General features: G+C 65.2%; 35 protein-coding genes and 1 rRNA gene (1 of these 36 cut by a window edge). 13 read left to right on the forward strand and 23 right to left on the reverse strand.

Annotated elements, in window-relative coordinates; genetic code table 11:
• Positions 1-276 (reverse strand): 16S ribosomal RNA (locus tag ACZZZM_RS17320) (it extends 1,211 nt beyond the left edge of the window).
• A gap of 636 nt (positions 277-912) precedes the next feature.
• On the opposite strand from ACZZZM_RS17320, the gene ACZZZM_RS17325 reads away from it, so the two are divergent.
• Complete coding sequence (locus ACZZZM_RS17325) at positions 913-2,388, forward strand: lipopolysaccharide biosynthesis protein (protein WP_463596314.1); 1,476 nt, start codon at positions 913-915, stop codon at positions 2,386-2,388.
• A 106-nt stretch (positions 2,389-2,494) separates the two neighbouring features.
• Here ACZZZM_RS17325 and ACZZZM_RS17330 read toward each other — a convergent pair whose 3' ends face one another.
• The gene (locus ACZZZM_RS17330) at positions 2,495-2,923 is read right to left on the reverse strand and encodes a CBS domain-containing protein (RefSeq protein WP_463596315.1); all 429 of its coding nucleotides are present in this window, start codon (positions 2,921-2,923) and stop codon (positions 2,495-2,497) included.
• Positions 2,924-2,989: 66 nt separating this feature from the next.
• Here ACZZZM_RS17330 and ACZZZM_RS17335 point away from each other — a divergent pair, with 66 nt between their 5' ends.
• Positions 2,990-3,289 (forward strand): hypothetical protein, encoded by a 300-nt coding sequence (locus tag ACZZZM_RS17335; RefSeq protein ID WP_463596316.1) that lies wholly within the window; start codon positions 2,990-2,992, stop codon positions 3,287-3,289.
• Between the two features lie 127 nt (positions 3,290-3,416).
• Here ACZZZM_RS17335 and ACZZZM_RS17340 read toward each other — a convergent pair whose 3' ends face one another.
• The 9 genes from ACZZZM_RS17340 to ACZZZM_RS17380 all read right to left on the reverse strand — a co-directional run bounded on the left by ACZZZM_RS17340 (position 3,417) and on the right by ACZZZM_RS17380 (position 13,039).
• On the reverse strand, positions 3,417-4,949 hold the full coding sequence (locus tag ACZZZM_RS17340; protein ID WP_463596317.1) for a DUF4139 domain-containing protein: 1,533 nt from the start codon (positions 4,947-4,949) through the stop codon (positions 3,417-3,419).
• Between the two features lie 7 nt (positions 4,950-4,956).
• Complete coding sequence (locus tag ACZZZM_RS17345; protein WP_463596318.1) at positions 4,957-6,354, reverse strand: DUF4139 domain-containing protein; 1,398 nt, start codon at positions 6,352-6,354, stop codon at positions 4,957-4,959.
• 73 nt (positions 6,355-6,427) lie between these two features.
• Complete coding sequence (locus ACZZZM_RS17350) at positions 6,428-7,336, reverse strand: DUF4167 domain-containing protein (protein WP_463596319.1); 909 nt, start codon at positions 7,334-7,336, stop codon at positions 6,428-6,430.
• 270 nt (positions 7,337-7,606) lie between these two features.
• Entirely contained in the window at positions 7,607-8,419 is an 813-nt protein-coding gene (gene prmC, locus ACZZZM_RS17355; RefSeq protein ID WP_463596320.1) for a peptide chain release factor N(5)-glutamine methyltransferase, read from the reverse strand.
• A complete protein-coding gene (prfA, locus tag ACZZZM_RS17360; protein ID WP_463596321.1) occupies positions 8,416-9,486 on the reverse strand; it encodes a peptide chain release factor 1 in 1,071 nt (356 codons plus the stop codon). Before prfA ends, prmC begins: the two co-directional genes overlap by 4 nt.
• Positions 9,483-10,817: a histidine--tRNA ligase gene (gene hisS, locus ACZZZM_RS17365; protein WP_463596322.1), complete on the reverse strand. Its 1,335-nt coding sequence runs from the start codon at positions 10,815-10,817 to the stop codon at positions 9,483-9,485. The genes prfA and hisS overlap by 4 nt, the downstream gene beginning before the upstream one ends.
• A gap of 48 nt (positions 10,818-10,865) precedes the next feature.
• Positions 10,866-11,705: an HpcH/HpaI aldolase/citrate lyase family protein gene (locus ACZZZM_RS17370; protein ID WP_463596323.1), complete on the reverse strand. Its 840-nt coding sequence runs from the start codon at positions 11,703-11,705 to the stop codon at positions 10,866-10,868.
• A complete protein-coding gene (locus ACZZZM_RS17375) occupies positions 11,702-12,295 on the reverse strand; it encodes an NADPH-dependent FMN reductase (RefSeq protein WP_463596324.1) in 594 nt (197 codons plus the stop codon). Before ACZZZM_RS17375 ends, ACZZZM_RS17370 begins: the two co-directional genes overlap by 4 nt.
• A gap of 39 nt (positions 12,296-12,334) precedes the next feature.
• On the reverse strand, positions 12,335-13,039 hold the full coding sequence (locus ACZZZM_RS17380) for a LysR family substrate-binding domain-containing protein (RefSeq protein ID WP_463596325.1): 705 nt from the start codon (positions 13,037-13,039) through the stop codon (positions 12,335-12,337).
• Between the two features lie 116 nt (positions 13,040-13,155).
• On the opposite strand from ACZZZM_RS17380, the gene ACZZZM_RS17385 reads away from it, so the two are divergent.
• From ACZZZM_RS17385 to ACZZZM_RS17400, 4 genes are all read left to right on the forward strand, one after another.
• Entirely contained in the window at positions 13,156-17,646 is a 4,491-nt protein-coding gene (locus ACZZZM_RS17385) for a GAF domain-containing protein (RefSeq protein WP_463596326.1), read from the forward strand.
• Positions 17,643-18,464, forward strand: coding sequence for a response regulator (locus ACZZZM_RS17390; protein ID WP_463596327.1), 822 nt, complete (start codon positions 17,643-17,645; stop codon positions 18,462-18,464). The genes ACZZZM_RS17385 and ACZZZM_RS17390 overlap by 4 nt, the downstream gene beginning before the upstream one ends.
• A 372-nt stretch (positions 18,465-18,836) precedes the next feature.
• Entirely contained in the window at positions 18,837-19,433 is a 597-nt protein-coding gene (locus ACZZZM_RS17395) for an outer membrane protein (RefSeq protein WP_463596328.1), read from the forward strand.
• Between the two features lie 216 nt (positions 19,434-19,649).
• Positions 19,650-20,342 carry an HAD family hydrolase gene (locus ACZZZM_RS17400; RefSeq protein WP_463596329.1) on the forward strand — a complete coding sequence of 231 codons (693 nt, stop codon included), beginning with the start codon at positions 19,650-19,652 and terminating at the stop codon, positions 20,340-20,342.
• Here ACZZZM_RS17400 and guaD read toward each other — a convergent pair.
• The 9 genes from guaD to puuE are packed head-to-tail and all read right to left on the reverse strand — an operon-like array spanning position 20,339 to position 29,938.
• On the reverse strand, positions 20,339-21,583 hold the full coding sequence (guaD, locus tag ACZZZM_RS17405) for a guanine deaminase (RefSeq protein ID WP_463596330.1): 1,245 nt from the start codon (positions 21,581-21,583) through the stop codon (positions 20,339-20,341). The genes ACZZZM_RS17400 and guaD overlap by 4 nt on opposite strands.
• Positions 21,580-22,512, reverse strand: coding sequence for a xanthine dehydrogenase accessory protein XdhC (gene xdhC / locus ACZZZM_RS17410; protein WP_463596331.1), 933 nt, complete (start codon positions 22,510-22,512; stop codon positions 21,580-21,582). The genes guaD and xdhC overlap by 4 nt, the downstream gene beginning before the upstream one ends.
• Positions 22,509-24,782, reverse strand: coding sequence for a xanthine dehydrogenase molybdopterin binding subunit (gene xdhB, locus ACZZZM_RS17415; RefSeq protein WP_463596332.1), 2,274 nt, complete (start codon positions 24,780-24,782; stop codon positions 22,509-22,511). Before xdhB ends, xdhC begins: the two co-directional genes overlap by 4 nt.
• Positions 24,775-26,100, reverse strand: a complete 1,326-nt coding sequence (locus ACZZZM_RS17420) for a xanthine dehydrogenase small subunit (protein ID WP_463596333.1) — start codon at positions 26,098-26,100, stop codon at positions 24,775-24,777. Before ACZZZM_RS17420 ends, xdhB begins: the two co-directional genes overlap by 8 nt.
• Entirely contained in the window at positions 26,097-27,275 is a 1,179-nt protein-coding gene (locus ACZZZM_RS17425) for a urate hydroxylase PuuD (RefSeq protein WP_463596334.1), read from the reverse strand. Before ACZZZM_RS17425 ends, ACZZZM_RS17420 begins: the two co-directional genes overlap by 4 nt.
• On the reverse strand, positions 27,275-27,610 hold the full coding sequence (gene uraH, locus ACZZZM_RS17430; protein WP_463596335.1) for a hydroxyisourate hydrolase: 336 nt from the start codon (positions 27,608-27,610) through the stop codon (positions 27,275-27,277). The genes ACZZZM_RS17425 and uraH overlap by 1 nt, the downstream gene beginning before the upstream one ends.
• Complete coding sequence (uraD, locus tag ACZZZM_RS17435; RefSeq protein WP_463596336.1) at positions 27,607-28,032, reverse strand: 2-oxo-4-hydroxy-4-carboxy-5-ureidoimidazoline decarboxylase; 426 nt, start codon at positions 28,030-28,032, stop codon at positions 27,607-27,609. Before uraD ends, uraH begins: the two co-directional genes overlap by 4 nt.
• Positions 28,029-29,024, reverse strand: a complete 996-nt coding sequence (alc, locus tag ACZZZM_RS17440) for an allantoicase (RefSeq protein ID WP_463596337.1) — start codon at positions 29,022-29,024, stop codon at positions 28,029-28,031. Before alc ends, uraD begins: the two co-directional genes overlap by 4 nt.
• Positions 29,024-29,938, reverse strand: coding sequence for an allantoinase PuuE (gene puuE, locus ACZZZM_RS17445; protein ID WP_463596338.1), 915 nt, complete (start codon positions 29,936-29,938; stop codon positions 29,024-29,026). The genes alc and puuE overlap by 1 nt, the downstream gene beginning before the upstream one ends.
• A gap of 72 nt (positions 29,939-30,010) precedes the next feature.
• Between puuE and ACZZZM_RS17450 the strand changes: the two genes are divergently transcribed.
• The gene (locus tag ACZZZM_RS17450) at positions 30,011-30,496 is read left to right on the forward strand and encodes an ureidoglycolate lyase (RefSeq protein WP_463596339.1); all 486 of its coding nucleotides are present in this window, start codon (positions 30,011-30,013) and stop codon (positions 30,494-30,496) included.
• 175 nt (positions 30,497-30,671) lie between these two features.
• Here ACZZZM_RS17450 and ACZZZM_RS17455 read toward each other — a convergent pair whose 3' ends face one another.
• The 3 genes from ACZZZM_RS17455 to trxB are packed head-to-tail and all read right to left on the reverse strand — an operon-like array spanning position 30,672 to position 33,832.
• Positions 30,672-31,529 carry a 5'-methylthioadenosine/S-adenosylhomocysteine nucleosidase gene (locus ACZZZM_RS17455; RefSeq protein ID WP_463596340.1) on the reverse strand — a complete coding sequence of 286 codons (858 nt, stop codon included), beginning with the start codon at positions 31,527-31,529 and terminating at the stop codon, positions 30,672-30,674.
• A complete protein-coding gene (locus tag ACZZZM_RS17460; RefSeq protein WP_463596476.1) occupies positions 31,511-32,836 on the reverse strand; it encodes an NCS2 family permease in 1,326 nt (441 codons plus the stop codon). The genes ACZZZM_RS17455 and ACZZZM_RS17460 overlap by 19 nt, the downstream gene beginning before the upstream one ends.
• A gap of 42 nt (positions 32,837-32,878) precedes the next feature.
• Positions 32,879-33,832 (reverse strand): thioredoxin-disulfide reductase, encoded by a 954-nt coding sequence (trxB, locus tag ACZZZM_RS17465; RefSeq protein ID WP_463596341.1) that lies wholly within the window; start codon positions 33,830-33,832, stop codon positions 32,879-32,881.
• A gap of 204 nt (positions 33,833-34,036) precedes the next feature.
• Here trxB and ACZZZM_RS17470 point away from each other — a divergent pair, with 204 nt between their 5' ends.
• The 6 genes from ACZZZM_RS17470 to ACZZZM_RS17495 form a co-directional block, all read left to right on the forward strand.
• The gene (locus ACZZZM_RS17470) at positions 34,037-36,283 is read left to right on the forward strand and encodes a hypothetical protein (RefSeq protein ID WP_463596342.1); all 2,247 of its coding nucleotides are present in this window, start codon (positions 34,037-34,039) and stop codon (positions 36,281-36,283) included.
• 2 nt (positions 36,284-36,285) lie between these two features.
• Positions 36,286-37,014 carry an SDR family oxidoreductase gene (locus ACZZZM_RS17475; RefSeq protein WP_463596343.1) on the forward strand — a complete coding sequence of 243 codons (729 nt, stop codon included), beginning with the start codon at positions 36,286-36,288 and terminating at the stop codon, positions 37,012-37,014.
• A 15-nt stretch (positions 37,015-37,029) separates the two neighbouring features.
• The gene (locus ACZZZM_RS17480) at positions 37,030-38,088 is read left to right on the forward strand and encodes a zinc-dependent alcohol dehydrogenase (protein ID WP_463596344.1); all 1,059 of its coding nucleotides are present in this window, start codon (positions 37,030-37,032) and stop codon (positions 38,086-38,088) included.
• A complete protein-coding gene (locus tag ACZZZM_RS17485) occupies positions 38,088-39,104 on the forward strand; it encodes a lactonase family protein (protein WP_463596345.1) in 1,017 nt (338 codons plus the stop codon). The genes ACZZZM_RS17480 and ACZZZM_RS17485 overlap by 1 nt, the downstream gene beginning before the upstream one ends.
• A 232-nt stretch (positions 39,105-39,336) precedes the next feature.
• The gene (locus ACZZZM_RS17490; protein WP_463596346.1) at positions 39,337-40,242 is read left to right on the forward strand and encodes a manganese catalase family protein; all 906 of its coding nucleotides are present in this window, start codon (positions 39,337-39,339) and stop codon (positions 40,240-40,242) included.
• A 26-nt stretch (positions 40,243-40,268) separates the two neighbouring features.
• Positions 40,269-40,983: ZIP family metal transporter (locus ACZZZM_RS17495; protein ID WP_463596347.1), on the forward strand; the 715-nt coding region annotated here is incomplete at its 3' end.

Raw genomic sequence — 40,983 nt, forward strand, 5'->3', positions numbered from 1 at the left:
GATCATCCTCTCAGACCAGCTAAGGATCGTCGCCTTGGTGAGCTTTTACCTCACCAACTAGCTAATCCTACGCGGGCTCATCCTTGGGCGATAAATCTTTGGACTTACGTCATTATCCGGTATTAGCACACCTTTCGGTGAGTTATTCCGAACCCAAGGGCAGATTCCCACGCGTTACGCACCCGTGCGCCACTAAGCCCGAAGGCTTCGTTCGACTTGCATGTGTTAGGCATGCCGCCAGCGTTCATTCTGAGCCATGATCAAACTCTCAAGTTTATGTACGATACGGCCGAGGTGGAATGCCCTGACCGAACCGCTCATTTCAAGGAGCCGCTCTGCACAAAATCTTATTACGTATGGAAACGTGTTAGGACTATGTAGAGCGACTTAGCTTTACCGAATTACCAACGCCTTGAAGCCGTTGGGTCCGGGGCCGCCGCCCACATGTCCCTTCATCTAAATCACAATGTCAAAGAGCGCAAAACACCGACGCCGTACCTTACCCCCTTTTTGGTGGGGCGGTCTGGCGCCTGGTTTTTGGTGACCAACTCGGCGGCCCCGTTGAAGAGCACCGCGTCGGTGGAGTGGCTTCTATGCGCGGCTTCTGATTCGGTCAACAGCGATTTAAAACTTTCTGTCTTTTTTTCGAAACAGGCCCCGAAACCCGCAGAAAACCGCCGTTTTTTTCGTTTGCGCAGCAATGCAGACGAGCGTCATTAAGGCATTGGGTCCTGTGCATCGGCCGAATCAGGCGTCGAATCAGGGGTTAAATCCCACTCGAACCCTCTGAAAAACGCCCGATCGAGCGATTCAGTCCCATGAATCGCCCTTCCCCCCCGCGATTGCTGATTCGACCGCCGCTCCGCCGCGCAGTTTACGGCGCATAAAGGCACGCGGGCGCATAGCGCGCACATGAGCGAAGCCGCAGCCCTGCAGGGCGACACCGAACCCCAGTTGCGCGATCAAGTGCGGAGCGCCGTGATCTGGCGTTCCGGGACGCAGATCGCGGGGCAGCTGCTCACCTGGGCATCGACCTTCATCGTGATCCGGGTGCTCAGCCCCAGCGACTATGGTCTGTTCGCCATGACCCAGGTCGTCCTGGTCCTACTCAACATGCTCAATGGCTACGGGCTGGCCAGTGCACTGATCCAGCGCGGCGATGCGGGGCGCCATGCCCAGCGCCAGCTGTTCGGCATGCTGATCCTGCTCAACCTGGCATTGGGCCTGGCCCAGTTCCTCGCCGCCCCCGTAGCTGCGGCTTATTATCGCCAGCCGATGGTCGCCGATCTCCTGCGCGTGCAGGCGCTGCTATATATCGCCACGCCCTTCATCGCGCTCCCTTATGCGCTGCTCGCCCGCGAGATGGACTTCAAGAAGCAGGCCAAGGTCAATTTCGTGTCGGGGCTGGCCGGTGCGGTCGCCGCGCTCGCCGGCGCTTATGCCGGGCTCGGCGTCTGGACCTTGGTGCTGGCACCCATAGCCCTTTTCGTCGTGCGCGCGTTCGGGATGACCTGGGCCGCGAATTCGCTGATGCTGCCGAGCTTCGACTTTCGCGGCGCCAGCGACATTGCGCGCTATGGCGGAGTGATGGCGTTCGGGCAGATCTTCTGGTTCGTCCAGAGCCAGGCCGACGTGTTCATCGCTGGCCGCCTGTTCGATCCGCACACGCTGGGCATCTACACCACCAGCCTGTTCCTCACCCAGATCTTCGTCTCGAAGTTCGTGCCTCCGCTCAACGAGGTCGCCTTCACTGCCTATGCGCGGCTGAAGAACGACAAGGCCGCGGTCGGCTCGGCCTTCGTAAAGTCGGCGCGACTGATCATGGTCGTGGCGCTGCCGTTCTATCTTGGGCTCGCCGCCGTCGCCGAGCCGCTGGTCGAAGTCGTGCTCGGACCTAAGTGGCTCGAGGCGGCGCCGATCGTGCACTGGCTTGCGCTCGCAATGCCGATGATGACGCTGCAGACCCTCTATTCCCCGGCGACCGACGCATGCGGCCGCCCCGGCATCGGCGCGCAGAACGGCATCGCCGGCGCGATCCTGCTTCCCGCGGCATTCCTGGTCGGGGTGCATTGGGGTGTGTTCGGGCTGATCGCCGCATGGTTCGTCGCGTATCCGCTCTATCTCGGCATCTCGACATGGCGCACGCTGCCGGTGATCGGCGTCCGCCTGCGCGATCTGGTCGATGCAGTGACTCCGCCCGCTCTCGCCGCAGTCGCGATGGCGCTGGTCGTGATGCTGGTCGGGCAAATGCTCCCGGCGCTGCCCGCGCTCGCCCGCCTGGCCTTGCTCGTCATCACCGGCGCCGCGGCCTATGGTGCCTGGCTTGCCATCTTCGCGCGGCCGACGCTGCACCAGGTCTTCGACATGATCCGCAAGCGGCGCGGTTAGGCTGTATCGACAGTCAGATCTGGCGCGACGCAAAAAGGGGACTGTCCCTATTTTGAGACCACTCGCGATGGCGTCAGCTGAGTGTCATGCAGCCGGAGTCCAGATTCTACACCGACTGAATATAGCTCCGCATCGCCTCGGCCTCGGATTCGATCCGATCGATCCGGTGCTTCACCAGATCGCCGATCGAAACCAGCCCGATGCATCGGCCGCCCTCGACCACCGGCAGATGGCGGATCCGGCGCTGCGTCATCAGTGCGAGTGCGCCGAGGATCGATTCGTCGGGCCGCACCGTAATCGCCGGAGAGGTCATCACTTCGGACACGCGCCGGTCGAGCGCCGCCGCGCCGTCCCGCTCCAGGCTGTGGATCACGTCGCGCTCGGAGAATATGCCGAGCACTGCCTCGCCGTCGAACACGGGCACTGCGCCGATCCGGCGCGCGGCAAGCAATTGCACCGCCTCCGCCACGGTGCTGTTTGCACCGATCGACACCACGTCGTGCCCTTTTCCCCCCAGGATTGCTGCGATGGTCATCGCCGTCTCCTCAAATTTGGGTCCAGGCGGTTGTTTCTCCCATGATTCGAACCCAATTGCAAAAACATGGGTGAGCCCGAAACAGGCTTGGACGATCCGCGCTATGCTGCCTTCGCATGGGGCCGGTTCAAGCGGATATTATGGTGGATGGCGGGCGTCGCAGCACTCGCCAGCCTGGTCGCGGTCGGCATGATGCGGTGGTCGCTCGGCGAACTCACCATCCATGTCGTGATCGCCACCGTGCTCGGCACCTTCTTCACGATCATGATGACCGCGGCGCTGATGGGGCTGATGTTCCTGAGCTCGGGCAGCGGGCATGACGAACAGGTCAAGGATCCGCTCAAGGGCGAAGTCGACCTCGACTGACAAAATCCTCCCCCGCCAGGGGGAGGTGTCGCGCAGCGACGGAGGGGGAGGACGCGGAACGAGCATGATTCCAGACCTCCTCCGACAGCCTGCGGCTGCCACTTCTCCCTAGCGGCGAGGATCTCGACTAATCCACATCCCGCAACCGGTAGCTGAGCCGCGCCGTGCCGTTCGCCGGCACATCCACGATCCAGACGTCGCGGCTTTTGCGGCGGATCAGGCGCACCGAGGTCTTCTGCAACTTGTACGAATCGCTGATGTCCAGCTCTGCCTCGTAACGCACCGGAAAGGGGCTGGCATTGGTGACGATAAGGACATGCTCCCTCCAATCCTTGCCATCCGGACCGGTTTCGATCGCTGCGTGCACCTGGGTAGCGGCGCTCAATTCGACTTCGACTTCCTCGCCGATCGCCTTGTCCGCGATCGAACCTTCGCCAACCAGCAGCCGCCGCTCGCCCAGCGGCTCGAACACCGCGACCATCCCCTGCGGCAGCGGCAGGCCGAGCCCCTTGTCCTTCTTGTTCTGCGCACGCAGCACGATCCAAACGGAGTCGCTGTCGTCGAGGTCGTCGTCGTCGATCCGGCTGCGATAAATGACTTCGACCGGCACCGAGGGGTTATCGAGCAGCGCCACCTGCTTCTGGCTCATCGACGCTACATTGGTCTTGTGCGGGATGCGATAAAGCTTGAGGTCGCCCAGATCCTCCTGCGTCGCGCGCGATCCGGTGACGACGATTTCCTGATCGCTTTCCGCGCGCATCATTGCCGGTGCCGGTAGCGCCTGCGCGAGATTGCCGTCCGGGAACCTGCCGATATCTTCGGCCACGATCGCATCCGCCGGTGCCGGCAGCGCAAGGCAGCGAAAGCTCAGCGGTTCCGCCCGCGGCGCCTGCGGCTCGTCGCCGTCTTCGCGGTTCGGCCGCCCGGCGATCGCCATCGTCTCGGCATTCTCGAAGCTGGTGACATCGCCATTGGCCAGCGTCACCCAGGCGACCAGATCGGCGCTCTTTCCGTCGGGACGCACCGTCGCGACATAATTGGCCTGCCAGTCGAAGCCCCAGGCGAGATAGGAAAGCGTCAGCGTGACCTGCCCCGAACGCGGGCTTTCGGTCTCGATCGACAGCGTCGGCTTGGCCGAAAGCCCCGCAGGCACCTTGTCGTAGACGATTGCGTCGTTCTGCCGGCAATCCGCCGCGACGAAGCCGCCCGCGGTCTCGAAGATCGCCGCCCCGTCTGCGCCCGAGCGGATGATCGCCCGCTCCTCGGTCACCTTGCCGTCGCGGGTGCGGCGGATCGTCACTGGCCGGTTGAGGCTGCGCTCGTACAGGCTGCGCTCGGACAGCAGGTCGGCGTCCATGTTCTTCTCGCGCACGCCGTCGGGCAGACCGGTGACGATTGCGCTTTCCGGCAAAATCCGCCCCGCCACTCCCTCGAAACGGATCACTGCGCGCCCCTGGGGGATCGTCACCGTCCGCGTCTCGGTGATCAGCGCATAGCCTTGCAGCCAGCCCAGCTCGAGCTCGGCACCGGGGCTGCGATAGGGCGCGCGGTAGATCGAGACCGAGACAGTGTCCGGCCCCTCGGATGTGACCGTCTGCGCGCGCGCCGCTCCCCCAGTCCATGCGGCGGCAAGCGCCAGCAACGCCAGAAGCGCGCGCATCGCCCGGTCAGTAACGTGTGAGGAAGACGGCGGTGACGATCGTCTCGCCATTTGCCGGCACTGCAACCTTCCACAGCGCCTCGTCGGCATTTGTCCGGTCGCTCGCTAAGGACTCGCTCTCGATCCGCGTGTCCTTCCACCAGCTGTCGAGCCCGCCTTGCGCCAGCTCCACCGTCACCGCCGCATCGCGCGCATTGGTCACGCGGTAGCGCATCGTAGTGCGCCACCTGGTATCGCTCACCCGCTCGCGCTTTTCGACCGTGGGTTGCACCTTCACGTCGAAGGCCTCGCCGGTCTTGAGCGCCAGCCGCGATCCCATTGGCGTGTGGCCGATATTGCTCTCGCCGATGAATTGCGGCTGCCCCCGCACATCACGCATATAGACGCGCACCGTCCCCGCCGGCAGCGCATCGCCCAGCCCGCCCTCGCGCGACGAGGAAAAGCGCAGCACCGTATCCGCGCTCTGCGCTTCGTCACTGCGGCTGAGCCAAGCATTGCGGTAATAATAGGCTTTGCCAGCGGGCGCACCACCGACATCGAGGAAGCTGACCTGCTTCTGCTGGGCGTTGGCGATCGTCGTGCGCTCGGCGAGCGGATAGACATAGAAGTCGCCCAGCCGCTCGCGGCCCGCGCTCTCGGTCCCCGCCGCATTGCCCGGCGGCACCGGCGGCCGCCAGTTGCGCGGGCGGCTGTTCTGCCCATCGCCCACCGCACCCGCCACCAGCAGCGTGCTCGCCTTGCTGAAGGTCGTGCCGCTATTGTTGGTCAGCGTGATCCAGCCCTGGACGTCGATCTTGCCTGCGGTCTCGTCGAACAGAGCGACATAGTCCGCCTTCCAGCCCAGCCCGCGCGAGAGATAGTTGAGCGTCACCGGCCGTGCGCCTGCGCTCGCACTGTCCAGGGTTACCGACAGGGTCGGCCGCGCGCGCAGATTGGGCGGCAGCGAGGCAAAGACCACGCGCGCATTCATCCGGTCGAGTATCTCGATGCGGTTGCCGATCTGGACGATCGTGCCGCCATTGTTCGCCAGCACCCGCGCCTGCTCGCGAGTCTCGGCCTTGGTCTCAGGATTGCGCGAAACCAGTGTCACGTCGCGGCCGACAGCCTTGCTCATCAGTTTTTCGGGCGTGAGCAGGTCGAAATCGAAATTCTGCTCGACGATGGCGATGCCGCTTCCAGTCAGCGTCACCGTCTCGGGACGGATGTTCGCAGAGACATCGGGAAATTCCTGACGCGTGCGCCCGTTCGGCAGGCTCAGCGTGCGCTTGTCCTGCACCAGCGCCAGATCGTTATTGTAGATCGTGACTGCGACTTCGCCCTGCGCACTCGCATCGGGATCGGCCGGAGCGGTCTGTGCCTGCGCAGTGGCGGGCAAGGCCGCCAGAACGAGTGCCGCCAAACGCATAACATCCTCCCCGACTGTGATCGGAGAGGATGCTAGCAGTTTGATTGCGAAGGGCTAGGCCCTAAGCGGAATGTCAGGCGCTGGTCGCTTCGGCATCGTCGCTGCGGACGACCCGGCGGCGGCGCGGCTTCTTGACCGGCTCTTCCGCCTCATCGGCGCTCGACGAAAGCTCGGCACCAAAAGCAGGCGGCAGCACCGCTACGTCGATGCCATGATCCTCAGCTGGTGCTTCGGCACGAACTTCGTCTCGGCGCGGGCGCGCGGCCCGGCGCGGGCGCTCTTCACGCTCGGCACGTTCCGGACGATCGGCCTGGCGTTCCGGGCGCTCGGCTCGTTCCCCACGATCGGTCTGGCGCTCGGGACGCTCGGCGCGTTCTGCTCGCTCCGCCCGCATCGGGCGCTCCTGGCGTGCTTCGCCATAGCTTTCCTGGGTGCCCGGCTCCCCTTCCTGGCTGTTCCCATTCGCATAGTTGTTGCCGTTGGCGCGGCCATTGCGGCGCGGCTCGCGATCGTCGCGGCTGCGCTCTTCGCGGCCCCGGCCTTCACGGTCACCATCGCGATCACGGTCGTTGCCACGAACTTCACGCGGCTCGCGATAGTCGCGCTGCTGCCGTTCTTCGCGCGGTTGTTCGTCGCTGCGATTGCCTTCGGCTTCGTAGTCGAAATCCTCGTCCTGGTCGTCATTCGCTTCCTGCGGACGGCGGGCCTGGGGGTTCTGTTCCTCGAAGCGCGAGCGGGTCTCGCTCAGCACACGGAAATAATGGTCGGCGAACTGCAGATAATATTCCGCGTTCACACGGTCGCCCTGGCGCTGCGCGTCGGAGGCGAGGTTCTTGTATTTCTCAAGCAGCTGCGCCGCATTGCCGCGCGCGCGATTGTCGATGCGGTTGCCATTGCCCTGCTGGCCGGAATTACCGCCACCGGGACGCTGCTGACCGCCACGGCCGCGACGGCGGCCGTTGTTAGCCTGACGATTGTTCATCAAGGTCTGTATGTCCTGTCTTTACTAAGCCGTCCGTCGGTCCATCACGGGTCCCGGATGCAAGTTACCTGTGCAAATGCCCCTCACCGGATGCATTTGCGTGCCATGGCTGCCGGACTGCAGCAGCGCACTGACTATGGAGTGGAGCTGAGCGTTTTACCGCCCATTCGTTCAGTGGCTTTGTGTGAGAAAGCTACCCTGCCCCGCGCACTGTCTTAGCGGGTGCAACACTAAACTCCAAGCACAAATATGGGTTGTCCACACCGAGATTCAAGTAAGCAGAACCGCTCTGGGACGCCCGCCCAGGTCTTTTCGCCCGCACGACGAAAAGCCTTGATCGAGAGCAAGCGCCGAAACCGCATCCATCTGCGTCCAGCCGATCTCCAGCACCGCCGCGCCGCCGGGCGCGAGCAAGCCGCGGAGCTGGGGAAGGATGATCCGGTAATCGTCGAGCCCATCCTCGCCCGCGAACAAAGCGGACGCCGGCTCGAAGCGCCGGACGTCCTCGCCAATCGCTTCATGCGTGCCGATATAAGGCGGGTTGCAGAGGATCAGATCGTATCGCGCATCGATGCCAGTGGCCCAGTCGCCAAGCTGAAACTCCGCCCGATCCGCCAGACCCAGCCGCTGTGCATTGACCCGCGCATAGCCCAATGCCGCGTCGGACTGGTCCACTCCGAGTCCGCGCGCGTCCGGCCAGTGGTCTAGCGCCGCGAGCAACAGCGTCCCCGGACCCGTCCCGAGATCCAGGATCGTCGCCGGCGCGTGCAAGCCGAAATGCTCGATCGCCGCCTCGATCACCGCTTCGCTGTCCGGCCGCGGGATCAGTGCCCCCGGCCCCACTGCCAACTCGATCGACCAGAACCCTCGCGTGCCGGTGATGTACGCGATCGGCTCGTGGAGCATCCGCCGCTCGATCAATGCCGCGAATCCCTCGGGCACATCCGCATCGAGATAGCCGAGCAACAATGCATCGCGCTCTACCCCCAGCGCATGCGCCATCAATAGTTCAGCATCGAGCCGCGGTGTGTCGCTGACTTCGGCAAGGCGCTGAGTCGCGGCCGCGAGCGCCGCGCGGATCATGAATCCAGCTGCGCCAGCCGGTCGGCCTCGTCCTGCGAGATCAACGCACCCAGCAGTTCGCCCATGTCACCCTGCATGATCTCGGGAAGCCGGTGCAGCGTCAGATTGATCCGATGATCGGTCACGCGCCCTTGCGGGTAATTATAGGTGCGAATCCGCTCCGAACGATCGCCCGAGCCGACCATCGATTTGCGTGCGCCGGCCCGCTCGGCATGCAGCCGCTCGCGTTCCTGCTCGTACAGGCGCGTGCGCAGCACCTTCATCGCCTTGGCCTTGTTCTTGTGCTGCGATTTCTCGTCCTGCTGGATCACGGTCAGCCCGGTCGGGATATGGACGATGCGCACGGCGCTGTCCGTCGTGTTGACCGATTGCCCGCCCGGCCCCGACGAACGGTAGATGTCGATGCGCAGATCCTTGTCGTCGATCTTGATATCGACTTCCTCGGCCTCGGGCAGCACCGCCACCGTGGCTGCCGAGGTGTGGATCCGCCCCTGCGTCTCGGTCGCCGGCACGCGCTGCACGCGGTGGACACCGCTTTCGAACTTCAGCCGGGCGAACACCCCCTTGCCCTCGACCGAGGCGATCGCTTCCTTGAACCCACCCGAATCCGAGGATGAGGACGAAATCAGCTCGACCCGCCAGCCCTGCCCCTCGGCATAACGCTGGTACATTCGGAACAGGTCGCTCGCGAACAAAGCCGCCTCGTCACCCCCGGTGCCGGCGCGGATTTCGAGCATCGCCGCGCGCTCATCGGCGGCGTCGCGGGGCAGCAGCGACAGCGCCAGCGCCCGCTCGGCATGTGGGATCGTCAGCTTGAGCGAATCGATCTCCTCGCGCGCCATCTCGCGCAATTCCTCGTCGCCATCGGCTTCCATGCCGATCAGCACTTCGAGCTCCGCCCGCAGCCGCCGCACTTCTCCGGCCGCTTTCGCGACCGGCTCCAATTCGGCATATTCCTTGGAGACCGCGACGAACTTGTCCCCGGGCAAGTCGCCGGTCGCCATCAGCGCCTGCAACTCATCCCGCCGCGCCTCGATGGCGGCTATGCGATCGGGGGGGATGTTCATGAGTGCAATGTAACCGCTACATCTGCGTACATAAGCTCTTCGTGCGAAAGGCGCGCAAGATCGCCGACTCGAATGAGTAGCTGCCTAGATAACGATTCCGCAGCGATGCCATCCAGCGTTCCACCGCCTTTACCGCGCTTAACGTCAATGTAAATTAAGTCGCTCGCGACCGAGTGTTGAGGTTCAACAACGATGAAAATCAGTGATGGGTTCTTGCCCTGAGCCTTATCGTATCTTTTCTTAGAAGAACCGCCAAGAACTGAGTCTGCGCCGATCCCCTCTCTGCGTAGCGAGGTGGTAAGCGCCGTGACCTTGTCGCTCAATGCGTCGCTATTGGCAGTAACAACCACCGTCGGCCGTTCAACGGGAGTGTAATCCATCAGCATCGCCAGCCGCTCGACCCCAGCAGCCCAGCCCACCCCCGGCGTCTCCGGCCCGCCCAGCGAGCCAATCAGCCCATCATAGCGCCCGCCAGCCAGCACCGTCCCCTGCGCGCCCAGCCGGTCGGTGACGAACTCGAACGCAGTGTGCCGGTAATAATCGAGCCCGCGCACCAGCCGGTCGTTGCGCGTCCACGCCACGCCCGCGGCATCAAGCCCGTCGGTCACCGCCTTGAAGAACGCCGCAGCCTCTTCGGTCAAAAAGCCATCGATCCCCGGCGCGCTGTCGGCGATCGGCCGGTCGCGCGGATCCTTGGAATCCAGGATCCGCAGCGGGTTTTTCTCCAGGCGAGTCACGCTGTCTTCGGACAATTCCCCGCGGTGCTTCTCGAAATGCGCCACCAGCGCCGCCCGCCAGGCATCCCGCGTCTCGGCATCGCCCAAAGTATTGAGCTGCAGCGTCACGCCCTCCGAAATGCCCAGCTCGCGCAGCAGCTGATCCGCAAGCACCAGCAATTCGACATCCGCCGCAGGCTCGGCCGCGCCGATAATCTCGGCGTCGATCTGGTGAAACTGGCGGAAGCGTCCCTTTTGCGGGCGCTCGTAGCGGAACACCGCACCGCTGGTGACCAGCTTCATCGGCGCATGTTGCTGCCAGCCCTCGGTAATGAAGGCGCGCGCGATTCCCGCTGTGAATTCGGGCCGCAACGTGATCGAATCCCCGCCACGATCCTCGAACGTGTACATCTCTTTCGAGACCACATCCGAAGTCTCGCCCATCGAACGCGCGAACACGCCGGTGGCTTCGAATACGGGGGTTTCCACGCGCTGGAAGCAATAAAGACGGCGCACGCGGTCGAATGCGTCGAGGACCGCGGCGAACCGCCGCTGCTCCTCGCCGAAAATGTCCTGGGTCCCCCGGATGCGCTTGGGCGTTTCGATACGTGCCATTGCGGCGGGGTTACTAGCAGGTTCGCCGAAGCCTGCAACGCGGGAGAATTATTCCGCCGCGGCGCGCGCCAGCAAAGCCCTGGCCTGCTTGAGATGCGGCTGATCGATCATCTTGCCGCCCAACTTGAGCGCCCCCGCCCCGGGATTGTCGGCAAAGGCCCGGATCACATCGCGGGCATGCTCGATCTCAGCCTTGCTCGGCGTGAAACCCGCATTGATGACCGCCACCTGCGCCGGATGGATCGCCATCATGCCGGTAAATCCATCACGCCGACCACGCGCCACATAAGCCGCCAGCCCTTCGGCATCCGCGATGTCGGGATAAACCGTCTCGATCGCCGCCACCCCCGCGGCATGCGCCCCGAACAAGGTCAGCGATCGCACCATCTGATAGGGCGCGGTATAGCTGCCATCCTCCTCGCGCGAGCTCGCCGCGCCGATCGCCGCGGGCAGATCCTCCGCGCCCCAGGTCAGACCCATCAGATGCCCCGCAACCTCGGCATAGTCGCCGAGTGCGAATACCGCCGCCGGAGTCTCGGTCGCGATCGGCAGGATCGGCGGGCACGCGCCCCACGCCATGCTCACCAGCGTCCGCACCGAAGCCACGCCCTCGGCCTTGGGCAGCACGATCCCGTCGGGCTTTTGCGTCAGCACCGCGTCCAGGTCTGCCCGCGCCTCGCCGCCGTCGATCGGGTTGATCCGCACCAGGCACGCCGTCCGCCGCTCGCCCCCCAGCCAGGCCGCCACCGCCGCGCGCGCTTCGGGCTTCTTCTCGGGTGCCACCGAATCCTCGAGATCGAGAATCAACGCGTCAGCGCCGCTCGCCTCGGCCTTGGCAAAGCGCTCCAGCCGGTCGCCGGGCACGAATAGCAGCGAGCGCAGTCTCATTTGCCGGCGCTCTCCCGCGCCAGCGCGCGCATATGCGCGAATTCCATCAATTGGTCCGCCATCGCCGAGACCTGCCCCTGCACCGCAGCGTCGGCGAAATGGCCCTGCGTGTCGAACACCGGATTGAGCGAATTGATCGTCACCCCCAGCGGCGTCGGCCACCCCCGCAGCGCATGCGCAATCGCGCGCAGGGTCGCCAGCGTGCTGCCGGTCGCCTGCCACCCCGCCGCGACCGAGGCGAGACCCACTGCACGCCCGTCGAGATAGGGCCGCTCGTCCTTCGCCATGTCCTGGACGTAATCGAGCGCGTTCTTGAGCATGCCCGAGATCGTGCCGTGATAGCCCGGCGAGACGATCACCACCCCGCCCGCCTCGCGCAGCGCGCTCACCAGCTCGCGGGCATTGTCGCAGCGGTCGTCGCTGGTGCCATAGGTCGGGAAATCGAGTTCGGGGCCCGCGAACAGCCGCGTCCGCGCGCCGCGCGCCTCGCATGCCTCTAGTATCTTGCGCGTGATCCGTTCCGAGGAACTGGCGGCGGCAACGGTCCCGCCCAGCCCTACGATAAGCGGTGCCTGCTTTTCGGTCTGCATCCCTGCCTGTTGCCCCGAACCGGGGGCGAACGCCAGAGGTTAGCGATGCGTGAGACTGCCGATCAACGCCGATAGCGGCCATTGCGGCTCGGCATCGGTCCAATAAGCGCGCACCGGAAAGCGCGCGCCGTTCGCGAAAATGGGGAGCACGGTCACATCCGCAGCAAGATGTGCGACATGGCTCTCGCAGATCAACGTTACGCCCGCCCCCGCCGCCACGCGCTCGATCAGCCGCGCCGGGCCGACATCGACGATCGTCGCATCGAGCGCCGCGCCCGCGGGCATGATCATCCGCGCGAGGAAGCGGTGCATGTCCGTGCCATATTGCTGGCGCGACACGAGCAAGGGCTGGTCGCGCAGATCGGCGGGAAGAACTGCTGGCTTGACTGTCAGCGCATGCCCGTGCGGTGCCGCGACCATCACGCGATCGTGCCACACTTCCTGCGAACGCGTCCCCGGTTCATCGTCGCCCGGCAGCACCGCGAGCGACAAGTCCCCGCGCCGAAGCGAGGCAAGCAGCGCACCTCGCCCCATTTCGTGCACGCCGATATCGACCTTGGGACAGACGCGCGAGAATTCGAGCAATTCGTCCGCCAGCCGGTCTCGGCAGATCGAGGCAAAGCAGCCGACCGCTAGATCATGCTGTTCCGGGCTGCCCTTGCCGGCGAAAATCGTGCCGGAACCGGCGGGTACGCTTTCCATCAAATTAGGGATGCGCGATTCCGCGGTGCCGTGTTGCGTCATGCGACGAGTGCGACGAAGCTGCGACGAAAGTGCAAGGCGCCGCGACGGGTACGTCAAACCGCCTATTAGCACCGTAACGACTTCGCGCTACAAATGGCCCCGAGGGGACCCACCAGATGCACGACCGGAGAGGCGAGTCATTTGCCGGACTAGAGTCGCTCGACGCGCTGACCCTGCGCGAGAGCGAGGAGCAGTTCCGTCATCTCGCCGAAAACATCCCGGGCCTGTGCTGGGTCGGCGACGACAAGGGCCGGCTGATCTGGGCCAACCAGCAATGGCACGACATGTTCGACGGCACTTCGGCCGAACGCGGCGATGCCAGCGGGGTCTGCCATCCCGAGGACTTGCCCGTAGCATTGGCCTTATGGGACCGGATGCGCGCCGAGGGCGAGACCGCGGCAGTCAATCTGCGCATGCGCGGGCGCGACGGAGTCTATCGGCCTTATCTCAGCAAGGCCGTGCCGATCCGCGATGAACAGGGCGCGATCTCGCGCTGGTGCGGCGTCCAGATCGATTTGAGCGAGCGCCGCGCGCACGATCGCCGCCAGGCAGTGCTCCGCGCCTTCCACGATCGATCGCGTGATCAGAACCAGCCGGCGGCGATCCTCGGCATCCTCGCCGGGCTGCTCGTCGAGCACATGGCGATCCCGCATTTCCTTTATGGCGAGACCGTGGATGGCGATCCCGCCACGCTCCAGGTGTTCCACGCCCTGGACGGCATCGAGCAGAGCAACCCTTCCGCGCGCTTCAGCCTGATCCAGGCATTCGCCGCGCTCGCCGAGCGCCACAGCTGGACCGAGAGTCGCGTCGTCGAGGACAATATCAGTCTCGGCCGCGGCGCCGACGATCCCGTCCAGCACGCCGCCGATCTGATGGGCGTGCGATCGAGCATCAATGTGCCGATCGTCAAGGAAGGCAAGCCCGTCGCGATGATCGCGGTGCTCGATACGGTCGCGCGCCGCTGGAGCGAGGACGAGATCGAGCTGGCCGAGGAGCTGGCCGAGCGCGTCTGGGCGGCGCTGGCCCGCGCCCGCGCCGAGGCTGCGCTGCAGGAGCGCGAGCGCCACCAGGCCTTTGTCATCGACTGGAGCGACCGCGTCCGCGGCGAAACCAGCCCGCAGGCGATCATGCACGTCACGCTCGAATGGCTTGGCCGCCACCTCGGCATCACCCGCGCAACCTATTCGGAAAGCGATCCAGCAGGCCGCGTCTTTTCGATCCTCGGCGAATGGCGCGATCCGGAAGTGCTCAGCATCGCCAATACCAGCTTCTCGCTTGACGATGTCGGCGAGACCGTCGAGCGGGAATGGCTCGCGGGTTCGATCGTCCGCTACGACGATGTCGCCACCGATCCGCGCATCGATGCGGCCAATGTCCCCGCTTATCTCGGCGCGCAGATCCATGCGTTCGTCAGCGTCCCCCTCATCGAGAATGGCCGCGTCCGCTCCGCGCTCTCGGTCCAGCACCGGGAGCCCCGGCATTGGGGAGACAGCGAGATTCAGTTGCTCCGCGACATTGCCGAGCGCACCTGGGTCAGCCTCGAGCGCGCCCGCGCCCAGGCCGAGCTCGCCGAGCGCGAGCGCCACCAGGCCTTTCTGATCGACTGGAGTGACCGCGTCCGCGGCGAGACCTGCCCCGACGCAATCATGGCCGTCACGCTCGAATGGCTCGGCCAGCATCTCGGCGCCAGTCGCACCACTTATGCCGAATGCGATACCAGCGGCCGGCGCTTCACGGTCACCGGCGAATGGCGCGACCAGGTGTCGTCGATCCGCGGCAACAGCTTCTATCTCGAGAATGTCGGCGCCGCGGTGGACCGCGAATGGACGATCGGCGAAGTCATCCGCTACGACAATGTCGAGGATCCCCGGCTCGAACAGGCAGCGATCGACCGCTATTTGGGCGCGCAGATTGCCGCCTTCGTGTCGGTCCCGCTCGTCCAGGGCGGCGCGATGCGCTCGGCGCTTTCGATCCAGCAGAGCAGCCCTCGCATTTGGCGAGAGAACGAAATTCAACTGATGCGCGACATTGCCGAGCGCACCTGGGTCGCGCTCGAACGCGCGCGCGTCCAGACCGCGCTCCAGGAACGCGAGCGGCACCAGGCCTTCCTTATCGCCTGGAGCGACAAGGTCCGCCGCGAGACCAGCCCCCAGGCGATCATGGCGACCACGCTCGAATGGCTCGGCCAGCATCTCGGCATCACCCGGGCAACCTACTCGGAAAGCGATGCCGCCGGCCGCGTCTTTACGGTGTCCGGCGAATGGCGCGATGGCGTCTCCAGCAATCTCGGCGCGCGCATCACCCTGGGCAGCATCAGCGCCTCGGTCGATAAGGAATGGGTGAGCGGCGATCTGGTCTGCTATGACGATGTCGTCGGCGATCCCCGCGTCGATAAGGCCGCGGCCAAGCGCTATCGCGAAACCAGCATCCGCGCTTTCATCAGCGTGCCTCTGGTGCAGGACGGGCAGATGCGCTCGATCCTCTCGGTGCACGACAAGAATCCGCGCCAGTGGCGCGAAAGCGAACTCCAGCTGATGCGCGACGTGGCCGAGCGCGCCTGGGTGACGCTCGAACGCGCCCAGGCCGAAGCTGCTCTCCAGGCGCGCGAGCGCAACCAGGCCTTTCTCGTCGCGTGGAACGATCGCATCCGCACCCGCACCAACGCCCGCGAAATCCTCGGCGAGACGCTTTCGGCCCTCGGCGATCATCTGGGCGTCATGCGCACCAATTTCGCCGAGACGATCAAGGGCGGCGAGGAACTCTGCGTGCTCCAGGAATGGACCGAAGGAGTGCTGAGCCAGACCAACGAGCGCTATCCGCTCAGCGTCCTCGGCGCCAAGCTCGCTGCGGCGCATTCGAGCGGATTGCCGGTCCGCGTCGACGACACCGCCAATGATCCGCGCTTCGACGAAACCAACAAGCCGCTGTTCGATAGCCTCAACATCCATGCGGTGCTGACGCTGCCGATGATGCGCGGCGAGGAGATCGTGGGGGTGCTTTCGGTGCAGCATGCCGCCCCGCGCCGCTGGACCGACGAGGAAGTCGATCTCGTACGCGATCTCGCCGATCGCACCCTGGCGGTGCTCGAACGCGCCCATTCGGAGGAGCGGCTGGCCGAAAGCGAGGCACAGCTATCCGCCTTCCTCGAAAACGCCCCCGTGGCGATGCATCTCAAGGATGGCGACGGCCGCTATATCCGCGTCAATCCGGAATTCGCCAAGGGCCTCGGCCGTACCCGCGAGGAAGTCCAGGGCGCGCATGCCGACGAGATCTTCCCGCCGCGCATTGCCGCCGAGACGCGACGGCTTGAGCAACTTGCTTTGTCGGGTCAGGTCGCAAGCGCCGAAATCTCGATCGGCGAGATCCTGGGCAACGACACCCAGGTCCTGTCGATGGTCTTTCCGATCACCGGCGCGGGCCAGGCGCGCACCGGCGGTTTCATCCTCGACTTGACCGAGCGCAAGCGCGCCGAGGCGGCGCTCGCCCGCTCGCGCGAGACGCTCTACCAGACCGAGAAATTGTCCGCGCTCGGCTCGCTGCTCGCCGGCGTCAGCCACGAACTCAACAACCCGCTCTCGATCGTCGTCGCCCAGGCCGTGATGATGGAGCGCCAGTCCCAAGGCGGCGAGCTCGCCGAGCGCGCGCAGAAGATCCGCAAGGCGGCCGACCGCTGCGCGCGCATCGTCCAGACCTTCCTCGCAATGGCGCGGCAGAAGCGCCCCGAGCGCGAGCCCGTCGATCTCAATTCCGTGGCGATGGCAGCCTATGATCTCGCCGAATATGGCCTGCGCACAGACGGCATTGCCGGCACTCGCGAGCTCGCGCCCGCCCTCCCGACGATCTCGGCGGATTCGGATCAGCTCCACCAGATCATCATCAATCTGCTGGTCAATGCGCAGCAGGCGATGTCCGATACTGCCCGCCCCGATCGCCGCTTGACGCTACGCACCGCCGAGGGCGAGACCGCGGGCACTGTGATCCTCGAAGTGATCGACAACGGCCCCGGCATTCCCGAGGAAGCGCATCGCCGCATCTTCGAGCCCTTTTTTACCACCAAGCCGCAGGGCGAGGGCACGGGCGTCGGCCTGTCCTTCTCGCAGGGGCTGGCCGAAGCGCATGGCGGCAAGCTCGAATTGCTGCGGAGCGAGCAAGGCGCGCATTTCCGCCTCACCCTTCCCGTCGATCCGGCCCAGGGCGCGCCCGAGCTCCAGACCCCGGCCCCTGTAGTGGTCGAGGCACCGGTGCGCCGCGCGCTGGTAGTCGATGACGAGCAGGAGATCGCCGAATCGCTCGCCGATTTCCTCTCGATCGAAGGCTTTGTCTGCGACGTCGCCGTCGGCGGCGCGGACGCGCAGAAGCGCCTCGCAAAGGACGACTACGACCTGATCGTCAGTGACTTGCGCATGCCCGGCATGGACGGCCCGCAACTCTATGCCTGGCTAAAGGCCGAACGCCCCGATCTCGCCGAGCGCATGGCCTTTGCCACCGGCGACACCCTCGGCACCGCCGCCGCGCGCTTCCTGGAAGCCGTCGAGCGCCCCGTACTCGAAAAGCCCTTCATGCCCGATGCCGTGCATCGGTTTCTTCAGCAGATGGACCTCGCATGACTACCGAACCCGCCAGCGAACTGACCCCCGCCCCCTACATCGTCATGGTCGATGACGAAGAGGATCTGCGCGAGCCGATCGCCGCCTATCTGCGCGAGCAGGGCATCGAAGTCGGCGAGGCCGGCGGCGGTGCCGATCTCGATGCGCTGCTGCTCCGCCGCGTCCCCGCTCTGGTCGTGCTCGACGTGACCATGCCCGACGAAGACGGCTTCAGCATCGCCCGGCGGCTGCGCGCCAAATACGACAATCTCGGCATAGTCATGCTGACCGCGCGCCGCGATGTGATCGATCGCGTTGTCGGCCTCGAACTCGGCGCCGACGATTACATCATGAAGCCGTTCGAGCCGCGCGAGCTGCTCGCGCGCATCCGCTCGGTGCTCCGTCGCCTTGCCGCGGTCTCTGCCGCACCGACTGTCCTCAGCCGCGCCGATCGCGCCGACGACCTGGACGACGACGAGGACGAAGACGAAGCCCCGGCGCTCCGCGGCAATTATCACGAGGAGTTCTGGATCCCGACCACGCGCGGCCAGATCCGCGTCCCGGTCGATACGATCGAGTGGATCGAGGCCGCCAAGGATTACGCCCTGCTCCACACCCCCGAGCGCAGCCACATGATCCGCGTGACCATGGCGGCGCTTGAGGACGGGCTCGACCCCAAGCACATGATTCGCGTCCACCGCTCGGCCTTCGTTCGCCCCGCCGCAGTCCAGCGCGTCAGCGCCATCGGCCGCCACATGGCGCTGGAACTCAAGTCCGGCGCCGTCGTCCGCGTCGGCCCCCGCCACTGGAGCGAAGTGCGGCATCGGTTGAAGCTGTAGGTTCGTCGCACCCTTGTCGCAGTGCGGCGGACATTATCTGCAAGCCCCTGCATAAGACGCTCACGCTGCCCAGCCACCCCCCCGGCCTTGGCGGCGTACGAGCGCCAGTCGCCCCCTAGGACGGCGCCAATAGCGGCCACCCGGACCAACCGTCCGGGTGGCCGCTTCTTTTTCTCCACACCCCAACTCCCCCCGGAAACACGCATTTTGGTCGCTTCGTCGCGCAGCCGAAACGGTCTCGCCGCAGCTTCGTCGCGCCGGTCGCGGGGCGCGTTCCTTCCCCCGATTCGCCGCCTAGTTGAGCCGCAGACGGTCACTGACGGCCGCTCGCCAACGCCCGGCACAGACCGGAGAATTCAGGGAATACAGATTATGCGTACCGCACTTTTCATCCTCGCCTCGGCTTCGGCCTTCGCCTTCACGGCCCAGGCTGCCAATGCCCAGGACTTCACCGGCCCCCGCGTCGAAGTCACTGCCGGCTATGACAGCACCAATGCCGATGACGGCGTGGCCGCGACCCCGAACACGCTCGACGGCGCCCGCATCGGCGCTGCAATCGGCTACGATATCGCGCTCGGCGACACCTTCCGCATTGGCGCCGAAGCCGATGCCGGCTTCCTAGTCTCGGGTGACAATCGCTATGCGGCCGGCACCAGCAGCTATCGCATCACCACCGGCCGCGATCTCGGCCTGTCGGTCCGCGCTGGCGCCAAGGTCGGCGACAAGACCTTCATCTATGCCAAGGGCGGCTACGCCAACAGCCAGTACCGCGCCCGCGCAGTGATCGGCGGCGCCACCGGCCCCACCACCACCGACGTGCGCAGCAATGAAGACGGCTGGCGCATCGGCGCGGGCGTCGAGCACATGGTCACCGACAAGATCTACGCCAAGGCCGAGTATCGCTACACCAACTACGGCAACCAGGTGTCGCGCCATCAGCTGCTGGCCGGCGTCGGCTATCGTTTCTGAGCCCCATGCTCGGGCTTCGTGGGGGCAGCGCTTACCGGCGCTGCCCCTCTCCCCTTAGGAGACTCATCATGCTCAGGAACTTCCTGACCATCGTCCTCGCCGGCTTCCCGCTACTCGTCATGGTCAGCGTTTGGAACGCGACAGCCTGATGCCGCTGGTCGAATTCGCGCTGCCGCTGCTCTGGGCTTTCTGCCTGTGCGCGGTAAAGAAGGCGTCATGCCGATAGACCTGATCTGCCTCGATGCCGATGATACGCTCTGGCACAATATGCGCCATTTCGAGGCTGCCGAGCATGCGCTCCAGCGGATGCTCGCGCCCTTCGCCGAAGCGGAAAACGTCCGCGCGCGGCTCAATGCGATCGAAACCCGCAATTTGCCGGTCTATGGCTATGGCGCCAAAGGCTTCACGCTCTCGATGATCGAGGCTGCGATCGAGATTTGCGGCGATGCATTACCCCGCGACGCCATCCCGGAAATCCTCGCCGCAGGCCGTGCCTTGCTCGCCCATCCAGTCGAACTGCTGCCGGGCATCGAGGACACGCTCGAAGCACTCGCCGACCGCGCGCCCCTGGTGCTCGTCACCAAGGGCGACCTGCTCCACCAGGAAAGCAAGCTCGCCGCCTCGGGCCTCGGCGACCGCTTTTCCGGCATCGAGATCGTCAGCGACAAACTGCCAGAGACCTTTACCCGCGTCTTCGCCGCCCGCGGCGTGCCCGCCGAACGTGCGGTCATGGCCGGCGATTCGATGCGCTCGGACGTGCTGCCCGCGCTCGCCGCAGGCGCCTGGGCCGCGTTCGTGCCCCACGAACCGGTCTGGTCGCATGAAGCCGCCGACGCACCCGAACATCCGCGCTTCCGCCATCTGGACAGCTTGGCGGACCTGCCCGGCTGGATCGACGAAATCGGCTAGCGCCCGTACGCGCGCCGCCCGCGCAGATAGGTCGCGGCAATCGCCCGGTCGTCGCCCAGCACTTGCAGCGCGAACAATCTGTCGTGAATCGACGCACCCTTGGTCCGCCGCGCCAGCAACGGTGTCGCCGCAGGATCGAGCACGACGAAATCTGCCTCTTGTCCGGGCAGCAGCCCGCCCACCTTATCGGCGATCCCCATCACCTCCGCGCTGCCCGCCGTCGCCAGATGCAGCGCGCGAAAGGGATCGAGCGCGCTCCCGCGCAGCTGGCAGACCTTGTATGCCTCCCCCAACGTATGGAGCAGCGAGAAGCTGGTTCCGGCCCCCACATCGGTGCCGATGCCCAGCTTCACCCCATGCCGGTCGCGCTGCGCCAGGTCGAACAGTCCCGAGCCGAGGAACAGGTTGCTCGTCGGGCAGAATGCGATCCCCGCCCCCGCCTCGGCCATCCGCCCCATCGCCCGTTCGCTCATATGCACGCAGTGCGCAAACACCGATCGCGGGCCGGCCAGGCCGAAGCGGTCGTACACGTCGAGATAATCCGCCGCCTCCGGAAAGCGCCCGGAAACCGCGGCGATCTCGCCTTCATTCTCGGAAAGATGCGTGTGCATCAGCACGTCGGGATGCGCCGCCAGCAATTCCGCCGCGCCAGCCAGTTGCGCATCGCTCGAAGTCAGCGTGAAACGTGGCGTCACGGCGTAACCGAGCCGGCCGCGCCCCCGCCATTTCGCAATCAGCGCTTCGGTCTCGCTGCGCCCGCTCTCGGGCGTGTCGCGAAGCGCGGGCGGGCCCAGATCCATCAACACCTTACCGGACACGATCCGCATGTCGCGCGCCAGCGCCGCCTCGAACAACGCATCGACCGAGCAGGCATGCACCGTCGCGAACACGAGCGCGCTAGTCGTGCCGTTGCGCAGCAGCTCGTCGAGGAAGAACGCCGCGATCGCTGCGGCATGCTCAGGCTCGGCAAAGGCCTGCTCGGCCGGGAAGATGTGCCGCTCCAGCCATTGCAGCAATTGCTCGCCATGCGACGCGATCCGCTCGGTCTGCGGATAATGGACATGCGCATCGATGAAGCCCGGGACGATGATCCCCTCGATGGTCTCCACGGGCACACCCGGATCGGCATAGGTCCCGCACGAGGCGATCAGCCCGTCCTCTACGAGCAGCAGCCCGTCCGGATAGTGCCGAACATCGCCCTCTTCGGGCACGCTCAATATCTCGCCGCGAAATGCCTTCATGCCGCTTGCCTCAAGGAAAGGAGTTGCGCGAGCGTCGCGATGGCGATCACCTCGGGCTCCTTGCCAGCAATGCCCGGCAGCCCGATCGGGCAAGTCAGCCGCCCCGCATCCACCCCCGCCGCCTCGAGCCGCGACAGAAACCGCGCCCGCTTGGTCTGCGACCCGATCAGCCCGACGAAATGCGCATGGCTGTTGAGCGCCGCTTCGGCGAGGCGATAGTCCAGCGCATGATCGTGGGTGAGGATGAGGACCGCCGCCTCCGCAGGGGCATCGCCGGCACAGGCTACCATCTCGTCTTCGCTGGCAAGTACAACGCCGGGCATTTCTGCAGCGTCCGGCCGCGCATCGTACCAGGCGAGATGCAGCGGCGTTCCCTGCGCGCGCTCCGCTATCGCCCGGCCGACATGACCGGCGCCAAACAGGAATACCGGGATCGCATCCGTCTCGATCGGCTCGACAAAGGAATCGCCCGAAACAGGCAGCGGCCCTCTAGCCTCGACCCCACCCCGGCGAAGGCCGGGGCCCAGTTGCAAGCAGCTCGTAGCTGGGCCCCGGCCTTCGCCGGGGCGAGAAATGCGTGCGACAGTCTCGCCAAGCGTTACCAGCATCTCCCCCTCGCCTTCCGGCACCTCCGCCAGCCGCTCCACCAGCAACCGCACCCGTCCCCCACAGCATTGTCCCAGCAACGGCCCCAGCGGATAATCCTGCACGCGCCAACTTCCCGCCGGCAGCGCCAGGATCGACCGCGCCTGCGCCGCCGCCTGGTGCTCGAGTGCCCCGCCGCCGATCGTCCCGTGCTGCCCACCGCCCGTCACGGCCATCCGCGCCCCCGCCCCACGCGGCGCCGAGCCCTCGGTCGCGAGCACCGTCACCAGCGCGACTGGACCTTTCGCCAGCGCAGCGCGTGCATATTCCGTCCACCTGCTCACCGTGCCCGCAGCTCTTCGATCGCCATAAGAATGCGCTCGGGCGTCGCGGGCGCATCGAGCTTCGGAAACCCCTTGCCCACCGCCGCCGCTGCAACCGCCTCGGTCAGCGCCGAAAACACCGAGATCGCCAGCATGAACGGCGGCTCGCCCACCGCCTTGGAGCGGTGGATCGTCGCCTCTTCATTGCGCCCCGCCTTCCAGATCGAAATTCGCATCTCGGGCCGATCGTTGGCGGTCGGGATCTTGTAGGTCGAGGGCGCATGCGTCAGCAGCCTGCCGCGATCGTCGAACACCAGCTCCTCGGTGGTCAGCCAGCCCATGCCCTGGATGAAGCCGCCCTCGATCTGCCCCAGATCGATCGCCGGATTGAGCGAGCGGCCGACGTCGTGGAGAATATCGACCGCAACCACGCGGTTTTCGCCGGTCAGTGTGTCTATCTCGACTTCGCTCAGCGCCGCGCCATATGCGAAATAGAGGAACGGCCGGCCGCTATGGCTGGCGCGGTCGTAATGGATCTTGGGCGTGGCGTAAAAACCCGTCGCCGAGAGTGGCACGCGCCCGACATGCGCCATCCGGCAGAAATCGGCAAAGGCAGTTGTCGTGCCGCCGGCGACCACGCCGCCGGCCGTGAACTCCACCTCGCCGCCGAACTTCTCCTTCGCGAACGCCGCCATTCGCTCGCGGATCGTCATCGCCGCATTGAACGCCGCCATCCCGTTCAGGTCCGCGCCCGAGGACGCCGCCGTCGCCGAAGTGTTGGGCACTTTGTCGGTCCGCGTCGAGGTCATCCGTACCTTGCCCACCGGCACTGCGAAAACATCGGCGACGATCTGCGCGATCTTGGTGTGCAGCCCCTGCCCCATCTCGGTGCCGCCATGGCTGAGCTGGATCGAACCATCGGCATAGACCAGCACCAGCGCGCCCGCCTGGTTGAGATGCGTGGTGGTGAAACTGATCCCGAACTTGACCGGGGTCAGCGCCAGCCCGCGTTTGCGAATGCTGTGCCGCGCGTTGAAGTCCGCGACCGCTGCGCGCCGCCCGGCATAGCCCGCCTGGCTTGCGAGATCGGCGATCAGCGCCGGCGCGACATTGTCCTCTACGGTCATGTGATAGGGCGTCACGTCGCGCCCGGGCCCGTAGAGATTGACGCGCCGCACCTCCAGCGGATCGCGCGCCAGATGCGCCGCTACAGCATCCATCGCACGCTCGATCGCCAGCATCCCCTGCGGCCCGCCAAACCCGCGAAACGCCGTGTTCGACACGGTGTGCGTCTTCAGCCGATGCGAGACGATCTCGACCGCCGGCAGGAAATAGCAATTATCGGCATGAAACATCGCCCGGTCGTTGATCGCCGGCGACAGATCCGCGGTGGCCCCGCAGCGCGAAGCCAGCTCGATACGGATGCCCTCGATCCGTCCCTGATCGTCGAAGCCGACATCGTAATTCGCAGTGAAATCGTGCCGCTTGCCGGTCAGCGCCATGTCGTCGTCGCGATCGGCGCGGAACTTGGCGGGCCGCCCGGTCTTGGCCGCGACCAGCGCGCACGCGGCCGCGAACGCCGCCGCCTGCGTCTCCTTGCCCCCGAACGCCCCACCCATCCGGCGGACCTCGACGGTCACATCGGCATGATCGCGCCCGAGCAGATTGGCGATCAGATGCTGGACTTCGCTCGGATGCTGGGTGGAGCTCAGGACATGGACCTGTCCCCGCTCGCCGGGCGTGGCTAGGGCCGCCTGACCTTCGAGATAGAAATGCTCCTGCCCGCCCATCTCGACTGCGCCGGTCACGCGATGCGCAGCCCCGATGATGGCGGCGGTGGCATCGCCTCGCCCCATGAACTGGCTGTCCTCGATCCGCGAGCCCGCCGCCAGCGCATCGGCGATGGTGACCAAAGCAGGCAGCGCCTCCGCCTCGATTTTCCCCAGTCGCGCCGCCCGCCTAGCCCCAAGCGCGCTGGTCGCGGCGACGAGGAACAAAGGCTGGCCGGGATAGAGGATTTCGCCCTCGGCGAGCAGCAGATCGTCGTGCTGCACCGGTCCGACATTGTTCTCGCCTGGAATATCCGCGGCAGTGAACACCGCGATCACGCCGGGCGCCGTCTTCACAGCGTCCAGATCGAGCGCCAGCAACTTCGCATGCCCGTCGTGCGCCAGCCCGAAGGCGAGGTGCAACAGCCCTGGCGGTTCCGGCAGATCGTCGACATAGGCCGCCGCGCCCGCGACATGGAGTTCGGCGCTGTCGTGCGGCAGCGGCTGGTGGACCTCAGCCATCCTGGTGCTCCGCCCAGATGCGCCGCAACAGATTCGCCGCGGCCAGGCGGCGATAGGCGGCTGATCCGCGCAGATCGTCGAGCGGGGAATAATCGTCAGTCAATGCCTGTGCGGCGGCTTCAACGGTCTCGGCGCTCCAGGGCTTGCCGGTCAGCGTGGCTTCGCAACCCGCCGCCCGCTTCGGCGTCCCCGCCATCCCCCCGAAAGCCACACGCGCTTCGGTCACGACGCCGTCCGCAATCGTGATCGCAAATGCCCCGCATAGTGTGGAAATGTCGCTGTCGAAGCGCTTGGAGAGCTTGGCAATCCGCACCAAAGTGCCCGGCGCGGGCCGCGGGATCCGCACGCTCTCAACGAAGTCGCCGGGCAGCCGGTCCTGCTTGCCATAGGCGATGAAGAACGCTTCCAGCGGCATCGTCCGCCGCTCGCTCCCGCGTCGAAGTGTCAGTTCCGCGCTTAAGGCGATCAAAGCCGGCGGCATGTCCCCGATCGGCGAGCCATTGGCGATATTGCCCCCGATCGTGCCTGCATTGCGCACCTGCACGCCCCCGATCCGCCGTACCAGTTCACCCAGATCGGGATGCAGCCGCGTCAGCGCCGCGCGCGCCTCCGAATAGCGCACTGCAACGCCGAGGATCAGCGCGTCGTCGGTCTCCTCGATCCCGCGCAGATCGGCAATGTCGCCGATGAACACCGTCGGCCCCAGCTCGCGATGCTGCTTGGTCACCCACAGCCCGATATCGGTGGCCCCCGCGACGATCCGCGTCTCGGGATGCGCAAAAAGCAACTCGGCCAGTTCGTCCGCGGTCGAAGGGCTGGGCCAGGCGCGGGCCGGCAAGTCCAGCCGCTCCTCTTTCACCTCTACACCCACGGCCTCGCCCGCCTCGAGGATCGGACCATAGCCCGTGCACCGGCACAGATTGCCCGCCAGCACATCGCCCACCGGTACGCCTTCGGTCCCCGCCGCACCGATATGCCGCCCAACCAGCGACATTACGAACCCGGGCGTGCAGAACCCGCATTGCGATCCGTGCCGCTTGATCATCTCGCGCTGCACCGGATGATCGCCGCCCAGGCTCTCGGCCGTCCGCAGCGCCTTGCCATCGAGCATCGGCGCAAACAGGATGCAGGAATTGACCGCGCGCCATTGCACCGGGTCGCCGTCCCCCAACAGCACCGTGCACGCCCCGCAATCGCCCTCCGCGCAGCCCTCCTTCGTGCCCGTGCGGCGCAACTTGTAGCGCAGCAGATCGAGCACGGTGTCGGTCGCCCCGGCCTTGGCCTCGATCACTTCGTCGTCGAGCAGGAAGCGGATCATTTGGGCGACCCCGCAGCGATCCAGGCGCCCAGTTTCTGCCGCTCGGCATCGGTCATCCCGGTGGCATTGCCCAGCGGCATCACCCTGGAATCCACCGCCACGCGCTTGATCCGCACCGATGCGGCGCTGGCATGGTCATAGGTGTCGAGTACCACCCCCAGCGGGGGCGCCTTGAAGGCTGCGTCCATGGGCTTCGCGCTGTGACAGCTCGCACAATGCGTGGCGAGGATCGGCTTGACCTCGGCAAAGCCGATAGGCCCGCCCGCCGCTTCGCCGCTCTTCTCCATCGTCACATAAGTCACGCTGACCAGCGCCAGCGTCGCCGCCAGCGCCATTGCGCGCCCGGTCGCCCCGCCGCGATGGCGCAGGTTGAACACGTGCCGCACCGCTACGCCCGTCAGCCCCAGCAGTGCCAGCACCAGCCAGGGCCGCTCGGCGCCATAGGTCATCGGATAATGGTGGCTGATCATGATGAACAGCACCGGCAGCGTCATGTAATTATTGTGGAGCGAACGCTGCTTGGCCTCCGCCCCGAGCGCTGGATCGGGCGTCCGCCCCGCCACCAGATCGGCGACGACGATCTTCTGGTTGGGGATGATCCGGAAGAAGACGTTGCCGACCATCACTGATCCGATGATCGCGCCGATGTGGAGATAGGCGGCTCGTGAATTGAACACGCTGTCAAGCGCGAAGGCGGCGAAGAGCAGCAGGATGAACCAGCAAATGCCGAGTATCTGGTTGTTCTTCCCCAGCGACGAGCGGCACAGCAGATCGTACGCTACCCAGCCCGCGACCAGCGATGCCAGCCCGATCCCGATCCCCTGTACGGGGGTGAGTGCCGCCTTGGCCGGATCGATCAGGAAAGCCTGCGCCCCGACATAATAGACGAGTACCAGCAGCGAGAAGCCGCTGATCCAAGTCCAATAAGCCTCCCATTTGAACCAGTGCAGCTCACCCGGCATCTGCGCTGGTGCGACCTGGTATTTCTGGTTGTGGTAAAAGCCGCCGCCATGCACCGACCACACCTCACCCGACGCTTCACCGGTAGCGGGGGGCTTCAAGTGATTGTCGAGCCAGACGAAATAGAAGGACGAGCCGATCCAGGCGATGCCGGCAGTCAGATGCAGCCAGCGGATCGCGAGGTTGAGCCATTCGGTCAGATCGAAGCCGGCCATCAACTGCCCCGGTAGGTCGAATAGCCGTAAGGCGAGACGAGCAAGGGCACATGATAATGCCCGCCATCCCTGGCGATGCCGAACTCCACCGTCACTTCGTCGAGAAACGGTGGCTCGGGTAGCTCGACGCCCCGATCGCGGAAATAGGCGGCGACCGAAAAACGGATCGCGTACCGCCCAGCGGCAAGCGCGCCAGCAACCAGATCGGGACAGCGGCCATCCACATTGGTGACCGCGCGCGCAATCTCGCCATGCGCCCCGCTCAGCGCCACCGCCATTCCCGCAGCAGGGTGGCCATGCATCGTGTCGAGCACATGCGTGGAAAGCGTGTTCATGCCACTTGCTCCAGCCGCAGCTGGACGATTTCGCCGATCTGCTCGAGCGCGGTGGCGATCTCGGCCTCGCGATCGTTGCCCAGGCGACGCTCCATCGCGGCGAGGATGCCCGACTTGTCGGTCAGGAGCACGCAGATGATGAAGGGGAAGTCGAATTTCTCGCGATACGCGGCGTTGAGCGCATGGAAGCGATCGAATTCCGCTTGGGTCAGCCGGTCGAGCCCGGCGCTCGCCTGCTCCGCCGCACTGGCATCGGTCAGCGTGCCATCGACCGCCGCCTTGCCGGCAAGCTCGGGATGCGCGCGGATCAAAGCGAGTTGCTCCTCCGGCGTGGCGGCATGCACCACGGCCATCAGATCGGCGTGGCTGCGCGATGCGGCGCGCGCCTCGACCCAGGGCGAATGCTCGAACAACGCGGTCATCGCGCGACCCGTCCGACCAGCCGCAGCCGGCTGACGCCACCATCGGGCAGGATGTTGAGCCGGACGAATCGCACGGGGCCAAGATCGGCCAGGCCATCGGAAAAGACATGCACCTTGTGCGCTTGCAGCTTCACCTCAGGCAGTAGCAGCGGCCAGCTTTCGGATGCAGCCGCAATCTCCGCCGGCGAGCCGCTCGCCTCAGGCGAGGCCTGGATGAAGCAGCGGTCGGGATAATTGCCCTTGAAGTGCGCGGTATCGACGGTGATTTCCTCGACCACTCCGGCCGCGCCCAGTTCGAGCACCGCCCAGTCATGCCCCGGCTCGCGGCGGCGGCGGGTTTCCCAGCCATCGCCCATATTCACGCCCCGGCCCGGCGCAGTGAGGTTCTCGACCGAGCCGTAATGCTCGTCATTGGCGATGATCCCGCGGCCGCCATTTTCCATCGCCAGCAAGTCGATCCGCGCACCCGCATCCACCACCGACCAATCCTTCGCGACACGCCCCCACACTCGCAGCCGGGCGACGCCGCCATCGGGGAAGATATGCAGGCGCACATGCGTGACCGGCGCGCCGTGCTCGATCGGCACGTAAATCCGGTCGTCACCCTTCAGCGCCAGCCGCTCGGTCACCTTTACCCATCCCGCATCCTCGCCCGGAACCGCCGCATCGCTGCGGCAGACCTCAATCTCCGCCCCCGGCGGATAATTCCCGGTGAAATGCGCAGTGTCGATTTCGAAGCCGGCAATCAGCCCCGACACCCCCAGCCGTACCACGCACCAATCATGCCCGGCCGCGCGCTTGCGGCGGCTTTCCCAGCCATCCATCCACTTGCCATTGTCGTCATATTTGCCGGGCACGAAGACCGGCGGCGCCGGGTCGATCAGCCGCGCCTTGTCCGCGAAGAAATCGTCGGTCGCGTAGACAACTTCCGCCCCCAGACGTGGCTGAGCGAGATTGACATATTCGCTGCGTAGTTCGTCGAAGATGCTCATCAATTAGCCTTGAAAGGATGCGTTGTGCGCCAGTGCCGCGCGATCTGGATGCGGCGGGCGAACCACACCTGGCTGTGGCCTGCGGCGTATTGGAGGAAGCGTTCGAGCCCCGCGATCTTGCCCGGCCTTCCGGCAAGCCGGCAATGCAGCCCCACGGACATCATCTTCGGATTGTCCTCGCCCTCGGCGTACAGCACATCGAAAGTGTCGCGCAGATATTCGAAGAACTGCTCGCCGGTATGCATATTGGCGCTGGCGAAGCGCATGTCGTTGGTTTCGAGCGAATAGGGCACGATGAGGTGCTCCCTCCCCGCCGCCTGCGTCCAGAAAGGCAGATCGTCCGAATAATCATCGGCATCGTAGAGGAAGCCCCCCTCCTCCGCGGCCAGCCGCCGCGTGTTGGGGCTGGTCCGCCCGGTATACCAGCCAAGCGGCCGCTCGCCCGTCAGTTCCCGGTGCACTTCAATCGCGCGCAGCATGTCGGCGCGCTCCTGATCCTCGGGCACATGCTGGTAATTGATCCAGCGCCAGCCATGCGAGGCGATCTCGTGACCCGCCTCCAGAAACGCTTCCACCACCGCCGGATTGCGCTGCATTGCCAGTGCCACGCCAAACATTGTCACCGGAATATCATAGCGCTCGAACAGCCGCAGCAGCCGCCAGACGCCTGCGCGCGATCCATATTCGTAGATCTGCTCCATGCTCATATGCCGCGCGCCCTGAACCGGCTGGGCATTGGCGATGTCGGACAAGAATATTTCGGAAGCCGGATCGCCGTCCAGCACGTTAGCCTCAGCACCTTCCTCATAGTTCAGCACGATCTGCACTGCGATCCGCGCTCCGCCCGGCCATGCCGCATGCGGCGGCGTGCGTCCGTAACCGGCGAGATCGCGTGGGTAACTATGCTCGGTCAAATCCTGCCCCTATCAAGCGGAACAGGATGAAACGGAGCCTTGCCATGCACAACCCTCAATTACGGCCAGGCAATGCGTGAGCTCGCGCCTCAGCCGCTGACCGCCACGGCTTTCGCGCCCTTCGGCAGCGTCATCGAAGCCTCCGAAGCCGCGGATCGGATCGAGATCAACCAGGGCCATGCGGCCCGCTATGACCGGCTTGCCGAGCTGGATGTGGCGGACGGCATCGGCGTGATCAGCATATTCCGCGCGCGTCCGCTGACCGAGCTGGTCCTGAAGGGGTTCGAACAGCATCCGCTCGGCAGCCAGAGCTTCGTGCCGCTCAGCGGGCGGCCCTATCTTGTCGCGGTCGCTCCCGCTGGCCCGTTCGACCCCGCGGGAATCCGCCTGTTCCGCGCCGAAGCGCATCAGGGTGTCCATTACCGCCGGGGTACCTGGCATCATTTCCTGCTCGTCCTCGATGAGAGCGATTTCTTGGTCGTCGACCGCGCCGGGCCTGGCGAAAATTGCGAGGAAATCGAGCTGCGGCCCGAGGAACAGATCCGCGTGCGGCTCTAGGTCCTGACCAGATTTATCTTCCAATGTAGGATTTCGTCTGAAAGGGTCCGCATCGCTCTTTCTCATCGTTATCGCGAACGCTTGCACCAAAACGCACCCTAATCTTGTCCGCACAGGCACCCCATGGGCACTGCGAACATTGGGAACATTCGCGCCTCCGTAGTCGGCTTATCGACTACGAATCATGGTCCGGAAGCGCCGCCACGAACGCAGTGACCACCGCCGCCGAATTGCCCGCGGCCAGCGCCATGAAGGTCAGTATCTGATTGGGCCCTGAGTCACCCCCCGCCAGATCCGAAACACTACGAAAGGCCAGGAACGGCACGCGATTGGCCCAGGCGACCTGCGACACTGCCGCGCTTTCCATATCGACCACGCACGCCCCGAAGGTCGCCGCCAGATAGTCGCGATAGGCGGCGTTATCTACGAACGCCGATCCGCTCATGCCATTGCCGCCCACAACCATCTGCGGGGTGTGATCGAGGCAGTGTCCGTCGGGCAGGCAGCGCTCGAGCGGCACATCGAGCCCCTGCGCAATCGCCAGTAGCTCCGCATCGACCGGAAACCAACGCCGCTCGGCCACCGGCTCCTCGGCATTGCCGATCAGCACGTCGCGCGGGAACCAGCCGCCGTGTGCCGGCAAGTCGGTCCCGCCCGGAATGCCGAGCGGCGGTGCATATCCGCCCGGAATCTCTCGCGCAAAGGCGACTTCCATATTCTGCCCCCAGCGCTCGGGCACGCTGACATCGCCGACCCTCAGCGCCGGATCCACGCCCCCGGCAATCCCCGAAAACACGATTCGGCTGATGCAATGGCGTTCGAGCAGCGCCTGGCTGTTCATCGCGGCGTTGACCATCGACATGCCGCTCAGCATCAGCGCCACCGGCTTGCCCGCGAGCAGCCCCAGCACCAGCGGCGTGCCGTTGATCTGCAGCGTCACGGGGTCCCCGATCCGGTGTGCCAACGCGTCCCATTCGGGCGGGAAGGCAGTGAGGATCGCAGTGCGCGGCGTCCTCACCCTGCGGACAGCCATGCGAAGCGGATCACGAAGAGCAGTGCCAGCGCCAGCAGCAGCCAGTCGGTCCGGGTGATCTGCCCCTTGATCAGCTTGAGCAGCGCATGCGCCGTGATCCCGAAAGCGAGGCCATTGGCGATCGAGAAGGTCAGCGGGATCATCGCGACGGTCAGGAACGCAGGGATCGCGATCTCGGGCACATCCCAGTCCACATCGACCAGCGGCGCCATCATCAGCGCGCCGACCAGGATCAGCGCCGGCGCAGTCGCCGCCAGCGGCACGAGCTGCGCATAGGGCGCCACCAGCATCGCCGCGAGGAACAACACCCCCGTCACGATCGCGGTCAGCCCGGTGCGCCCGCCCGCCTGCACTCCTGATGCGCTTTCGACATAGGACGTTACCGTACTCGTGCCGGCGACGCTGCCGAACATCGTAGCCACTGAATCGGTGAAGAGGATACGGTTTAGCTTGGGTATCTTGCCGTCCGCGCCGATCAGCCCGGCGCGGCGCGTGACCCCCACCAGGGTCCCGATATTGTCGAACAGATCGACGAACAGGAATACGAAGAGGATCTCGAACAGTCCCAGCCCGTGACTCCCCGAGAGCCCGAACACGCCCGCCAGATCGAGCTGCCCGAAGGTCTGCCCGATCGCCCCCAGATCATAGGGCTCGGGCTTGAACGCCACCTGCCCCGCGGCCCAGCCGACCAAGGTCGTGGCGACAATGCCGATGAGGATCGCCCCGCGCACCTTCCACGCACTCAACCCTGCGATCAGCGCCAGCCCGAACAGCGCCAGCGCTGCGCCGGGCGCATGCAAGTCGCCGAGCGCCACCGAAGTTGCCGGGCGCGACACGACGATCCCGGCATTCTTGAGCCCGATAAAGCCGATGAACAGCCCGATGCCCCCGGCCACCGCAGCAAACAGATGCGGCGGGATCGCGGCAATGATCAGCTGCCGCACCCCGACGAGGGTCAGCAGCAGGAATGCGACGCCCGATATGAAAACGCACCCTAGGGCGACCGGCCAGGGCACGCCCATCGTCTGGACCACGGTAAAGCTGAAATAGGCGTTGAGCCCCATGCCAGGCGCCAACGCGAGCGGCATGTTGGCGGTCAGCCCCATCAATATGCTGGCAAACCCCGCCGCAAGACAGGTCGCCGCGGCCACTGCTGCGATCGGCATCCCCGCCTGCCCAAGGATCGCCGGGTTGACGATGATGATATAGGCCATCGTCAGGAAGGTGGTGACGCCGGCCAGCACCTCGGTGCGCACATCGGTGCCGCGCGCGCTCAGTTCGAAGCGGCGTTCGAGCAGGCCCGTCATGTCCATTCCGCTCCCCCTTTTGCCGCGGGGGAACATAGCGGATCACGCCATTGCGTCGAGGCCGTCCAGATAGCGCTCGGCATCGAGTGCCGCCTGGCATCCGGTCGCGGCGCTGGTCACTGCCTGGCGATAGATCTGGTCCTGCACGTCGCCCGCCGCGAACACGCCGGTGACGCTGGTCTCAGTCTGTTGGTGCCCGCGCCCGCCATGGGTGACGATATAGCCATGATCCATGTCGAGCTGGCCGACGAACAAATCGGTGTTCGGCTTGTGCCCGATCGCAATGAACACGCCGTGTAGCTCGACATCGTCGGTCGCGCCGGTCTCGACGCTCTTCACCCGCATGCCGGTCACGCCGCTCGCGTCTCCCAGCACTTCGTCGAGCGTCGAGTTCCAACGGATGCTGATCTTGCCCGCCGCGACCTTCTCGGCGACCTTGTCCTGCAGGATCTTCTCGCCGCGGAATTTGTCGCGGCGGTGGACCATGGTGACGTGGCTCGCGATGTTCGAGAGATACAGCGCCTCTTCCAGCGCAGTGTTGCCGCCGCCGATCACCGCCACCGGCTTGCCCCGATAGAAGAAGCCGTCGCAGGTCGCGCAGGCCGAGACGCCCTTGCCCATAAAGGCATGCTCGGATTCCAGCCCTAGATATTGTGCCGAGGCTCCGGTGCAGATGATCAGCGCGTCGCAGGTATAGGTGTCGGCATCGCCGATCAGCGTGAAGGGTCGCGTGTCGAGCTTCGCGGTATGGATGTGATCGTAGATCATCTCGGTGCCGAAGCGCTCGGCATGCTGCTGGAAGCGCTGCATCAGTTCGGGGCCCTGCACGCCCATCGCGTCCGCCGGCCAATTATCGACATCGGTGGTGGTCATCAGCTGGCCGCCCTGGGCGATGCCAGTCACCAATACCGGCTTGAGGTTCGCGCGCGCCGCATAGACGGCAGCGGTGTAGCCGGCCGGGCCCGAGCCGAGGATGAGCAATTGAACGTGACGCATGAATCTCTCTGCCTGGCGTGAAAGCGGCGGGTGTACGGGCGGGCGCCCTCCGCGCAAGTTGATTTTGATCTAGGTAATGCCGGCAGGGATGCGCAACAAGCGCTGCCCGCCGTGGCCGCCAAACGCCCCGTGGAAAACGTCATAACCTAAGTAAAACCGGCGTCCCCGCGCTGGAACCTCGCCCGCGCCCGGCAAGTTGCCGACATGCGATCAGCTGTCGAGGAACTGATGGAAACGGTAACGCTGCCTTCGGAAATATCGGGTGTCAGCAATCACCTACTGGCGCTGCGCGAGGCCCTGGAAAAGGGTCGGGGAAGAAAGATCGCCGCCTTCGCCGCCGGCGAGCTGGAGATCGAGATCCGCGCGGCGGCCGATTCGATTTGGGCGCTGATCCGGCGCGAGGGCCGCGGCGGGCTAGCCATGCGCGCCGCCTATCTCACCAGCGCATTCGAATGGACGAAGCTCAAGCCCGAGCCGGGCGAGGCGCTTCGCCTGCGCGTCTCCAGCGCGGTTGGCGACCATGTCATTGCCTTTGCAGTCGGCACCGATGCGCTCGAGCATCTGCGCATGACCGTCCGCCTCACGCCCTCGGCGCCGCTGCTTGTGCCGTTCATGCCGCGTGATCTTTATCCGCTCGATGCCAATGATGATCCGCTCGGCGCGAAGGGCAATGTCGAGGCCACTCAGCGCGGGCTCAATTGCGGCATCGTCTATTTCCGCATCGACGATCCCGGCTTCGGCAACGTGCTCTATTTCCAAAATCTGACCGCGCTCAATGACTATTATCGGGCGACCAAGACCAAGCCCGAAAGCGCGGTCGGCGGCATCTGGCCCGAGCTTGGCTATCTCACGCCGATCGCGGAGCAGGACGAGGAAGAGCCCAAGGTGCTGGCAGCGGGCGTGGAGGTCACGCTTTCGGATGCGATCCTCGTCTTCCGCCACGAAGCGCCACCGCATGAGCGCGAATCCGCGCGCCAGTTCCTCCAGATGCTCGGCGTCGCCTATAAGCATCTCGCACTGCCCCGCACCGAATATCGCGACTGGGTCCGGCGTTCGGAATGGACGTTGCGCGACCTCGACAAGGCGCCCGAGGCGACCATCGAGCATTACGGCCACCGTTACATCCACCCCTATACCAACGCCGAATATCCCGACATCATGGTCCAGATGTCGCTGGTCGCGGCAATCCACGATTGGGGTAAATGGCGCGGCGAGCCGCATCCGCTGGAGGCCGAGTTCAAGGCTGGGCTCGAGAAATTCTACGATCCCAAGCTCAAGACGCTGCGCCGCTATCTGCCCAATGTCGGCGACGACAAGGACGCGGACGCCGTCGACAGCTGGTATCTCTACCACCCCATGCTCAATCTCGGCTTCCTCGCGCTCGATGGCGACAAGGACGCCCGCAAGCTGCTGATGAAGTCGATCGATTTCGGCATCGAAGCGGCGCACCGTTTCAAATATCGCTGGCCGATCCAGTATAAGGTCACCGACCTCTCGGTGATCGAGGAGACCGCCCCGGTCGATGGCCGCGGCCAGACCGATGTCGGCGGCATCTATGCCTGGGTGATGCTCCAGGCGTTCGAGCTGACCGACGACCAGCGCTTCCTCGACGAAGCCCGCGCCGCGATCGATGCGGCGATGGGTCTGCGGTTCAACATCAATTACCAGGCCAACCTAACCGCCTGGGGCGCCGCCGCCTGCATGCGGCTATGGCGGATCACCAACGAGCCGGTCTATCTCGAACAGAGCTATGTCTATCTCGGCAGCTTCTTCCACAATTCCGAAATCTGGGAGAGCAAGCTCGAGCTGGCAGTCCATTACAAGAATTTCCTGGCGGTCACCTGCCTTCAGGACGCGCCCTATATGGCGATCTACGAATGCTTCGATTCCTATGCGGCATTCGAGCGTTATCTAGACGATAGCGGCCCCGATCTAGAGCCCGCGGCGCGGATGCTGATCGCCGAATATTGCCGCTACGCGCTCGATCGCGCCTGGTATTATTATCCCGACGCGCTGCCCGCCGAAGTGCTCTCGCCCGAGCAGCGCGAGCCCAACGGGCATATCGATCCCAAGCTCTCCTTCCCGCTCGAGGATCTATATCCCGACGGCCAGAAAGCCGGCCAGGTCGGGCAGGAAATCTACGGCGCCGGCGCGGCCTTCATCTTCGCGACGCGCAGCTTCCACCATGTCGAGGGCGCGCCGTTCCAGCTTTACTGCGACCATTTCGTCCGCGCGATGGAGCGGACCGGCGACCGCGCGCTCTCGATCACGCTCGATGGCGGCGAGACCTGCACCGCCAGTCTCAGCCTCGTGCGCCTCAAGCGCCGCAAGCTCACCAAGCCGACGCTGACCACTGCCGGTGGCGACGTGCTGCGTCCCATCATGACTTCCGACGATCGCATCGATTTCCGCGTGCCCGCCAATGGCCGCGTCGTCCTCATCTGGGAATGACCATGACCAACCGAACCGATCTCAACGGCAAGCGCATCCTCGTGACCGGCGGCACCACCGGAATCGGCCGCGAGACCGTCAAGCTGCTCGTCGACCAGGGCGCACATGTGCTCACCTTCGGACGCGACCAGCAAGCGCTCGACGACGCGCTCGCTTACGCCCAGGGCGCGATCGGGCTGACCGCCGATGCTTCCACCAAGGAAGGCGTCGAGCGCGTCTTCGCCGAAGTCGATGCCCAGCTTGGCGGCATCGACATCCTTGTCGCCAATGCCGCGCTCGGCGCCCAGCCGATCCACGAGATGGACGATGACGAATGGCGCTATGTCATCGAAACTAATCTGATCGGCTATCTCGCCTGCGCCCGCGCCTCGATCAAGCGCATGGAGCAAAGCGGCGGCGGGCATCTGCTCTTCGTTGGATCAATCAGCACCGACATCAAGGCCGAGGGCGAGAGCGTATATTCGGCAACCAAGGCCGGCATCCAGGCCTTCGCCGAGACGCTGCGCAAGGAAATCGCCGAGAAAAACATCAAGGTGAGCGTGATCCAGCCCGGATCGGTCGACACCGACATGCAGGAATGCAGCGCGGGCGAGAAACGCGAGGCCGTGGCGAAGCACGAGATGCTCCACGCCGAGGAAATCGCCGAGGCGATCGAGTTTGTCCTGACGCGCTCCGCGGCTGCCGATGTCGTCAATCTGCGCATCGAGCCGCGAATTCAGAAAACCAGCTGAGCAACGGAGCATGTCATGACGATGAAGGCTGCGCTCAAGACGGCCGACGGAAGGTTCGAAGTCGCCGAAGTCCCGCGGCCCCGGATACCCCAAGCCGATTGGGTGCTGGCGCGCGTCCGGGTAGCAGGGATCTGCGGCACTGATCTGCGGCACTGGGAGAAGAAAGAGCCCGAGCTGGAACATCACATTACCGGCCATGAGCTCGCCGGCGAAGTTGTCGAAGTCGGTGCAGCCGTCACCAATGTCGCGCCGGGCGACCGTGTCGTCATCGAAAGCGTGATGGGCGATGGCGAATGCGAGTGGTGCCGCATCCAGCAATATAATCTCTGCCCCAATCTCTACGAAGTCCGCACCAAATGCGTATCGCGCGCTTATGGCGAGTTCGTCACCGGGCCGGCCAAGAAGTTCTACAAGCTGCCCGATCATGTCAGCTTCGAGGAAGCGGCGCTGATCGACACCTTCTCGGTCTGCCTTCACGCGCAGCACAAATCCGGCCTTTCGATCAACAATAAGGTCGCAATCATCGGCGCCGGGCCGATCGGCCTGGGCCAGCTGATGCTCGCGAAGGCCAGCGGTGCCGACGTGCTGGTCGTCGACGTCGTCGACAGCGCGCTTGAGCTGGCCAGGGAATTGGGCGCCGACGCGATCCTCAACAGCGACCGCGAAGACCCCGTCGCCGCGGCCAAAGCTTTTACCGGCGGGCGCGGCGTCGACATCGCCTTCGAATGCTGCGGCGGCGAAAGCATGCCGACCACTTTGCCCCAGGCCACCGCAATGGCGCGGCGCGGCGGCAAGGTCGTGATCGTCGGCGGCTTCGATAAGGGCATTACAGAGATCGGCCTGGAATGGCAGCGCATTCAGATGTCCGAGATCGAGCTGATTCCCAGCGCCAGCTTCTCCTTCCACGGCCTCGACGCCGAGCAGGGCATGGCGCTCGAATTGCTCTCCAAGGGCGCGCTCAACGCCAAGAAGCTGATTACCCACCGCTTCGGCATCGACCAGATCAACGAGGCGTTCGAGACCGCTGCGGACAAGGAGCGGACAGGTACCACTTTCGTGGCGATCACGATCTGATGCTGCACATCGGCACCTATGCCGAAGGCGGCGGCGCGGGTCTTTATCCGCTGCACCAAGCCCATACCGGCGAATGGGCGCTTGGCCAGCCCTATGTGGCCGCCCCGAACGCGTCCTTCGGCACCTATTCCCCGCGCTCCGGGCTCCATTATCTGGTCGATGAGCGCAGCGAAGGCATGGTCCGCGTCCTCCGCCATGATGGCTCGGGCTGGAAGCCGCTGGCGCGCGTTCCGACCCAAGGTGAAGAGCCCTGCTATGCCGCACTCAGCCCGGATCAGGGCTGGCTGGCAGTCGCCAATTACGGCTCGGGCAGCATCGCCCTGTTCCGGCTGGACCCGCAGACGGGACTGCTTGGCGATCCGGCGGCGGTCCGCACCAATAGCGGCCACGGCCCCGATGCGGACCGGCAGGAAGGGCCGCACGCGCATTGCGCGATCTTCAGCCCCGACGGCAAATGGCTCTACCAGACCGATCTCGGTACCGACCAGATCCTCGCCTTCCCCTTCGACGCGGAATGCGGGTTGCAGGGAGGACCTCAGGTCGCCCTTGCCGCCCCCCCCGGATCGGGCCCGCGGCATCTGGCCTTCCACCCAAATCAGCCGCTGGCGATCCTGGTGAGCGAACTGGCGAGCACGCTGACGCTGCTTGAGGTCGGCGAGGGCATCTTGTCGCCGCGCCAGACGATCTCGACGCTCCCAGAGAATTTCGTGGGCGAGAGCCTGGGCGGGCACCTTGCGATCAACGCCACCGGCGACCGCGTGTACGTCACCAATCGCGGACAGGACAGCATCGCGACCTTTGCCCTTGATGACGGCCATCTGGCGCTGCTCGGCCACACGCCTTCCGGCGGCGCTTCTCCACGCTTTTTCCTGCTGCGCGAAGCCGAGAAGCAACTGGTCCTGGCCAACGAAGAGGGCGGTAACGTCACGATCTTCGATTTGGCAGCGGACGGCCAGCCAGCGCTATCGACAGAGATCGCAGTCCCGACCCCGGCATTCATCGCCGCCACGAGTTGATGGCAACCTATTCATAGAATTGCGCACTATTATAATAGATCAACTATTCCAGAGCGCCGTGATCGCCTGAACCGATCAAGATATTTGGTTCGTCATTCGAAACGACTGCCCACTCTCCTCGTAAACTCGGTGATCTTGATCCAGGCTAGTATTGAAAAAATCATTTGCCGTAGCGTCCAGGCAACTCTCCTCCCACGCCTCGGTTCAGGATCGGTACTGAAGGAGACCCCCGATGTTCATGCACAATAAGCGCCTGCAATATACCGTTCGCGTGTCCGAACCGAACCCGCGTCTCGCCTGCATGCTGCTCGAGCAGTTCGGCGGCGCCGATGGCGAACTCGCCGCGGCGATGCGCTATTTCACGCAAGGCCTTGGCGAGGAAGATCCGGGCCGCAAGGACATGCTGCTCGATATCGCTACAGAAGAACTTAGCCATCTCGAAGTGGTCGGATCGATCATCGCGATGCTCAACAAGGGCGCCAAGGCGCAGCTCTCCGAAGCGCAGCAGGAGGAAGCCGAACTGTTCGCGATGGTCGGCCAGACCGGCACCAGCGCCAAGGAATCGCTGCTGTTCGGCGGCGGCCCCGCGCTGATCGATTCCGCCGGTGTGCCGTGGAGCGCGAACTATATCGACACGCGCAGCGAGCCGACCGTCGATCTGCGCTCCAACATCGCCGCCGAGAGCCGCGCCAAGATCGTTTACGAGCGACTGATCAACATCACCACCGATCCCGGCATCAAGGATGCGCTCGGCTTCCTGATGACGCGCGAAGTGGCGCACCAGAAGTCGTTCGAGAAAGCGCTTTATTCGATCGAGGATAATTTCCCGCCGGGCAAGCTGCCGGGGATCGAGCCTTATTCGAATATCTACGTCAACACTTCGCAAGGCGAAGGCGATATGACGGGGCCGTGGAATTCCGGCGACCAATGGGAGCGGATCGACGACCTCGAACAGACGATGCCGATCGACAATGGCGACGGCACCGCCACGGTAAAGCTTCCCAAGGACGATGAAGCGATGGTCGCCCAGCTCGCCACGCGGCTGATGTCCGATCCGAGCAGCGACCCGACGACGGGCACCGATCTGGGCGCAGGCCCGGGCGCGGGCAGAACTAAGAAGGTCGATCCGGCGTTGTAGCCGCAAGAAGGAGAGCCGGCAGATTGATGGACTCGATAATCCTTGCCGGCGCTCTTGGAAGCCTGTGCGCGGGAATGGCGACCGGCCTCGGTGCCATTCCCGCGCTTTTCATGCGCAAGCCGAGCGACGAGCAGCAGAATTTGCTGCTCGGCTTCGCGGCCGGCGTGATGCTCGCGGCAAGCTTCTTCTCGCTGATCCTGCCGGCGATCGAAGTCGCGCGAGCAAGCGGCGCAACTGCCGTCATCGCTTCGGCGCAAGTGGCAGCGGCAGTGTTGCTCGGCGCCTTTGCCATCGCGCGGCTTCACGACTGGATTCCGCCCGCTGAGGATCTCGGTCTGGGACCGCCCGGGATTGCGGCCAAGGCATCGCTCCGCCGCATCTGGCTGTTCGTGATCGCGATCACGCTGCACAATTTCCCCGAGGGCATGGCAGTCGGCGTGAGCTTCGGCGGCGGTGATTTCGATGCCGGACGTGTCACGGCACTCGGCATCGGACTGCAGAATATCCCGGAAGGGCTGGCAGTCGCCGTGGCCCTGACTTCGGTGGGCTATAATCGCGGCCGAGCGGCGCTGATCGCCGCAGCCTCCGGGCTGGTCGAGCCGGTCGCGGGCGTGATCGGAGTGACCATCGTCACCGCGGCGCAGGCATTCCTCCCCTGGGGACTGGGCCTTGCTGCAGGCGCGATGATCTATGTCGTCGCGTCGGATATCATCCCCGATGCCCATGCCCGCATCGCCGGCG

It is taken from the genome of Sphingomonas sp. AC522 (assembly GCF_979258125.1).

What these genes read in the sequence shown, in the direction of transcription:
- ACZZZM_RS17425 (WP_463596334.1), bottom strand. Translation starts at nt 27,275, where the DNA reads ATGGCCGGCTTCGATCTGACCGAATGGCTCAACCTCGCGATCCGCTGG.
- guaD (WP_463596330.1), bottom strand. Translation starts at nt 21,583, where the DNA reads ATGAAGGCATTTCGCGGCGAGATATTGAGCGTGCCCGAAGAGGGCGAT.
- uraD (WP_463596336.1), bottom strand. Translation starts at nt 28,032, where the DNA reads ATGACCGCGTTGTTCGAGCATTCGCCCTGGGTCGAGGCGCGCGCCGCA.
- ACZZZM_RS17480 (WP_463596344.1), top strand. Translation starts at nt 37,030, where the DNA reads ATGACGATGAAGGCTGCGCTCAAGACGGCCGACGGAAGGTTCGAAGTC.
- ACZZZM_RS17340 (WP_463596317.1), bottom strand. Translation starts at nt 4,949, where the DNA reads ATGCGCGCGCTTCTGGCGTTGCTGGCGCTTGCCGCCGCATGGACTGGG.
- ACZZZM_RS17330 (WP_463596315.1), bottom strand. Translation starts at nt 2,923, where the DNA reads ATGACCATCGCAGCAATCCTGGGGGGAAAAGGGCACGACGTGGTGTCG.
- prmC (WP_463596320.1), bottom strand. Translation starts at nt 8,419, where the DNA reads ATGATCCGCGCGGCGCTCGCGGCCGCGACTCAGCGCCTTGCCGAAGTC.
- ACZZZM_RS17475 (WP_463596343.1), top strand. Translation starts at nt 36,286, where the DNA reads ATGACCAACCGAACCGATCTCAACGGCAAGCGCATCCTCGTGACCGGC.
- ACZZZM_RS17385 (WP_463596326.1), top strand. Translation starts at nt 13,156, where the DNA reads ATGCACGACCGGAGAGGCGAGTCATTTGCCGGACTAGAGTCGCTCGAC.
- ACZZZM_RS17395 (WP_463596328.1), top strand. Translation starts at nt 18,837, where the DNA reads ATGCGTACCGCACTTTTCATCCTCGCCTCGGCTTCGGCCTTCGCCTTC.
- xdhB (WP_463596332.1), bottom strand. Translation starts at nt 24,782, where the DNA reads ATGGCTGAGGTCCACCAGCCGCTGCCGCACGACAGCGCCGAACTCCAT.
- ACZZZM_RS17450 (WP_463596339.1), top strand. Translation starts at nt 30,011, where the DNA reads ATGCGTGAGCTCGCGCCTCAGCCGCTGACCGCCACGGCTTTCGCGCCC.
- uraH (WP_463596335.1), bottom strand. Translation starts at nt 27,610, where the DNA reads ATGAACACGCTTTCCACGCATGTGCTCGACACGATGCATGGCCACCCT.
- ACZZZM_RS17485 (WP_463596345.1), top strand. Translation starts at nt 38,088, where the DNA reads ATGCTGCACATCGGCACCTATGCCGAAGGCGGCGGCGCGGGTCTTTAT.
- ACZZZM_RS17460 (WP_463596476.1), bottom strand. Translation starts at nt 32,836, where the DNA reads ATGACGGGCCTGCTCGAACGCCGCTTCGAACTGAGCGCGCGCGGCACC.
- ACZZZM_RS17350 (WP_463596319.1), bottom strand. Translation starts at nt 7,336, where the DNA reads ATGAACAATCGTCAGGCTAACAACGGCCGCCGTCGCGGCCGTGGCGGT.
- ACZZZM_RS17375 (WP_463596324.1), bottom strand. Translation starts at nt 12,295, where the DNA reads ATGCAGACCGAAAAGCAGGCACCGCTTATCGTAGGGCTGGGCGGGACC.
- ACZZZM_RS17335 (WP_463596316.1), top strand. Translation starts at nt 2,990, where the DNA reads ATGGGTGAGCCCGAAACAGGCTTGGACGATCCGCGCTATGCTGCCTTC.
- ACZZZM_RS17370 (WP_463596323.1), bottom strand. Translation starts at nt 11,705, where the DNA reads ATGAGACTGCGCTCGCTGCTATTCGTGCCCGGCGACCGGCTGGAGCGC.
- ACZZZM_RS17400 (WP_463596329.1), top strand. Translation starts at nt 19,650, where the DNA reads ATGCCGATAGACCTGATCTGCCTCGATGCCGATGATACGCTCTGGCAC.
- ACZZZM_RS17455 (WP_463596340.1), bottom strand. Translation starts at nt 31,529, where the DNA reads ATGGCTGTCCGCAGGGTGAGGACGCCGCGCACTGCGATCCTCACTGCC.
- hisS (WP_463596322.1), bottom strand. Translation starts at nt 10,817, where the DNA reads ATGGCACGTATCGAAACGCCCAAGCGCATCCGGGGGACCCAGGACATT.
- ACZZZM_RS17345 (WP_463596318.1), bottom strand. Translation starts at nt 6,354, where the DNA reads ATGCGTTTGGCGGCACTCGTTCTGGCGGCCTTGCCCGCCACTGCGCAG.
- ACZZZM_RS17325 (WP_463596314.1), top strand. Translation starts at nt 913, where the DNA reads ATGAGCGAAGCCGCAGCCCTGCAGGGCGACACCGAACCCCAGTTGCGC.
- ACZZZM_RS17390 (WP_463596327.1), top strand. Translation starts at nt 17,643, where the DNA reads ATGACTACCGAACCCGCCAGCGAACTGACCCCCGCCCCCTACATCGTC.
- ACZZZM_RS17420 (WP_463596333.1), bottom strand. Translation starts at nt 26,100, where the DNA reads ATGATCCGCTTCCTGCTCGACGACGAAGTGATCGAGGCCAAGGCCGGG.
- ACZZZM_RS17470 (WP_463596342.1), top strand. Translation starts at nt 34,037, where the DNA reads ATGCGATCAGCTGTCGAGGAACTGATGGAAACGGTAACGCTGCCTTCG.
- alc (WP_463596337.1), bottom strand. Translation starts at nt 29,024, where the DNA reads ATGAGCATCTTCGACGAACTACGCAGCGAATATGTCAATCTCGCTCAG.
- ACZZZM_RS17380 (WP_463596325.1), bottom strand. Translation starts at nt 13,039, where the DNA reads ATGACGCAACACGGCACCGCGGAATCGCGCATCCCTAATTTGATGGAA.
- trxB (WP_463596341.1), bottom strand. Translation starts at nt 33,832, where the DNA reads ATGCGTCACGTTCAATTGCTCATCCTCGGCTCGGGCCCGGCCGGCTAC.
- ACZZZM_RS17490 (WP_463596346.1), top strand. Translation starts at nt 39,337, where the DNA reads ATGTTCATGCACAATAAGCGCCTGCAATATACCGTTCGCGTGTCCGAA.
- prfA (WP_463596321.1), bottom strand. Translation starts at nt 9,486, where the DNA reads ATGAACATCCCCCCCGATCGCATAGCCGCCATCGAGGCGCGGCGGGAT.